The following is a 57,367-nucleotide window of genomic DNA, read 5'->3' as shown; positions in this document are numbered from 1 at the left end:
CCACCAATGTCGTCAGCGAATTCACGCTGGGCGGCTTGCAGCACACCCTGTCGACCGGCCTGGAACTGCTGCATGAAGAACAGTTCACGCCGACGCGTGCCGGCCTGGGCACCATGGCCAACCCGGCGAACGGCTCCACCGCGGGTCCGCCAGCCAATCTGTACCATCCAAACCCGAATGACGCTCTGGTGAACTTCAAGCCCGCACTGAACGGTGTTTTCACCGATGGCAAGACCGACACCGTAGCAGCCTACCTGTTTGATACGGTCAAGCTGAACGAGCAATGGCAGGTGAATGGCGGCGCACGTTTCGAGCACTACTCCACCACCACCAGTGGCGCCGCCCTCGTCAGCAACGTGCTGACCCCGTCGCACGTCGAGAAATCGGACACGCTGGCCAGCTTCAAACTCGGCCTGCTGTACAAGCCTGCCGCGGATGGCAGCATCTACCTCGCCTTCGCCAACTCGAAAACGCCGCCAGGCAGCGCCAACTTCTCGCTGTCTTCGCAAACCTCGAACAGCATCAATAACTCCGCGCTCGACCCGCAAAAGACCACCAACGTGGAACTGGGTACCAAATGGGACGTGATCCAGAAGCAGCTGGCACTGACGGCAGCCCTGTACCGCACCGTCAACAGGAACGAGTTCCCGCAACTGGTCGACGCGGCGACCAACACCTACTCGCAACTGGGCAAGCGCGAAGTGCAGGGTATTGAACTGGGCGCGGTCGGCCAGATCACCCGGAACTGGAGCGTGACCGCGGGCATCGCCACCATGGATACCGAAATCAAGGAAGGCCTGACCGGCAACGCAACCAGCGCACCAGGTGCGGCAAGCCGCTGGTCGCCGAAAGTCTCGGCCACCATGTGGACCACGTACAAGTTCGACGACAAACTGACCATCGGCGGCGGCGCACGCTACATGGGCAAGCAGGAACGCCTGGTCGATGCGAGCAAACTGGCAAGCGAAACCAATATGCCCTCGATTCCGCATTACACGGTGGTCGATGCCATGGCTTCGTACAAGCTGAACAAGAACGTGGCCCTGCAGCTGAACCTGTACAACGTGTTCGACAAGTTCTACGTCAACACGCTGAACAACAGCGGCGCACGCGCTACTCTCGGCGCACCGCGCTACGCGCAAATGACCGCGAATTTCATGTTCTAAGGAAGTTGGCGTAAAAAGAAGGCGGGCCAGTGCAGAACTGGCCCGCCTTTTCTATTCAAACGCCGGAACTTGCATCCGGCCCCGGCGCACCGCCTTCGGTGCCCAGCTCACTACCGCCCTGCCGCGAACCGCTTTCCGTAGCGCTTTGCCGGTTGCCGGGCAAAGGTCGGTCGGCGCGGCGGATCTGGCCTTCCGGAACCGCGGTGTTGGCGATCTCCGGATGCTCTGTATCGACCAGCACAAAGTTTTGCTGGTTCTCCGTGTCCTTACTGGGTTTGTCAGGCCTACCCATGCTGGCCTCCTTACTTTTATTGAAACTAATACTTGTCGCCACCTTGCTTGTTGCCCTGGTAGTCCTGCTGGTAGTCCTTGCCAACTTCCTGCTGGCCCTCGCTGGGCTGCTGTTCGCTGCGGCTGGCATTGCCGCGCGAACCGCTCTGGCGGTTACCATCGTTCTTGTGGCTCATGCTGCCGGCGCGGCGTGCTTCCTCGGAAGTGAACTCGTGCGCCGTGCCCTTCTGGTGGGCTGCGCGGCCGCCTTCGGAAGCAATTTCCCGCTGGCGCTGTGGGTCCATGGAGGCAAAGCCACGTGCACTTTGCTTGCTGCCGGCAGGACTATCCTGCCGGTTGCCGCGTTTGTCGCCTGGATTGTTCGAAGCCATGATTCGTCCCCCTGCTTGGTTCGGTGGAAAAGACCCCCGCCCCTTACCGTAGGCGCGGGAGAACTCATGTTAGTGCAAGCACTGTACAGGTAATATAGGACGTTCAGCGCGACAAATGTAGGATATTGCCTACCTTTTTTCAATCTGGAAAATCAATCCATCGGCAACCAGGTAGACTTTATCGCTGGCTTGCGGAATTAAAGAATGCCCGCCAGTAAAGGCGCCAAAGGCCGGCAGGATAGTCCGCGTAGTGCCAAGCAGAAAGCAAGGCAGGCGCAGCGACTCGCGCCCAGTGCGCAGGTGAAACACGGGATGCACATGGCCGGCGATGACGTAGCCTTCGCCAGCGACGTCGGGGTGGTGGCACAAGGCGAAAGGACCGCAGGCAAACGGTTCCTCGACCACGGCCACATCCAATAAGGTGGACGGGTCGCCCGCGTGCCAGTCATGGTTGCCGCGCACCAGCAGCAACTCCAGCTCCCGATGCCGCCCGCGCCAATCTAGCATGGCCTGCAATGTTGCCGTTGCCTGTGCCGCCTTCGAATGCAGGAAGTCGCCGAGAAAGACGAGACGCCGCGTGTCATAAGCAGTTACCAACGTTTCGAGCGATGCAAGGTTTTCACTGGTGATCCCGCGCGGTACCGGCACGCCCAAAGCGCGGAAGCTGGCGGCCTTGCCGAAATGGATGTCGGCTACCATCAGGGTCCTGGCGGCGGGCCAGTACAAGGCCTTTTGCGGCAACAGCAGCACCTGCTCGCCCGCCAGTTCTGCTGCAACGGCATTCATGGGCCGGCCGCCTTTTCGAGTTCGCGCAACATACGGGCCACCCGGTCGGACAGCCTTTCCGTCGTCAGCTTTTCGCGGAAGCGTTCAACCATCAGTGCAAAGCCGAACGGCGTGGCGCGCGGCACCTGGTGGAAGCTGGCCCGGCGCCGCTGTAGATCATCCAGCGTGGCGCGCAGGCGCCCCAGTTCAAGCTCCTGTTCGAGCACCTCGCGCTGGGCTTGTGTCAGCAGCAGGTTGCCGGCATCGTGCTTGCGGAAGACTTCAAAGAACAAGGAAGAGGAAGCCTGCAGCTGCCGGTTGCTTTTCGGCTGCCCCGGATAGCCCTGGAAAATCAGGCCCGCGATGCGCGCAATTTCGCGAAAGCGGCGTTGCGACAGTTCGCTGGCATTCAGGCTCGCCAATACGTCCTCCAGCAACTGTTCGCTGCTGAAAGCATCGCCATCGACCAGCGCCTCGCGCCACGGCATCGCTTGCGGCGCCAGCAATTCAAAGCCGTAGTCGTTGACGGCAATCGAAAATGTGGCGGGCAGTGTGCGCGCAATACGGAAGGCCAGCAGGGAGGCCAGCCCGATGTGTACCGAACGTCCGGCAAAGGGATAGACGAACAGATGATGCCCTTCCCTGCTTTCCATGGCCTCGATCACAGTCGCGTCGGGCGTGGGCAGCGCCGACCAGCGCTGCTGGATTTCCAGCAGCGGCCGGATGGCCTGCATTTCCGGACCGTCGTAGCGCCCTTCAGTGGCACGCCGCAACTGCTCCAGCGCGGCACGGGCCAGTTCGGACGACAGCGGCATCTTGCCGCCCTGCCAGCGCGGCACCGCCCCCTTGGCGCCGGTGGCCCGGCGCACGAACGCTGTCATTTCATGCATGCGCACGAATTCGAGGATACGTCCGCCGAACAGGAAGTGGTCGCCCTTGGCCAGCCGCGCGATAAAGCCCTCCTCCACGCTGCCAAGCGCGGACCCATTCATATATTTCACCTGCACCGTCGCTTCCGAAACAATGGTGCCGATGCCCATGCGGTGGCGGCGCGCGATGGCAGCGTCGGGCACGCGGTAAATGCCTCCCTCGTCCGGCAGCACGCGGCGGTATTCGGGATAGGCCGACAGGCTTTGCCCGCCGCGCGCCACGAAGTCCAGCGCCCATTGCCATTCCTCCCCGCTTAGCGCGCGGTAGGACCATGCTGTGCGCACCTCGGCCAGCAGTTCCTCGCTGCGAAAGCCGCCTCCCACGGCCACCGTGACCAGGTGCTGCACCAGTACGTCCAGCGGTTTTTCCGGCGGCAGGCGTGGCTCAATGTGACGTTCGCGCACGCCTTCGATAGCGCCGGCGGCTTCCAGCAGCTCCAGGCTATGGGTTGGCACCAGCGTGATGCGCGACGTGCGGCCAGGCGCGTGTCCCGAACGGCCGGCGCGCTGCAGCAGGCGCGCAATGCCTTTCGCGCTGCCGATCTGCAGCACCCTTTCGACCGGCAGGAAGTCGACACCCAGGTCAAGGCTCGAGGTGCACACCACCGCTTTCAGCCTGCCCTGTTTCAGGCCCTGCTCGACCCATTCGCGTACTTCCTTGTCGAGCGAGCCATGGTGCAGGGCAATCAGGCCGGCCCACTCCGGCCGTGCCGCGAGCAGGTTCTGGTACCACAATTCCGCCTGGGAGCGGGTGTTGCAGAACACCAGGGTACTGGCGTGCCGGGCGATCTCGTTCGCCACCGGTTCCAGCATCTGGATGCCAAGGTGCCCGGCCCAGGGGAAGCGCGATGGATGCTCGGGCACCAGGGTATCGATCAGCAGCTCCTTGCGCAGATGGCCTTCGACAATCACGCCTTGCGGCGCCAGCACCTCGCGCGCCTGCTGCAGGTTGCCGAGGGTGGCCGAGAGGCCCCACACCACCAGCGCTGGCTGCCAGTTGCGCAGCCGGGCCAGCGCGAGCTGCGTTTGCACACCGCGCTTGTTTCCCATCAGCTCATGCCATTCGTCGACTACCAGCATGTCGAGATTCGCAAACAGCTCCTGCGCCTCAGGGCGGCTAAGCAGGACGGTGAGGCTTTCCGGGGTCGTCACCAGTGCGTGCGGCAGGATGCGCGCTTGCCTGGCTCGCGTTGCGCTGTCGGTGTCGCCGGTGCGGGATTCAATCTGCCAGCCTGGCTGCAAGTCGGCGGCCGAGGACTGCAATGCGCGCAAGGTGTCCGCAGCGAGTGCGCGCATGGGCGTGACCCAGAGCATGCGCAAGCCCGGCTTGCGGCTGGCTTTCGCACGCTGCAAGGCCGCGAGCCAGACAGCCAGTGTCTTGCCCGAGCCGGTCGTTGCGTGCAGCAGGCCGGATGCGCCGCGCCCGGCAGCATCCCATACCTCGCGCTGGAAGGGGAAAATTGACCAGCCGCGCGCCGCGAACCATGTTTCCACCGCCTCGCGCGAAGGTCCGGCAGGCGCGCCGGCGGCAAGCACCCGCACCCGCACCGGCGCCGGCGCCGGCCCGGCAGGCGGCTGGCGAGACGGCAAGGGGCGTGGCCGGGGGAAAGCCGGGCTCATGGCGGCGCCTGCACCAGCAAACCGCGCAAGGTATCGAGCGTATCGGCGTCTTCAACCGCCTTGTCATCGCGCCGCCGCAAAATGCGTGGAAAACGCACCGCGATCCCCGACTTGTGGCGCGGCGACAGTGCAATGCCTTCGAAGCCGATCTCGAATACCATGGTCGGCTTCACGCTGCGAACCGGCCCGAAACGCTCAATGGTGGTGCGGCGCACCGCATTATCCACCTGCGCTATCTCCGCATCGGTCAAGCCGGAATAGGCCTTGGCAAACGGTACCAGCTTGCGTTCGCCATCCGCGTCGCTATCCCACACCGCAAACGTGTAATCGGTGTACAGCGAAGCGCGCCTTCCATGCCCCGCTTGCGCATAGACCAGCACCGCATCAACGCTGAAGGGATCGATCTTCCACTTCCACCACGTACCCACGTCCTTGGTGCGCCCAACGCCGTACTGCGCGCCCCGCGCTTTAAGCATCATGCCCTCCACGCCGCGCGCGCGCGACTCGGTCCGGACCTGCGCCAGCTGCGCCCAGTCTTCCGCCAGCACCAGCGGCGACAGCCGCAGTTGCGGCTGTCCTGCCTGCCCTACCAATCGCTCCAGCAAGGCACGCCGCTCGTGTTGCGGCAACTGGCGGATGTCAACGCCATCCAGCTCGAGCAAATCATAGGCCACCAGCACCGCCGGTAACTCGGCCAGCAGTTTCGCGCCCAGCAGCTTGCGGCCAATGCGTTTTTGCAGTGCCGCGAACGGCGCGGGTGCATCGCCTTGTGGCCAGACCAGGATTTCGCCATCGATCACCGTTCCCTGCGGCAGGCGGATGGACACCAGCTCGGGGAAGCGCTCGGTAATCAAGTCTTCGCCGCGCGACCACAGGAAATTCAGCCCGGCCCGCGATACCAGCTGCGCACGCATGCCATCGTATTTCCACTCGACCTGCCAGTCGGCCAGCTCCCCCAGCGCGGCGGGATCGCCCTGTAAGGCGTGCGCCAGGAAAAACGGATACGGTTGCCCGCCGCGCTCCGCATGTTCAGTCGCCGAGGGCGCCGCAATCAATTGCAGGAAGCCTTGCGCCGTGGGCCGCACCCGGCCATCGGTCCAACCCATCAGGCGCTGCGCGACAAGCTTGCTGTCCACCGCTGCGATGGCACTGAGCGCACGCGTAACCAATAGGCGCGATACGCCGACACGGAAGCCGCCGCCAATCAATTTGACGAGGAGGAAGCGTTCGCGCGTCTCGAGTTCATCCCAATAGCGGAACAAGGCCGCCCGCACCTCGTCCGGAGCTGCGCCGCGCAAAGGGGCGATACGCTGTTCGATCCACTGCGCCAGGCCAACATCGCTTTCCCGCTTGGGCGCTGGCAGGATATGGGCGATCGTCTCCGCCAGGTCGCCGACCGCGTTGTAGCATTCATCGAACAGCCATTCGTCCAGTCCGGCATACGCCGTCGCATACTGGCGCAGCAGCTTGACCGGGACCGCCTGCCGCGGCTTGCCGCCGGCCAGGAAATAAACGGCCCATGCCGCATTTTCCGGCGCGGCCTTGCTGAAATAAGCCTGCAGTGCTTCCAGCTTGCGATTGGTGGACGTGGTTTCGTCCAGTTCCGCATACAGGCGCGCAAACTCACGCATCGCCCGCCTCCGCTGTCGCCCCTGCCGCCCCCGCCTCCTCGTCGCCGTATTCGGTATCGAAGGCCTTGGCATCGTAGCCGTTCTGGCACAGCCAGCGCACCATGACGGGAATCGAACCGTGCGTGACAATTACACGCTGCGCTCCTGTCGCACGGATTGCTTGCATCAGGCCGGGCCAGTCGGCATGGTCGGACAGGACGAAACCCCGGTCCACCGCCCGCCGCCGGCGCGCGCCGCGCAATTGCATCCAGCCGCTGGCAAAGGCGTCGCTCAAATCGCCGAAGCGCCGTATCCACGGAGATCCGGCAGCCGAGGGCGGCGCCAGTACCAGCGCCTGGCGCAGCGCGGCCTTGTCCACATCGCTCACCATGACGGTTGGCGGCAGCGCAACGCCTCCTTCGCGATAAATCCGGTTCAGCGGTTCCACCGCGCCATGGCAGACAATTGGGCCAATCGATGGATCGAGCCCGCTGAGGATGCGCTGCGCCTTGCCGAACGCGTAGCACAGCATGACGCTGCAGCGCTCCTCCTGCGCATTGCGGCGCCACCAGGCATTCATATCGTCGAAGATTGCCTGCTGCGGCTGCCAGCGGTAGATCGGCAGGCCGAAGGTCGACTCGGTGATGAAGCAGTGGCAGCGCACTGCTTCGAATGGCGTGCAGATAGCATCGGGTTCCACTTTGTAGTCGCCGGAGGCAACCCACACCTCGCCCTGGTATTCCATGCGCACTTGTGCCGAGCCGAGGACATGCCCGGCCGGGTGCAGCGAAATACGCACGCCATTGTGCTCGAGCGCCTCGCCGTAAGCCATGGCCTGCACATTGATATCGCCAAGCCGGGCACGCAGTATGCCAGCCCCCGGCGCGGCGCACAGGTAATGCGCATGGCCGGGCCGTGCATGGTCGCCATGGCCGTGCGTGATCACAGCGCGTTCCACTGGCCGCCAGGGGTCGATGTAAAAGCCGCCGGGTACGCAGAAAAGGCCTTCCTTGCGTACCACTACCATGTCCGCCATGATCACGCTCCTGTGCCGATTGTCGGCGGCGACCTGCAGTTGTCGCAAGTACCGCAGCGCTCGATGCCGGTGGATTCGTCGCCGAAGTAGTCGAGCAGGAGCTTCCAGCGGCAATATCCGCTCTGGGCGTACGACACCATTTGCGCCAGCGCTTCGCGGTCATGCTCCTGCTTTTCGCGATAGCGCTCCGCCAGCCGTTCGAAGTCGACCGGGCGCGGCGCGGCGCCGGCCAGCCGGTACTGCAGCTTGCGGTCCTGTTTCAGCCAGCCGCCTTCCTTCAACAGCTTGAGCGCGACCTGGCTGCGATTGTCGCGCGGCCGTTCGCCGCTGGAAGTTGCCTGGTACGCTGCGCGAAGCAGGGCCGCGTCGGGATAGCTGCGCGCCAGGAAGAACTGCTGCACGCGCTTATCCTCGTGGAAGTACAACAGCGTGCAGTCAGCGGCTCCGCTGTCGCGTCCAGCCCGCCCCGCCTCCTGGTAGTAGGCTTCCAGGCTGGCCGGCACCTGCAGGTGGATCACGAAGCGGATGTCGGGCTTGTCGATGCCCATGCCGAAGGCGTTGGTTGCCACCATCACGCGGCGCGCGCCGGACATGAACAGCTCCTGGTTCTGGTGGCGCTCGCCCGCATGCAGTTTGCCGTGGTAGAGCGCCACGCTTTCGCCGGCCTCCTCGAGCGCCGCCAGCATATCCTGCGCGGCCTTGACGGTGGCAGTGTAGACGATGCCGCTGCCGCCTGTCTCGCGCACCAGGCGCAGCGACTCGGCCGCGCGCTCATCGGAATTGGTGACCTGGCGCACCGCCAGGTGCAGGTTCGGCCGGTAGATGCCGGTGTTCACCACGCGCATCTGCGGCGCGCCGAGCTGGCGGCGGATATCGTCCACCACTTCATCGGTGGCAGTAGCGGTCAGCGCCAGCACCGGCGGGCGGCCCAGCGCGTCGAGCGCAGCCCCGATATCGAGATAGGCGGGACGGAAATCGTGGCCCCAGCGCGAGATGCAGTGGGCTTCGTCGACCACCACCAGACCGATATCGGCCTGGTGCAGCAGGGACATGAACTCCGGCGTCGCCAGCCGCTCCGGCGTGCAGAACACGATGCGGTCTTCATTATCCTGCAAACCCTGCAGTGCCTCCTGCTGTTGCCCGGCCGGTATTTTGCTGTTGAGCTGTGCGGCTTCAATGCCAATGCCGTCGAGCTTCTCCGCCTGGTCTTTCATCAGCGAAATCAGGGGCGATACCACCACGGTACTGCCCTTCAATATTGACGCCGGGATCTGGTAGCACAGCGACTTGCCGCTTCCGGTTGGCATGATGGCAAGCGTGTCGTGGCCCGCCAGCACGCTGTCGATCACTTGTTGCTGGCCGGCGCGCAGGCGCTCGACGCCGAACACCTCGCGCAACAGCCGGTGGATTTGAGGATGAGTAGCCATGCCCGCAACTTAGCGCGATTGCTGGTAACATGTCGGCGTCCTAAGTAACATACCGAGCGGCAAATGTCTTTCTCCCTCAGCGAAAATACCTACAGCACCGATACTCCCGAAGCCAAGCGCGCCATGTATCAAGACTTGCGCTCGCAACTGGGCGGCCTGGTGCACGGCGAACATGACTGGATCGCCAACACGGCCAATGCCAGCTCGCTGGTGTTCAACACCATGCCGGGCTTGAACTGGGCGGGCTTCTATTTCATGCAGGGCCCGGATGAACTGGTGCTCGGCCCGTTCCAGGGCAAGCCGGCCTGCATCCGCATCAAGAAGGGCCGCGGCGTATGCGGCAGCACCGTTGAAAAGCGCGCGACCAGCGTGGTGGAAGACGTGCATGCCTTCCCTGGCCATATCGCTTGCGATGCCGCCTCGCGCTCGGAACTGGTGGTGCCGATTTTCGGCAAGGATGGCGCGGTGATCGGCGTATTCGACCTCGACAGCCCACTGCCAGGACGCTTCGATGCGGTCGACGCCGAAGGCATCGAATCGCTGGTCCGCATCCTTGAACAATCCCGCACCTGACCTGCCTCACATCTTGCCCCGCTCGCGCTTGACTGGGGCAAGTGCCAGCGCCAGGCTTCGCGGCGGCGCTGCCGTTCACTGTTGATGAGCTGCTCGATGTCGCTTTTGAGCCTTAGGCAAGCTTGCGCGGACCTTGACTGCGATACTGATCAGGACACCAAGTGTCCCGATTGTTTCCAGCAATGCGTTAAGCATGATTCCCTCCGAAGTAAGTCTTCCAGAAAAACACCAGCGTGATACAGGATGTCGCGACCAGCGTGATGGCGCGGATCACCTTGGGCGGCGTGCGGCGCCCCAACTTTGCGCCGCCGTAGCCGCCGGCCACGGCGCCGGCCAGCATCGCCAGCGTCACCGGCCAGTGCACCGCATCCGCCATGCTGAACGCCAGCACCGCCACCGCATTGGCTGCACTGACCAGCAAGGTGCGCGGCGCATTCAAATCCTTCAGGTCGCGCTTGTCGATCAAACCCCACGTCGCCATCATCATGATCCCGACCGCACCGCCAAAATAGCCGCCGTACACGCCCAGGAAGAACTGGACCAGCAGCACAGCCGGCGACCTCACCTGAAAGCGTGCGCGCAAGGCTTCGCCAAGGCGCCGCCCGAAGGCCAGCGCAATCGACGCCGCCAGCAGCAGCCATGGCAGCGCAAAGGTGAAAGCCGTCGATGAAGTCCGCAGCAACAGCCAGGCGCCAGCCAGGCCGCCGCACAGTGTAGTCACCAGCAAAAAACGCAGCGGCACCCCGCCAACGGGCCGCAAGCCATCGCGGTAGGCCCAGGCACTGGCCAGGCCGCCCGGAAACAAGGCTACCGTACTGGAAGCATTCGCCTGAACCGGTGGCACCCCGACCGCGATCAGCGCCGGCAGGCTGACGAAAGATCCGCCCCCAGCCAGCGCGTTCATCGCCCCGGCCAGCAAGCCTGCGGAAAAAGTCAGAATCATTGAGTCCATGCCAGCGATGTTAGTCGCCAGGCCACAGTCCCGCAATCTGGCAATTCCGGTGCTACACTTCGGAAATTCCGAATGCTGGAGACCATAGATGCGCTTCGACCTGACCGATATGCGGCTTTTCCTCACCGTCGTGGAATGCGGCAGCCTGACCCAGGGCGCGCGCACCATGCACCTTGCGCTGGCATCGGTCAGCGAGCGCATAGCCGGCATGGAGGCAGCATTGGGGGCGCCGCTGCTTGAGCGCAACCGGCGCGGCGTGCGCGCCACGGCGGCCGGCGAAGCCCTGCTGCGCCATGCACGCTCGATCCTGGGCCAGGTTGAGCAGATGCGCGGCGAACTGCGCACCTATGCTACCGGCCTGAAGGGGCGCATCCGCCTGCTGTCGAATTCCGCTGCCCTGGCGGCCTTCCTGCCGCCGCACCTGTGCCGCTTCCTGGCCGCCTATCGCGACCTGTCGATCGACCTGCTGGAGCGCCCCAGCGCAGAGATCGTCCAGTCCTTGGTGGACCGGCGCGCCGACCTCGGCATCGTGGCGGACATCACCGATTTCGGTCCGCTCCAGACGCACCTGATCGCCAGCGACCAGCTGGTGGTAGTGGCCAGCCATGCACACCGCTTGGCGCAGAAAACCGCCGTAACGTTTGCCGATATCCTGGGCGAACCGATCGTCGGCATCGCCGATACCGCACTCGAAACGCACCTTGGGGAACGCGCCTCGCGCCTGGGCCACCAGCTCGACTACCGCATCCTGCTGCGCAGCATCGACCATGTGGCAATGCACGTCGAAGCGGGCATCGGCATATCGATCATGTCCGGCGCAGTGGCGCGCCAGCTGCGGCGCGACCTGGCCATCGCGCCGCTGGCTGAAACCTGGGCGACGCGCCGGCTCTACCTGTGTGCGCGCGACTTTGCAGTGCTGACGCCGCACGCCAGCCTGCTGGCCGAACAATTGCTGGAAGATGCTCCGCCTGCTGCCTCAGGCCAGTAGCGCTACGCCCATCGAGCGCGCCTCGGCGGCAGCCAGGTCGAGCAGTGCGGCAAGGTCCGGGAAGTTTTCCAGGCATTGCACGATATCGGAGCGCCGCACCAGGTAGTCGTCCTGCGGCGCAGGCAGCGGCGACAGCACGGGGCACAGGTGGCGCGCCAGCAGCAGCGTATCGCGCAGGCCGGATGGCGGCAGGCTGATGGCGCCATCGCGCAGCGTCATGATGGCAGCGCCAACCGCTTCCGGCACTTCGAGCCTGCGCAGTACTGCGCGCGCCACGATTTCCTGCACCGGCCCCAGGCGCGGGCCCATTTCATCCAGCAAGCCGGGCACCTGGTCGGCTTGCGACAACAGGAAGAAATTGCCGGCTTCATGCACGATGCCGGCGAACAGCGCGGTATCGGGATCGGTGCCGGTGATATGGCGCGCCACCTGGTAAGCGATGGCTGCCACGTGGGCAGAGTACTTCCATAATTGATCGGCATGCTCGCGCAGTTGCGCATCGCGGATACGGGCGCCGAACTGGCGCACCACCATGGCGGCCGCCAGCGAATACAGGTTGCGGTAGCCAAGCCGCATCACCGCGGCGCGCGCGCTGGTGATCGCCGCAGCGCCATGGCGCCGGAACACGGCGGCATTGGCCAGCGCAACGGCACGCGCTGCCAGGACCGGTTCGCCCAGCACCTTGCGCGCTATTTCATCGTCGTGGCAATCAGGGTCAGCCAATGCAAGCTGCAATGCCAGTGCGGCATTGACGCTGGTGGGGAATACCAGTTCCCCACGCTGCACTTCCGAGATAATGGTGGCAAGGTCCCTGAGCTTTTCCATGCAAGAAATTATACCGACGCCGTCCGCAATGCGCGCACATTGCCTGGCAGGCGGCGCGCAGCGGGAGCCTTGCGCACAACGGGCGCGGCCTCGCCTTCATTCCCCAGCGTGAAGATGCTGATCGATTTCACCAGCATCTGCGCCTGGTCCTGCAGGCTGGCCGACGCGGCCGCGGTCTGCTCCACCAGCGCCGCATTCTGCTGCGTGGTGTCGTCCATCTGCGTCACGGCCATATTGATTTGCTCGATACCGTTGCCCTGCTCGGCCGACGCGGTGGCGATTTCCTGCATGATGGCCGTGATACCCTGCACGCTCTTCAGCACCTCCTGCATCGCATGGCCGGCTTCGCCCACCAGGCGGTTGCCGGTTTCGACGCGGTTCACGCTGTGGTTGATCAAGTCCTTGATCTCCTTGGCTGCCGAAGCCGAGCGTTGTGCCAGGTTGCGCACTTCGGAAGCCACCACGGCAAAGCCGCGCCCTTGCTCGCCGGCGCGCGCCGCTTCCACCGCGGCATTCAGGGCCAGGATATTGGTCTGGAAGGCGATGCCATCGATCACGCCGATGATGTCCACGATCTTGCGTGAGCTATCGTTGATTTCACCCATGGTCTGCACCACTTGCGATACCACTTCGCCGCCCTTGCCGGCGACGGTGGAAGCGTTGTGCACAAGCTGGTTGGCCTGGCGTGCATTATCGGCGTTCTGCTTGACGGTGGAAGTCAGTTCTTCCATCGAGGAAGCGGTTTCCTCCAGGTTGGATGCCTGCGCTTCCAGGCGCGAAGAGACGTCGGCGTTGCCGGTTGCGATATCGCGGCTGGCGGCATTGATCTGGTCCACGCTGGCGCGCACGTCGGACACGATGCCGCGCAGGCTTTGACTCATGGATTTGAGCGAGCGCAGCAACTGCCCGACTTCGTTGGGCGGGCCGACGTCGAAGTCGTTATCGAGTTTTCCCTGCGCCACCTCGTCCGCCACGGCGATGGCGTTTTTCAGCGGCAGCGTCACCGAACGCGCGATCAGGACGCAAATCCAGGCCGCCAGTGCAAACAGCGCCACCATCGAGACCACCATGATCCAGCGCTGCTCGGTGAAGCCGGAGATTTTTCCGGAAAGCATGCTATCGATTTCCTTCGCTGCCGCTTCATTGACGGCAAACTGCATATCGATTGCCGCCGTGGTCTTGGCCACCCACTCTTCACCGGAATAGGTCAGCGGATCGGCTTTCACGATCTGCTCCGTGCCCAGGTCCACGATCTTGCGCGCCGCCTCGCCCGCCTCGCGCAGCTGCGCGCCGAGCTTGGCCTCGATGGCCGGATTCGCCGCGGCCGCCTTGCCAAAGGCAGTCAGGGTCTGGTCCAGGCGATCGGTCACGCGCGACATGATGGCCGCCTGCTGCATACGGTCTTCAGGCGTCGCTTCCTTTTTCGCCAGCAGGCCGGCGCCTTTGGCACGGGTCTTACCGGTCTCTTCAGTCAGCCATGGCAGCTGGTAGAACATCGACTGGATCAGCTGGTACGTGTCCTTGTCGGGATCGAGGCTCAGACCATAGGCATCGCCGATCAGTTCATTCACCTTGAGCAGCTTCGGCACCAGGCCGGTATGTCCAGCATAGCTTTGCGGCACGGTGATCTTGCCTTCCGCCACGTTGCTGCGCAGCGCTTCCCATTCCTGCTTGGCGGCGGCGAACGCATCGATGATGGCCTTGTCGCCCAGCGCGGCAGCCGCTTTTTCCAGCCGGCCGTAGGCCGCATCGGCCTCGGCTTGCTTGGCGCGGCGCTTTTCCGCCACGCTCGTGACACCGCCCAGCACCAGCGCCGACAGGCCACGGTGCTGCTGCGTGTATTGCACGACCTTGAGGCCGTCGACCACGATCGGCAAGCCTTCATGCTCGCCCTTGTAAGCGTCGAGCACCTTGCCCGCCTCGCTCAGGTAGAGGAAGGCAGGAATGATCGCCAGCAGTGCCGCGATCAGGCCGAGGATCAGGAACTTGTGAGCCAGCTTGAGTTGACCGAGAAGCGAGGTAGGATTCATGGCAATTTCCTAAAGACAAGTTTGGCAAAAAGTGCGTTGCGGCACCGCGATACCTCTTGCTTTGATCTTATGCCGAATTAAGGCCTGGCGTTACAATTCGTGAGAATTTACTACTTAAATCACTTTCTCCATCACCATTTCTGTTGCGGCGGCGCGAAACAATTGCTAATGAAGAATTTAACTTTCATGATGCATGTTTAAGGGCTTTGCTATAGTGCGTCTATGAAACTTTTAATGCCGTTATTGACGCTGCTTGCTGCGTTGCTGTCGCCGGCCGTAATGGCGGAGACAGTTACCGTGTACACCAGCGCCAATTTCGCGCCCCTTGTAATCGACGGCACGCGCGGCATCTATTACGAAGCCATCGAGTACCTGAACAAGCAGGCCACCGACGGCACCAGTTTCCGGCTGGCCTACCTGCCGCGCAAACGACTGCAGATGCGGCTGGAAGACGGCACGCTGGACGGCATCGTTATTGGCATGATGCCCCAATGGTTCGATGACGTCGCACAGAAGAAATACCTGTGGACCACGGCCTTCGCTGTCGACCACTTCGTGCTGGTGTCGCGCAGCGAGCATCCGGTGCAGATGGATGTTCCGCAAGGACTGGCTGGCAAATCGATAGGCTTGACGCTTGGCTATGTCTATCCGGGAATCGATGAATGGATCCAGCGCCACGGCCTGCAACGCCAGGATGCCATCAGCGAGGAGATCAACCTGGAGAAGCTGCGCCGCGGCCGCATCGATTGCGTGGCAGTGTCGGAATCGACGGCGCGCTATTTCGTACGCCAGCACGGGCTGCATGGCAGCCTGACCCTGGTGGACTTTCCGGGGCGCGCAACGGAACGCCGCTTCCTGGTACCGATGGGGCGCAACGACTTGTTCGACAAAGTCGCGCCGATCATCAAACGCATGCGCGAAGACCCCCAGTGGCTGCGCATGACATCGAAATATCAGTAATTGAATTTCAGCTGGATGCCGTAGCTGCGCGGTTCGTTGACGACACCGGTGAAGTTGTTGAAATCGATGGCTGCTACCGCCACCACTTTATTGGTCACATTGCGCACGAAGGCAGCCACCTCGAAGCGCTCGCGCCCATCCTTGTAGCCAAGCCGCAGGCCGCCATCGAGCAAGGGGCGCGCCTTGTACTCCACGGCCTCGTACAGGAAGAAATTGTATTGGCCGCGATAAGCCCAGTCGGTGGCCGCAAACAGCGCGCCGCTGCGCCAGGGCCGGCTGTAGCGCAGCGTGGCATTGGCGATCCAGCGCGGTGAACGCGGCAGCGGATTGCCATCGATGAAAACGTTATTGGGCGCCGTACCGCGCGGGTCGAGCACCGTGCAGCCATTGCCGCAGGGGAGCACGAACAAGCCGGCATCGCGAATCCTGGTCGCGTTATAGCTGGCGCCCACGCTGGCTGTCCATTCGCTGTTGGGGCGCACCAGCCCTTCCACTTCGATACCCTGCCCGCGTACCTTGGCCGCGTTGACCAGGCGGTTCTGGTTGACGACGCCGCTGCCGGCGGTGAGCTGCATATCAGCGACCGTGTAGCGGAACAGCGCCAGGCCAAGGCGCGCACGGTGCTGCATGAAGTCCTGCTTCCAGCCCGCCTCCCAGCTCACGGCCTGCTCGGCGCGCGCCACGGAAATGCTGTTGCCGAACAGGATGCGGCCCTGGATCGATGGCGCGCGGTAGCCGGTCGCAACCCGCGCATACACGTGGCTGTCGGGCGACAGGGCTTGGGTCGCGCCAAGATCCCAGCTGAGATCATTGCCGCGCGGCGCCGCTGCCAGTCCCGCAATCGGCTGCGCCCCCGGCGCCGGTTGCGGGCGGGCGGCGAAGAAGTCCTTGCGGTCCTTGGTATAGCGCAGGCCCGCGCGCAGCAGCAGGCCCGGACGTGCACGCCACGCCAGGGCGCCAAAGGCGGCCAGCGAGCGGCTGTCCTGCTCCTGCCAGGCGTAGGCATTCTGGCTGTTGCCGTTGAAGGTGTCGAAACCGAAGCTGTCGATCCTGATCTTTTCGCTGAAACCATACACGCCGGCCAGCCAGCTCCACTCGCGGGCCGGGTCGGATTCCAGCCGGACCTCCTGCGTCAACTGCCTGTGCCTGGGCAGCGCATCGGCAGTCTCGGACGGGAATGGTATGCGGCCCGGCCCCATCGGCAAATGCGACAGCGAACCATAGCCCGCATCCACGTCGGCGCGGCTGTAAAAGCGCGCCCGCTCCCAGCCCGAAATGGCATGCAGGCTCAGGCCATCGAACTGCCAGCGCAGGCGCAGGCTGGCGCCGCCCGTCTTCAGGTGCTGGTGGTTGATGCCGTCCGTCGGCAGGCTGGCGTAATCAAAGCCCGGCACCAGCGCGTTGCTGCCCTTCTGCATGATATTGGCGCGGAACAGCGTGGCGCGCCCTCCCATGCGGCGCGCATGCCCGTTCAGCAGCGCACTGAAGGCCGGACCCGGCTGGTACAGCAGTTGCACCCGCGCGGCGTTGTCGTGGTAGCCCTCGAATTCCGTGGTGGCGGCATTGGGGCGGTCGTTGAAGACGCGGTTGGCGCGGTGCTGGCTAAGCAGCGAGACGCGCAGTGCCAGCGTTTCTCCGAGCGCCGTATTGAACGCCCCGTCCGCGTTGCGCATGCGGTCCTTGCCGATGCCGGTGTTCAGGTAGCCCTCGCGCCGGAATGCCGGCCGCACCGCATCGAACTTCACCACGCCGGCCGGTGCATTGCGTCCGAACAGGCTTCCTTGCGGCCCGCGCAGCACTTCCACCTGCTGCAGGTCGAACAGCGGGAAGGACTTGAGCAGCGGGCTTTCCTGCACCACTTCGTCATACACCACGCCGACCGGCTGCGCCGCATTCAGGTCGAAGTCCGTATTGCCCAGGCCTCGCAGGTAGAAGCGCGGGAACGACCGGCCAAAGTCGGATTCGATGTGCAGGCTCGGCATGCGCGCGGCAAGGTAGCGCAGGTCGCGGCCACTGGCGCCCAGCAGGCCGAGCGCTTCACCGCCCAGCACCGAGACATTGAACGGCACCTCCTGCAACGGCTCCGCGCGGCGCTGTGCGGTGACATAGACGCTGGGCAGCCCACCTTCCTGCGCCGGCTGCGCCCTCGCCTGCGGCAATACCGCCAGTCCCGCCACACCGATCGCCCACCATGCGCGCATGCTGCCTCCTGTGTGGTTTCATGCTAGCAGAGTTAGCTGAGCGTGGCATAATGATAGTTTCAATTTAACCATCCCCGGGCAATGGGTTCTTTGCTGCGCACCTCTGTGTTGGCCTGCCTGCTTGCAGCAGGCGCTATGGCATCGGCGCAACATCGGCCGGGCGTCGTGTCGTTCCAGCGCATTGCCATGCCGGACCAGGTGCCGGCGCACCTCAGTACCGCCATGGTGCAGGACGCGCAGGGCTTGCTGTGGATCGGTACCCAGGATGGCCTGGTGCGTTACGACGGCTACGGCTACAAGGTGTTCCGCCCGCAGCCCGGCGATTCGTCGGCGCTGGGCGGCAGCTATATCCGCGCCCTGCACGCCGCGCGCGATGGCCGGCTGTGGATCGGCACCATCAGCGGCGGCCTGTCCGTATTCGATCCGCGCACGGAACGCTTCGCGCAATACCGTCACGACCCGCAACGCAAGGACAGCCTGGCCAACGACCGCGTGGAAGGCATCGTGGAACTGGCCGGCGGCATGCTGTGGCTGGCCACCGATAACGGCCTGTCGGTGCTCGATCCCGCCAGCGGCCGGTTCACCCATTACCGCCACGTCGAAGGCGACAGCAGCAGCCTGGCCAACAACCAGCTGCGCGCAGTGCTGCTGGACCGCGAAGGACGATTGTGGGTCGCCGGCGATGCCGGCTTGCAGCGCTGGCTCGGCGACGGCCGCTTCTCGGCGCCGGTGGGACCGGCCAATGCGATCCGCCTGTTCCAGGACAGCCAGGGCCGCATCTGGATCGGCAGTTCGCGCCAGGGGGCCGCCGTATACGATCCGGCCAGCGGCAAAGTGCACGCCCTGCCGGGCCTGGGCCACTTCTGGATCTACAGCATTGCCGAACCGCTGCCAGGCGAAATCTGGCTTGGTACTTTCGGCAAAGGCATCGACGTGGTCGACGGCGCCAGCCTGGCGGTGGTCGACCGCCTGCAATACGACAGCACCAGCACTTCCAGCATCGGCAACGATCGCATCGGCGCCCTGCTGGTGGATCGCTCAGGCCTGGCCTGGACCGGCACATGGGGCGGCGGCATTGCCCACCACGATCCGTCCAGCCGCGCCTTCCTGAAGCTGCGCCACAGCCCGGCCAACCCGCTGGGTCCCAGCCATCCCGCCATTGTGCGCGCGCTGGAAGCGGCCGACGGCAAACTGTGGCTGGGCACCAATGGCAATGGCGTCGACGTGCTGGATGCCGGCGGCAAACTGGTGGCGGGCCTCCGGCCCGACGCCCGTCGCAGCGATGCCCTGGCCGACAGCGCCGTCACCTGCCTGGCGCAAGGACCGGATGGCAGCATGTGGGTGGCGACGCTGGACGGCACACTGCACCGCCAGCGCCCCGGCCAGCAAGGCTTCCAGCGTTTCGGCAGCGCGCAAGGAATGCCCGGCGGCCCTGTGCGCGCCATGGTTTTTGGCACCGACGGCGCACTGTGGGCCGGTGCCCAGCAAGGCCTGGCGCGCATCGGCAAGGATGGCACAGTGAACGCCTGGCGCCACCAGCCGGACGACCCTGGCAGCCTGTCGGGCCGCGAAGTCGAAGCGCTCGCCTTCACGCCGGACGGCACGCTGTGGATCGGCACCAATGACGGCCTGAATGCCTTCGATACCAGGTCCGGCAAGGCGCGCCGCATTTACCGCGACCCGGCACGGGCCGACAGCCTGCCCGACAACTGGGTGCCGGACCTGATGGTCGACAAGGACGGCCAGCTCTGGCTGGCCACCCAGTCCGGCGCCGCCATCCTGCGCTCCTTCGACGGCACGGCGGCGCACTTCGACGTGCTGTCGGCGCGCCTGAAGCTGCCGCCCCACCCGCCCGAATCGCTGCTGCAGGATGCGCAAGGCCAGGTGTGGCTCGGCAGCCGCGTGCGCATCGACCCGCTGACCTGGCGCTGGCGCAGTTTCGACCGCGCCGACGGCAACGAGTTCCGCACCCTGTACTATGCCAGCCGCGCACGCATGCGCAGCGGCGACCTGCTGTTTGGTTCGCCGGAGGGCTTGCTGCGCGTGCGGCCGCACATGCTGCGGCGCTGGGAATACCAGCCGGCCGTGACGGCCACCGCACTGACGATCGATGGCGTCGAGCAACCCGGCGCCGGCATCCTCCCCGAGCGCACGCTGGCTCCCGGCCAGCGCGACCTGCGCCTGGAGTTTGCCGCACCCGACTTCAGCGCGCCGGAACAGCAGCAGTACCGCTACCGCCTGGACGGCTACGATGCCGGCTGGGTCAGCGTCGATGCCCGTCAACGCGTAGCCGCCTACTCGCACCTGCCGCCGGGAGACTACCGGTTGCGGGTGCAGGCCAGCAACCGCGCCGGCCAATGGAGCCCGCAGGAATGGGCGCTTAAGCTGCACGTGCAGCCTGCCTTCTACCAGACCTGGTGGTTCCATGCTTCCATGTGGGTGCTGGGCGCGCTAGGCGTCGCCTTCCTGTTCCGCCTGCGCCTGCATGCCCTGCGCCGCCGCGGCGAACGGCTGGAGCGCCTGGTGGCGGAACGCACCGCCGAACTGGAAGCGGCTTCGCGCCGGCTGGAGCAAGCCAGCCTAACCGACCCGCTGACCGGCCTGCACAATCGCCGCTACCTTGAGCAGACCATCCAGGCCGACTTCGACCTGGCCGCGCGCCGCCATCGCAACGTGCCGCCGGAACCGCATTCCGACCTGGTGCTGTTCATGCTCGACCTCGACCACTTCAAGTGCGTCAACGACCAGCACGGCCATGCCGCCGGCGACGCCGTGCTGCAGCAGACCGCCGGCCTGCTGCGCGACTGCATGCGCAGCTCCGACCACATCGTGCGCTGGGGCGGTGAGGAATTCCTCCTGGTGGCGCGCTTCATCGACCGCGACGACGCGCCCGCGCTGGCGGAAAAGATTCGCCTGGCTGTCGCGGCCCATGAATTCCATATCCCCGGCGGCCAGATGCTGCGCAAGACCGTATCGATCGGCTTCGCCGCCTTCCCCGGCATGCCGGGCCGCCCCAGCGCGCTGACGCCGGAATCGCTGCAACGGCTGGCCGACGCCGCGCTGTACGCCGCCAAACATACCTGGCGCGACGCCTGGGTCGGCGTGCAGGCGCGCAGCGGCGAGGCCGGCCTGTCGCGCTTCCTGGCCGATCCCACCAGCGCGGTGGCGGCAGGCGACGTCTCGCTGCTGGTACCGCAGCAGCGCGGCCGCGTTGTGAATTGGCACTAGTTGACCATTGCGACGTGCACGTAAATTGCCTTTGCTACATTTTTAAATAGAATAGCTGCAATGGCCGCCGGGCCGCCACGCAAGGGAGCGGGCATTGTCTGCAGTGAATCGGGTGCTGGGTGTCAGGGCCAGGCTGGCGATCCTGGTATTGGGCTGCGTGATCCCAATGGCGACGGCAGCGGGCTTCCTGCTGGCCGACTATTACCAGCGCGGGCGGCAGCAGCTGGTCAACAGCACGTTAACCCGTGCCCAGGCCATGGCCGCGGAACTGGACCGCGAGTTCGATCACAACGCGGCCGCGTTGCAGGCGCTCGCCACGTCGCGCGAGTTGCATGACGGTGAGCTGGCCGCCTTCCACACCCGCGCTACCGAGGCGCTGGCCAACCTGCGCGCCGACAGCCTGGTGCTGGTCGGCCTCGATGGCAGCCTGGCATTGTCCACCCGCCGGTCTTATGGCTCACCCCTGCCCAAACTGCCGCGCACCCCGCTGCTCGCGAAAATCCTGGCTACTGGCAAGCCCGGCGAGTCGGCCCTGTTTCCCGGGCCGCTGGCGGGCAAGCTGATCTACACTGTTGGCGTACCGGTGCGCCGCGATGGGCAGATTGTGATGACCCTCAATGCGACAGCGGCGCCCGAGCAGCTTGACGCCTTGCTGGCGGCGCAGCAACTCCCCGGCAGCTGGCGCGCCGGCATCCTCGACAGTCAGGGCAAGATCGCGGTGCGCAGCCATGACAGCGCACACTATGTCGGAAAAGAGGCAACGCCTGCACTGATGCAGCATATTGCACAAGCGAGCGACGGCGGCTTCGAGGCGCACACCCTGGATGGCATCCCGGTGTACACGGTATACAGCACGGCGCCGCGCAGCAGATGGGTGGTAGCGATGGGCATCCCGCTCGATGAGCTGACAGGCGCCCTGCGCCACGCTTTGGCTTGGCTGGTAGCCGGAACCGTGGCCGCGCTGGCACTGGGTTTGGCACTGGCTTGGCGCATGGGAGACGCCATTGCCGGCAGCGTGCAAGCCCTGATGGAGCCGGCGCGTGCCGTGGGACAGGGCCAATTGCCCGTCATTCCGTTGCAGCCGCTGCGGGAAGCCAACGAATTGCGGCAAGCCCTGCTCGACGCCGCGCAGCAATTGCGCAGTGCCCAGGCCTCGGCGCAGGAAAGCGCCGACCGCCTGGCGCTGGCCGCTGAATCGGCCGAGCTGGGGCTGTGGGTACGCGACCTGGAGCACAACCAGGTATGGGCTTCCCCGCTATGGCGCAAGCTGTTCGGCTTCCAAATGGAAGAAACCGTGACGGTGCATGCCGTAATGCAGCGCGTCCATCCGGATGACCGGGCCAGCGCAGGTGCCGTGCTGACTGCGCCGCGCCAGCGCTATCATACCGAATTCCGCCTGCTGCTGGCCGACGGCAACTTGCGCTGGATCAGTTCGCGCGGCAGTGTCGAGGCCGGTAGCGGCGGCCAGCCACGCCTTGTGCGCGGCGTGTCGCTGGACATCAGCGAGCGCAAACAGGCAGAGCTGGCAATCTTGCAAAAGCAGCAGGAAGTCACCCACCTGTCGCGCGTCGCCATGCTGGGCGAACTGTCCGGCGCGCTGGCGCACGAACTGAACCAGCCGCTGACAGCCATCCTCAGCAACGCGCAAGCGGCCCAGCGCTTCCTGCGCGCGCCGCAGCCGGCACTCGACGAAGTAACTGAAATCCTGGCCGACATTGTGGCCGCCGATCGCCGCGCCGGCGACATCATCCGCCGCCTGCGCAGCCTGTTCGGCAAGAAGGATACTCAGCAACACCCTATCCTTGCGAGCGCCTTGGCCACCGAAGTCGCAGCGCTGCTGCGCAACGACTTCATCAACCGCGGCGTGGCGCTGCGGCTGGATGTGCAAGTGGCCGATGCGGAAGTACTGGCCGATCGCGTGCAAGTGCAGCAAGTGCTGATCAACCTGCTGGTCAATGCCTGCGACGCCATGGCCGGCTGCGCCCCGGGCACGGCCAACGTCACGCTGCACTGCCGGCGTGAATCGGACGGCATGCTGGGCTTCGTGGTCAGCGATTGCGGCCCCGGCATTGCCGACGGCCAGCTGGAGCGTATCTTCGATCCCTTTTTCAGCACCAAGGAGCATGGCATGGGCCTCGGCCTGTCAATTTGCCGCAACATCGCCACCGCCCACGGCGGCAAGCTGTGGGCTGCCAACCTGGCAAGCGGTGGCGCCGCCTTCCACCTCACCTTGCCGGAGGCTGCTTGAGCACGCGCCCCTGGGTCAACCTGGTGGACGGCCAGCCGGAAGTGCGCAAGGCCCTGCTACGCTTGCTGGCTGCGGCCGGCTACCAGGCGCGCGGCTTTGCCAGCGCGGCCGACTTCCTGGCTGCCGGCGCGCCGCAGGAAGCTGGCTGCATCGTGCTCGATCTCGAAATGCCCGGCACCGATGGCCTGGGACTGCAGCGCCTGCTGGCCGAGCGTGCCAGCCTGCTGCCGGTGATCTTCCTCAGCGGCCATGGCGACTTGGCCTCCGGTGTGCAAGCAATGAAGGCAGGCGCCACCGATTTCCTGACCAAGCCGGTTGATGAAGCCACCCTGCTGGCGGCCGTCCAGGCGGCGCTGCAGCGGAACCAGGCGGCACACGCCAGCCAGGCCAGCCAGTCGGACCTGCGGCAGCGCCTGGACAGCCTGACGCCGCGCGAACGCGACGTCCTGCCGCTGTTGGCGGAAGGTATGCTCAATAAGCAGATTGCCGCCACCCTGGGCACGGCGGAGCAGACCATCAAGATCCACCGCGCCCGCATCCTGCAAAAAATGCAAGTGCGCAGCGTGACCGCCCTGGTGCGCCTGCTCGGCCAGGCATAGCACCAAGGTGTAATAGCCACCTTGCCGCCGGCAGCCTAAGCTGGCTGCATGGATACCTTAATTCCCTGGATAGCAGTAGTCGACGACGAAGAGCCGGTGCGGCGCGCCATCCTGCGCCTGCTGCGCGCGTCCGGCCTGCCAGCCTACGGTTTCAGCGGCGGCGCTGACCTGCTGGCGGCGCCGATGCAGCAACCGCCCTACTGCGTAGTGATGGACTTGCACATGCCCGGCATGGACGGCTACCAGCTGCAACAGCACCTTGCCGCCAGCATGCCGCGCAGTGCCGTGATCGCCGTGACCGGCTCACATTCGGCGGACACCCGGGCTCGCATGGAGCGGGCCGGCGCGCTGGCCTTCCTGCCCAAGCCAGTCGATGCAGAACAATTGCTGGCCGCCGTCGCTTCGGCGTGGGCGCGCTGGCACCAACAATAAGCCTGAACAGGAGAACAACCATGGTCACCCCCTCCGATTTGATGAACGCCCGCATTCTGGTAGTCGACGACCACCCGAACAATGTGCAATTGCTGGTGACGGTACTGCAGCAGGCCGGCTACCGAGAGATCGACAGCACCACCGACCCGCTGCAGGGTTTCGAAATGTTCCGCCGCCAGCGCCATGATCTGGTCCTGCTGGACCTGAACATGCCCGTGATGGACGGTTTCACCATGCTGGAACGCATGAAAGCCTTGGCGCCGGACGATTACCCACCGGTGCTGGCCATTACCGCCGCCCACGACTTCAAGCTGCGCGCACTGTCCGCCGGCGCACGCGACTTCATCGGCAAGCCCTACGATTTTGCGGAACTGCTGCAGCGCGTGCACCACTTGCTGGAAGTGCGGCTGCTGCTGCAGGGGACAAGGGCCCGAAGCCTGCACCTGGCCAGCCACGACAGCATTACCGGACTGCCCAACCGCGAAGCGTTCACGCGCCAGCTGGAACAGGCCGTGTGCAGCAACGAAGCCGGTGCCCTGCTGCTGGTCGGGATGGAGGGCTTCACCCGCATCAACGATGTATTGGGCTACGAAATGGGCGACGCAGTGCTGGGACAACTGGTGCAGCGGCTGCAGGCTTGGGCACCGCCTGGCACCAGCCTTGGCCGTATGGGCGCGGACGAATTCGCCATGCTGCTGCCCGCTGGCGTCGCCGCGCCGGCCCTCGCCGCGGGCGAGGTGCGCCGCGCCTGTTGCCTGCCCGTCGCCCTGCAGGACAGCGACGTCGTGCTGGACGCCAGGGTGGGCGTCGCCCTGTATCCGCAGGACGGCAGCGATGCTTCGAGCCTGCTGCTGCATGCCGGCACGGCGCTGCAGTTTGCCCGGCGCCAGAGCAGCCAGCCAGTGTGCTGCTATACCGACACCATTGCCAGCGAAGCCCAGCACGGCCTCGCATTGTCGGCAGCCTTGCGCCGCGCCTGTGAACAGGGCGAGTTCGAGTTGCACTATCAGCCCAAGGTCGATCTCAGTAGCGGCCGTATTGCCGGCGCAGAAGCATTGCTGCGCTGGCGCCGCCCCGGCCACGGCCTGGTGTCGCCTGCCGAATTCGTGCCATTGCTCGAGGAGAGTGGCCTGATCGTCCAGGTCGGCGCCTGGATCATCGACGAAGCCTGCCTGCTGGCGGCGCGCTGGACACAGCTGGCACCGGGCCTGAATATCGCAGTCAACGTGGCCAGCCGCCAGTTTGCTGACCCTCAGTTCCAGCATTCAGTCGAACAGGCAATGGCCCGTCACGGCGTGCAGCCCGGCATGCTGGGCCTGGAGGTCACCGAGAGCGCCCTGATGGACGACACTGCGCGCACCGCAGGCGTGCTGGCCGCACTGCGCCAGGTGGGCGTCAAAGTGGCGATCGACGACTTCGGCACCGGCCATTCCAGCCTGGCCTACCTGAAGCATTTCCCGGTCGATACGCTGAAGATCGACAAGTCCTTCATCGACGGTATTGCCAGGGACCCGGGCGATGCCGCCCTGGTCGACGGGATCCTTGGCATGGCACGCAACCTCGGCCTTCAAGTCGTGGCCGAAGGCGTGGAAACCGAATCGCAACTGGCCTGCCTGCTGCGGCGCCGTTGCGACCAGATCCAGGGTTATTACTTTTCCCGCCCGCTCCCGGCGGCACAGTTCGAAGCCTTGCTGCGCGAGGGCCGGCAACTGGCGCCAGCGCAGGGTATCCCGGCGCCGGTCCAGCCCACCGTGCTGCTGATCGACGACGAGCCAATGGTGCTGGCTGCATTGGAACGCCTGCTGCGCCAGGACCAGTACCGCATCCTGTCGGCCTCCAGCGCCGCGCAGGCGCTGGACCTGCTGGCGCAAAATCCGGTACACCTGGTGCTGTGCGACCAGCGCATGGACGGCATGAGCGGCACCGAGCTTCTGGACCGCATCAAGGACCTGTACCCAGCCACCTTGCGCATCATCCTTTCCGGCCAGACCGAACTGGCCACGGTCATGGAGAGCGTCAACCGCGGTGCCCTGTACCGTTTCTACACCAAGCCATGGGATAACCAGGTACTGCGCGATAACATCCGCGCCGCCATGCGTCATTACTGGCAAGCCCACGGTTTGGCCGCATAAGGGGCCGTCATGCGCACGCTGCTATTGAGCCTGTACCTGGCCGCCGCCGCTGTGCTGGCCGAAGAACCCATCAAGCCAGTGCCTGCTGCGCAGGTGCCGAATCCGGGTCGCGTCGCGCTGGGTCGCCTGTTGTTCAACGAGCGCCGTTTATCCGGCAATGGTCGCCTGTCGTGCGCAACTTGCCACCAGTTGGCGCACGCCGGGGCCGATGGCCTGGCACGCGCCACGGGACTGGACGGCAAGCCGCTACCGCACAACACACCCACCATCCTGAATGCCGCGCTTAATTTCCGCCAGGGTTGGAATGGCGCCGCCGCCACGCTGGAACAGCAAGTCGCCCGTGTGGTGGAAAACCCGCAGGAGATGGGCGCAAGCTGGCCAGCTGTCGTGCGCGCCATTGCGGCCGACCCGGCTTACCGGCGCAGTTTCAACAGCCTGTACCGCGAGGGGGTGACGGCAGCCACTATCCAGGATGCGATGGCAAGTTATCAGCGCACCCTGTTGACACCCGGTTCCCGCTTCGACCGCTATTTGCTGGGCGACAAGACGGCTCTGAACGAAGACGAGCTGGCAGGCTACCAGCGTTTCAAACGCGCCGGCTGCGCCACTTGCCACCAGGGCAGCAACGCCGGCGGCAATATGTACCAGCTGTTCGGCGTGATGGCCGAGCTGCTGCCCGCCACCGCACGCCAGCGCAACGGCATCGGCCAGCGCTTCAAAGTGCCGGGCCTGCGCAATGTGGCGCGCACCGCGCCCTATTTCCACGACGGTTCGGTCGCCACGCTGGAGGATGCAATCGACCAGATGTTCCTGTTCCAGCTTGGCCGCACTGCCAGTGCCGAAGACCGCAAGCTGATCGCAGCTTTCCTGCGCACGCTCGATGCCGCGCCTCGGAGCCTGCCATGAGCCGCTATTCGCGGGCGCTGCCGTTGCCGTTGTTGCTGGTGGCGTTGGCACTCACTTCTGCCCTGCTGTTCTTTTACCTCCGCAGCAGCGACTACCATCCAGCCGACCATTTCTCTGATGTCGCGACCCTGCGCCAACTGCGGGAAGTCGACGAAAATTGGGACGAAGCCATGATGAAGTTGCGTATCGGGATGCTGCGCAACTACGACAGCCTGTCCCCCACTGCGGCGCAGGCGACAGCCCTGCCGCGCCAGCTCGACACGCTAACCAGTGTCCACTCAGCGTCGGAGGTGCCCGGCCTGCTCCAAGCCATTGCTGGCTATCGCTTGGCCCTGAACAGCAAACTACGCCTCATCGAGGCATTCAAGACCCACCATGCAGTGCTGCGCAGCTCGTTGAGCTTCCTGCCCCAGGCAGCCTGCGACCTCGCGGCCCTGCTGCCGGCAACCGCCGAAGCGGCCGTGCAACAGATATTGATCCCCACCCTGGTCTACGGTGAAGGCAACAGCGAAGACGAATTGCCGGACGTAGCGCACGCCCTCGAAGTACTTCAGGCAATGCGCCCTCGTATGGAACCAGTGGCAGCACAGCGCCTTGATATCTTCACGGCTCATGCCCGCGCCGTGCTGCGCGAAGCCTACCAGGTCGGACTCATGATGCAGCGCTTCGACGCCGTCTCTACCGCCCCGCACCTGGAGCGCATCGAATCGCTCCTGAACACCCACCAGCAAATAGCCGCGCGCCAGGCGCAACTGCATCGCCAGCTTTTGCTGCTATTTGCAGCCGCGCTGACAGGCCTGCTACTTTACGCCGCCTGGCGCCTGATACACAGCCACACGATCATTGGCCGTTTCAACCGCCAACTACAGCACGCCAATGACCAGCTCGAAATACGCGTCGCAGCGCGCACGGCGGAACTGGAAAGTGCGAACGTCCGCCTGCAGGCGGAAATAGCCGAACGCTGTGCGTTGGAAGGCCGCCTGGTTCATTCCGAAAAATTGGCCTCGCTCGGCCAGCTTGCCGCTGGCGTCGCGCATGAGATCAACAACCCTTTAGGCTTCCTCTCATCCAACTTCGGCATGCTGGATGAATATTTGCGCAAGCTATTCGACATGCTGGACAGCTATGAAGCCGCCGAACGCGCAGGTTTCGCACCGCAATCTACGCGAAGTTTGGTGGCCCGGCGCGCCGAGCTGCAACTCGACTTCCTTCGCCAGGATATCCCGCTCCTGATGGAGCAATCGCACGACGGCATGAGCCGAGTCAGCAAAATCGTGCAATCGTTGAAGGACTTTTCGCGCGCCGGTCCACGCAACGATTGGCAGTGGGCCGACCTGCATCAAGGTATCGACTCCACCCTGCACATCATCGCCAGCGACTTGCGCAAGGTGGCCGAGGTACGCAAGGAATACGGCAGGCTGCCGCAGGTCGAATGCCGCCAGTCGGAGTTGAACCAGGTTTTCCTTAACCTGCTGGTCAATGCCGGTCACGCCATCGGCTCCGGGCGCGGTGTCATCACCATTCGCTCTGGCCATGATGAAGAGGAAGCATGGGTGGAAATAGCAGACGATGGCTGCGGCATCGCGCCCGACGTACTGCCGCGTATCTTCGACCCTTTCTACACCACCAAAGCAGTCGGCAAAGGTACGGGGCTGGGACTTTCGGTGTCGCATGGTATTGTCCGCAACCACGGCGGCCACATCGATGTGCAAACCGCGCCGGGTTGCGGCACGACTTTCCGCGTGGTGCTGCCGGTAAAACAAAGCGCTCCGTGCGAATTTGATGCCTGCCTTAACCCGGGTTAATTACGCAGCCCGCTCGCCTCGCTAAGCTGTCTTCTTTCAAGGAGGAAGACATGACACTGCAAGCCAACGCACGCCTGATCGAACGCTATTTCGAAGAAGTCTGGAACCAGGGCAAAGTCGATGTGCTCGACGAGCTGCTGACCAGCGATTACCGTAACCACAGCCCCGGCCTGCCCGATCCGCAGCCCGGCCCCGACGGCCTGAAACCCATCGTGCTCATGATGCGCCAAGGGATTCCGGACCTGCACTACAGCATCGAAGACCTGGTGCTGGCGCCTGACCGCGTCGCTGTTTACGTTCATATGACCGGCACCCAGAGCGGCAGCTTTTTCGGCATCGAACCAACCGGCAAGGCCATCGACGTGCGGCAGATGCAGATCGAATGGATCCGCGACGGCCGCATTTGCCAGCACTGGCGCATCACCGAGGACTTGAAGCTGATGCGCCAGCTCGGTGTCGTCCTATAATCGACTGCATGGAACCTCTGATGCTGGTGCGCGCGCTGCACCGCCTGGAACAGGCTACGGGCCTGCAACTGCCTGAAGTGGAAACGCTGGCCGCGTCCGTGCGGCTGGTGCAATTGCGCGAGCGCGAATTTGCCTTCCACCAGGGCGACCATTGCCCCAGGCTGTTTGGCGTGCGCTCAGGCTTGCTCAAACAGTTCTACACAACGCCTGACGGCAAGGAATGGATCAAGAGCTTCACGGCGGAGGATGAACTGTTTGCCTGCCCGCTCGGCTTCCAGCCCGGAGGCCGCACCAGCTTTGGCACCGCGGCGCTGGAAGCGAGCGTGGTGGAGGCGCTTGATTGGCGCCTGGTCGATGACCTCGGGGAGCGCCACCTGGCATGGCAAAAGGCCATCCGCTTCGGCTTCCAGGCCTTGTCCGGATTGAAGATGGTGCGCGAACGCGACCTGCTGATGTACACGCCGGAACAGATGTACCAGCACTTGCTCGACAGCCGCCCCGGGCTGGTGCAGCGCGTGCCGCAAAAGGAATTGGCTGCCTACCTGGGCGTTACGCCCGTCGGCCTGAACCGGATTGCGCGCCGGCTCGCATAAAACGGTATCGGACTTTACAGCCCGGCTGCGCGGACCACGCGCAACTCCATCTCCAATTCACTGGGCACGGCGGCGTGGCCGATGCGGGCCGGCAAGAAGCGCACTTGCCGCAGTGCCGCCAGCAGCTTTTCCTCATCGTCCTCGTTGCCATCGACACCGACAATTTTTGCGCGCACGACTTCGCCCAGCGCATTGATCCAGAAACGCACGGTGATATAACCACCTTTGGTGCCCGGCAGTTCGAGCAATTCGCCACGCGTCAGTCCATCGGCCACCGCTGGCGGAGTGGTCAACTCATGTAACTGGAAAAACTGGGGAGGTGTCTCCGATTGCTCCGGCACGGCCGGCGGCTCGGGAGTGGAATGGGGCGCGGGAGAAAGCGCCGCAGGGGGCGGCAGGACTGGTTCGGGAAGTGTTGCGGGTTCGGCAGGCGCTGCTGCCGGCTCAGGCAGCAACGCAACCGTCAGGACAACGGGTGCAGGCTGTGGCAACGCCTTTGGGGCGCTGCCATGCTGGCGAACACCAAGCAGCAGGGCCAGGTGCACCAGCACCGTCAGGGCCAAGGCGCCGGCCTTGCCCCACGGTGCACGCCGCATCTTACCTGCCCAACTCACGCCACTGCAGGCGCGTAGTCGTGACCCCGCCGCCGTTTCCGCCGCCACCTTGGGTCGGCTTTTTCAAGCCGATGGTTTTTGGACGCTTGCCATCGGCAGTAACGGCAACGACCACTGGCTTGCCGCTTGGCAGCAGGCTCACTGTCATACCAACGATCGGCGAGGTCAGCCTGGTGCCCAGCGAGGTATTTCCAGCAGGTTTGCCGCCGCTCGTCGTGAACTGGTACATCCAGCTGAAGCCACCCGGCTGGCAGGCCGAAGCCGAAGGCACCACAGTCGGTACGACAAATGTATCTTCGAACACTTGCGGATCGACGGCAACGCGCTCGCCCGCGCCAGGCAGTTCAAAGTACCAGCCAACGGTGCTCGTTCCACCCGCGTCTGAGATGTCGCGGCTGGTGTCGGAGCTGCTCATGGTGCGCCTTGAGAACGCATCCAGCGACAGCGTCGTTGTACTTTGCAGGTCATCCTTGAACGCGCCGACGATTTGCGAAGTCACCGAAGCAGAAGGCACAACCAGGTCGCTCGTACCCAGGAAGCGGCCGGTTCCGAAGTACACCGTCACGCTGTCCGGTGTGCCCGTCAGGTCCGGTGCGGCCATGATTGGCCGGCTGCTGTCCAGCGCCAGAATTTTCGTAGCGGTGCCGGCCGTCAGGTTGAAGCGCCACATATTACCCAGCAGGTCGCCGCCCCATGCTGCAACTCCCGTGTTGCTGATGTTGAAATCGGGCGCAGCAATATTCAGGCGGGCCAGCCCGCTTGGATTTTCCTTGGTACCGGCTGTAGTGGCAATATCAATGACGTGTGCTTTCATACTTGCGTCACCCAGGTCCAGCAAGAACACGTGGCCCTTGCCGTCGCCGTCGTACCTGCCACCTTCGGCAACATTGTTGTAGCCGGAAGTCAGCACCGCCATCCATTTGTTATTGACCTTGGTGACATGGGCCGGACCAAAGCTATAGCCGAGATTTGGATTGTCTGCAGCCGTGTACGTCCACAATGCCCGTGGGTTCGCAGGATCGGTGATATCCAGCGCGTAATAACCACGACCGCCCTTGCCCATGGCACCGATCAGGATAGTTTTCCAGTCATTTCCAATCTTAACGTCGGAGACAGTAAGCGCGCCGTCCAGGAAGAAACGGTGGCGATCGGCATAATCGTTGTGTGCCAATTGCCAAAGGTCCGGCAGCACCATTGGCGGAATGTAGGCCCAGCGCTCGTCGCCGGTTTGCGCATCAAAGGCATGCAGCATGCCGTCATTGGCAGCGGCATAAACCGTACGGGAACGAGCAGCCTTGGCGGTGACAAATGCGTCGTAGCCGCCATCCTGGAACTTGAACGGGGGAGCCCCGACGTGTACCGGCTGGGAGTGAACGAAATCGCCCAGCAGCTTGTCGCGCTCACGGTACAGGCGCTTGTTTTCCCGGTCCACCGTCACCATCGGGTCATGCCCGCGCAGGAAGCGCACCAGAGTATCGGCATTCGCGGCGTTCTTTTGCTCGGTACTCCACGAATTGAATTGGCTCAGCGATTGCTGGACAGTCGCATTGAAGTAGGCTTTCTGGGCATCCGGCAAATCAGTGGTCGTGAAAGGCACCAGGTTATTGTTGGCGTCGGAAGTCCAGATGGTGCGGGTGTCAGTGCCATCGGCTGCCACCTTGAGGCGCAACCTCACCGCAGCCTGCCAGCGCGGATCACCGATAACATCGCCCGTTGTAGTGTCCATTCTATAGGCGCTCAATTCGCCATCCCACGCCTGGGTGCGATAGTTCGCGATAAAGATGTTGTCATCACCCGGCGTCGGCTGCAGGTTACTGGTAGCGGCGGAGGCGCCGCTACCATCGGACTGGCCAATGCTCCCCAAAGCCTGGTGCAGGCTATCCTGCAACGCAGCCGGATCCTTGGCACTGAAATAAGTACCACGGCCGCTGACGGCAGCGTGCCACAAGTCGTCGATGGTTTCCGCGGTGTTTTCCCTCGGCGCTGGCCAATTCCTTGTGCCCTGCAGGATATTGTAGTATTCACCCGCCTTGGCCGTCTTGTAATCCTTACGGAAAGGCAGCGTGCCGTCAACGCCCAATCCCAGGGTGAACGTGGTCATGTGCTGGTGGTTAGCCACGTCGCCAATATTCGCCGCACCACCCGCGCTCGGGACGATGTTCTCCATATCAGGACGCAGGTCATTGTTGTAATAGTAGAAGGCAACGTCGGCCAGCGAAACCACGTCGGCAGGTACGCCGCGCGAACCAGCCTGGTACGGAGCATACGATGGCCGCGGCGCCTTGGTGATATCGCCGTCCTGGTCCTGCATCACGGTGTCCCGCGCATCGTTAATATGCAAAGGGTCATTGCCGTTCCAATAACCGTCCGTTGCCAGGATCGCAAAGTTGCGCTGGCACGCCGCCTGGATCGGATCAGGTCCATTCGGGAAGGCTGCGTTCTTGCCAAACTTAAACAAACGACCGACCTCGTTCAACGCGGCACGCAAAGGCGTGCTGGTGTCCGGGTTGAGTTTGTACAACTCAGTGTAGAACGACTGCTTATGCGTGCCTTCAAAAGCCTCGATCGGGACCGTGATGGTGGAGTTATCGATGGTCATCAAGCCCATGCGGGCATGGAAATAGTTGCCGTCAGTCCGGTCTACCGTGACATCCTTTGGCGTGCCGCGCACATCCTTGAATGCCAGGCCGATCGATGACTTCGCCATTTGCGAACGGGTCCGGTACCACGCGTACCAGGTCGCAAAATTGCTGATCTCTTCTTCAAAATTACAGCTGGTGGCTGCAGTACAATCGGTACGCGTCGCAGCCTTCGGGTAGCTGTTACGGGACGGGACAATATCAACCCGCTCCCATTGGCTGTAGTTGACCCTGGCATGGGTGTTGTCGCGGTTCGCCTGGCAATTGCTGCCGGCGCTGTCACACCACCTCACTGTCACGTTGTAATAGTACGGTGCGCCAGTCGCGAGCCGTGGCGAATCGTACCTGTCGTTCGGGTAGGAATAGTTGCCTCCGTCAATTGCGCTGACGCAGGTCGACGAGGTGGATGACCGGCACCAGACGCGGTCAGGGAAATTGGCTGTGACGCTGCCGATCGTGGCCAGGTTAACGGTGTCGTTCGGCAGCTTCTTCGGGCAGCCAAAAGCGCGTCCGCACGGGTCGTCCATTGACGTCTGCTCATAAGTGTATTCAACCCGCTGTTGGCCGAAACCGTCGCTCGGAATCCCGGACCATGGCGAGCCATAGGCCGTCCGGTGCGAGCCTGTGGCGTCACCCACGCGCGAACCGTCCGGGTTGACCGGCCATTCATAACGCACGGCAGGGTTATAGTAGATCTTGTTGAAAGCGCTGGCCGCATAGGGCGGGTCGCCTTGATTGCAAACAGCGTTGATGCTGCCGTCCGTGTCGCGGCAGTACTTCTCCCAGGTATTGCCGGACTTCATGCGAACATAGTCCGGCATATAGCTCCAAAGCATGCTGCCGGAGTTGTCCAGGTCGAGCATGATGTTTGGCAGCAGCACCGCAGTGGTGGAGTTTGCCAGCGGCTTGTCGGCCAGGTCGGTGGTGGCAGCGCGCGACAAGGCGGCTCCCAACACGCTGCCGGTCAACAGTGCCGCCAGCATCAATTGTTTAAAGAGTGGCCTCATTGATAGGTCTCGCATTTATTGTGAAATAACTGCCTGCACGAAGCTGACATTGGAACGTGGGCCGACCACCCGCACAGTAATGCGGTACATTGCAAGCGTGCCGTTGGCAGTGGTACCCGGCAGAGGCTGGTAAGTCAGCATGGGACGCAGAATGCCGATACTGTTGGTCGTCTCCTGGCCCGACGCTGGCACAGTCGCGCACTTGGCCGGATCGAATTCGCCTGCCACATCGCACATGCGGTGGATCACGTAAGACACCTGGTTGCCTGCGGCATCGACTGCCAGCTGGGCCACGCTCGATGCATCGCTCCAGTCCAGGTCGTCGGTCGCATCAGCAGTATCATTCCCTGTCAGGTCAAGCGCAGCCTGGCTGCTTGCCCAGTAGCCGAATGCGCCGGCGTCCTGCTCCAGTTCGGTCGGACGTCCCTTAACCCAGCCCATGGCGGCCTCCACACCGGCGTCGGCGCTGATGGCAGCGCTTTGCTTGAACGCCAGGTTGCCCGCGATCAGGGATGAGGTGTCGACCGAACGCATCATGGCCAGCCCGGCCAGGGTCATGGCCACCAGCACAATCAGCGCCATGACCAGCGCGACACCTTGTTGCCGGCGGCGCCAGCCTGCTTTCACTACCGATTTCATATGTGCCCCCAGATCACGTTACGCAGCGGGATGACCGTTTCAAACACCCGATAGCGATAGCAGCCCCAATCGTTGGGATAATTTGCAGTGCTGATGGCACCCCAGCTGGTCGCGAGCGAGGTGGTTGCCGAGCAGTTTGCACCGGCGGCCGGACGCTCATATTGGCCCGAGCGCGTGACCAGCGCCAGGCGAATTGCCTTGATGCGCCGCCAGTCGTTCGGCCCCGGATTGGTCCAGCCGGCGTCCGCTGGATTGACCCAAGCGCTGATTGCATCAGTACTGATTGCCGCAGAAACGCCATATTGGGCCTGCATGTCGACGACATCCGTCATCACCAGCTCGTTGACCGCCGCCGGGTTCTGCGAGTTATCGCTACGCTGCAGTTCACGCGATGCGCTGTTGACGGAGTAAACCTTGCGGAAGATCGGGCCGCCGTTGGCCGGCTTGAAACAGGACACGGTGGAATTGGCTTCGTAAACCGGCCAGGTATTAGTGGTGTAGAACTCCGGCGCCGGGTTGTATTCACCATTCGCGTCAGCAGTGTGCTGTAGCTTGGCCGCTTGTTCCTGTACCTCGGTGATTTTCATCACGGTACAGTTACCACCCGTCGGTGCCGCCACCAGGGCGAGGTCGCCGTCCATGCAGGCCGAAGCGGAAGCAACATCCAGTTCGGCCGATGGACTCTGCATCCTCCTGCGCAGGACGGTTGTACCGGAAGGCAAACCCGATGCCACGTTTGGATCGGCAAAGTATTGAATCGTCAAAGTATCCGGATTGCTGCCACCATCCGTGATCAACACAGGTGCAAAGTTGATACCGCCCAGTGGGCCGTTCGTGCCGCCGCACGTGGCACTTCCATTGCAATAGGCATGGATAGTGGTACAACCAGGGTAGGTGGTATTAGTGGCAGTCATGCCCCACCCCGCCGCCTTGGCATCGCGCTCCAGCATGTACAGCGCGATACCGCCGTTGGCCTGGGCATCCGCAGTTCCGGTGGTAGCACGCTTGCGCGCTTCATTATTGGTAAATGCCTGCGCCACAATCACTGTGCCCAGCAAGCCGATGACCAGGCCGACCATGACCTCGATCAGCGTAAAGCCTTTTTGTGAGTCGTACATAATTGTCCTCAACCGTTGATCTGGGCCACGGCCTGGTAGCTATGGGCCCTGCTCTCGCCGGGAAGCTGCCAGTTGATAGTGACTGTCACCTGGCGGCCTGCGACCACTACCGTACGCTTGCCGTTCGGCAGGGTGGCCACCGCCTGGTTAGTGACTGCATAGCTATCCAGACCGGTGCCGGCGCTACGCGCCCACATGTCACCCAACATCTGGTTGGCCAGGAAACTGGCCTCCAGGCGATATTTGGAATCGGTCACCTGGCGTGTCGCCGAGGCCTGCATCCACAGGAAGGCCAGAATGCCGAACGAGAAGATCAGGATGGACGCCAGCGCTTCGAGCAATACGATGCCATCCTGGCGGCCAGGTTTTTTTAACTTGCGAATCATGGGATTGCTCCTTAAGAACAGCCTTGGGGCGTGCCGCCCAGCCTGGTGTCGGGGTCACACATGCGAACTTGACCGCCCTGCCCAATAGTCACCACATAACGGCGCGCGCTATTGGACTGGGCATTGGTGACGTCAATCCGGACGATCTCGGTACCGGCGGCGGCAGGAGCCCGGCCAAAGCTGTCGAACGTGACAGATGCGGGCTGGTCGAGGCCTGCGCCAGCTGTCAGCACGGTGGCGAACGTGGTGGCCGTGAGCGGTTTCGACAGTGCGGCCTTGCTGATGCCAACCCGCGCATTACTACCGCCCTCATCGGGCGAGCGCTCTTGCAGCGAGGTGGAACAGATAGCCGCGTTCGCACAGCCAACTGTCCAAGCCACTTTGCCCTCCGCGTCGGTCAGCTTGAAGCGAACCGGCGTATTGCGCCGCAGGGCTTCCGCGCGCGCCAGTTGCAGGCCGTTCAGCAGGGATTCCGCGGCAGTGCGGTTCTGCGCATCCTGGATCATGCGGGCAAAACTCGGCACTGCGAGTGCCAACAGCACGCCGAGCACGCTGATGGCGACCATCAGCTCGATCAGGGTCACACCACGTTGCTTACGCATCAGCAGCGCCCGCCCTTGCCAATCACCCAGCAGGTGTTCGAGGTACCCCAGCCGCTTGGCGAGGCAAATGTCTTTTTGACATTCGCCTCGTTCAACTCATAGGTAAAGCCGGTCATGGTGCCGATTCCTTCGGCCTTCAAGCCGTAGCTCATGCCGTTGGCGGCTACGTTGCAGGTGAAGGTGAAATCGGGATTGGTAGGCGGCGCAGCTGGGGCGCCGGCTGCGCAGGCACCGGCGTAAGTGCGGTTATCCTGGAAGAACTGCTCCAGTTTGATGCGCATGTCCGACAGGCCGTTGGTCGCCTGGGGAATGTGGCCACGGATGATGTAGTCTTTATACATTGGCAATGCCACTGCCGCCAGGATCGCAACGATAGCGACCGTGACCATGACTTCAATCAGGGTAAAACCGCTGCTGCGAGGCTTGAGTATTTGATTCACAAGGGTTCCTTTACCAGCAATATTAGTCTTGCCGAAAAATAATTTGACGGAAGTTTAACTGCATTTGGGAAAGAAGTCTCGCACAATTCGTTGCTACGAAGCATCATTAGAGCGGTCTATCTAGGTATAGAGGTGACTGTCGCCCGCCAGCCACGTGGGGTAAAATGCAACGTTTTACCGCGCGCGGCGCGGCGTCCCGACCGAAATTCCGAAAAATGACCACCCTCCCCTCCGAAATCAATCCCGACGCCGTCAAGAACAGCCCGGCCGAAAAGGTCACGCCGATGATGCAGCAATATTTACGCATCAAGGCCGACTACCCGAACATGCTGGTGTTCTACCGCATGGGCGACTTTTACGAACTGTTCTTCGACGATGCCGAAAAGGCGTCGCGCGTGCTGGGCATTACGCTGACGGCGCGCGGCAGCCAGAACGGCGTGCCGATCAAGATGGCGGGCGTGCCTTTCCATTCGCTGGATGGCTACCTGGCCAAGCTGGTCAAGGTCGGCGAGTCGTGTGCGATTGCGGAGCAGATCGGCGACCCGGCGCTGGCCAAGGGGCCGGTCGAGCGCAAGGTGGTGCGCGTGGTCACTCCGGGCACCCTGACCGATTCGGACCTGCTGCCGGAAAAATCGGAGCGCCCGCTGCTGGCCATGACCATGATCAGCAACCGCAAGGTGGTCACCTGCGGCCTGGCCTGGCTGTCGCTGGCGTCCGGCGCGCTGCGCCTGATGGAATTCTCCGGCGACCAGCGCAGCGTCAACACGCGCCTGGGGCAGGAATTGGAACGCATTGCGCCGGCTGAAATCCTGCGCGGCGATGATGCCGACATGTTCGACGAAGTCACCTTCTGCCACGTCAACAACGTGCCGGCCTGGCACTTCGACGTGGTGCACGGACACAAGGCGCTGCTGGACCAGTTGGCTGTCGCCACCCTGACCGGCTTCGGCGCCGAAGGCCTGGGCGCGGCGTTCGGCGCGGCCGGTGCCCTGCTGCGTTATGCGCAATCGACCCAGGGCCGCGGCCTGCAGCACGTCAAGAGCCTGTCCTGCGAAGCGGAAAACGAATACATCGGCCTGGACGCCGCCACGCGCCGCAACCTGGAACTGACGGAAACCATCCGCGGCCAGGAATCCCCTACCCTGTTCTCGCTGCTGGACCACTGCCGCACCGCCATGGGTTCGCGCCTGCTGCGCCACTGGCTGCACCACGCCAAGCGCGACCAGTCGGTGGCCCGTTCCCGCCACGATGCCATCGCCGCGCTGATGCAGCACGACACTACCGGCTCGCTGGCCTACCACCTGGCGCAAGTGCCCGACATCGAACGCATCACCACCCGCGTGGCGCTGCTGTCGGCCCGCCCGCGCGACCTGTCGGCCCTGCGCGACGGCCTGCAGCAACTGCCCAAGCTGCAGCACGCCATGCAGCGCGCCCTCAGCCACGACAATGCGCAAGGCCTGCTGGCCAAGCTGCACTTCGGCCTGAACGAGCCGCAGGAATGCGTCGGCCTGCTGGTGCGCGCCATCATGCCGGAACCGGCCACCATGGTGCGCGACGGCGGCGTGATCGCCCGCGGCTACGATGCGGAACTGGATGAACTGCGCGGCCTGTCCGAAAACGCCGGCCAGTTCCTGGTCGACCTGGAGACCCGCGAACGCGAACGCACCGGCATCGCCAACCTGCGCGTGGAATACAACCGCGTGCACGGCTTCTACATCGAAGTCACCAACGGCCAGGCCGACAAGGTGCCGGAAGACTATCGCCGCCGCCAGACGCTGAAGAACTGCGAACGCTACATCACGCCGGAGCTGAAGGCCTTCGAAGACAAGGCCCTGTCGGCCCAGGACCGCGCCCTGGCGCGCGAGAAGATGCTGTACGACGAGCTGCTGGCCGCACTGGCGCCTTTCATCGGCCCGCTGCAAGCCATCGCGCAGGCCCTGGCGCAAGTGGACACCCTGTGCTCGCTGGCCGAACACGCGCTGCGCAACAACTGGTGCGCGCCGGACCTGGTGGCCGAGCCCTGCATCAATATCGTGGAGGGCCGCCATCCGGTGGTGGAAAACCAGATCGAGCGCTTCATCGCCAACGACTGCAAATTCATGGCCGAGCGCCGCCTGCTGCTGATCACCGGCCCGAACATGGGCGGTAAATCGACCTTCATGCGCCAGGTAGCCCTGATCACCCTGCTGGCCTATGTGGGCAGCTACGTACCGGCCGCCAGCGCCACCATTGGCCCGATCGACCGCGTATTCACCCGTATCGGCGCCACCGACGACCTGGCCGGCGGCCGTTCCACCTTCATGGTGGAGATGACGGAGGCTGCCACCATCCTGAACGGCGCCACCGAGCATTCGCTGGTGCTGATGGATGAAATCGGGCGCGGCACCTCGACCTTCGACGGCCTGGCGCTGGCGTGGGCGATTGCCCGCCACCTGATCGAAACCAGCCGCAGCTTCACGCTGTTCGCTACGCACTACTTCGAACTGACCCAGTTGCCGGAAGCGCATCCAACTGCCGCCAACGTGCACCTGTCTGCGGTGGAGCACAAGGATTCCATCGTCTTCCTGCACGCGGTGCAGAATGGCCCGGCCTCGCAAAGCTACGGCTTGCAGGTGGCGCAGCTGGCAGGCGTTCCGCAGCCGGTGATCAAGGCAGCCCGCAAGCACCTGGCGCGCCTGGAAGCGCAGGCGCTGGACGCAACGCCGCAATTGGACCTGTTCGCAGCGCCGGTGGCCGACGCCAATGACGACGAGGCGCCATCGGCCGCCCCGGTCGCCGATCCGCGCGCCGAGGAGCTGCTGGCGGCACTGGGCGATATCGATCCGGACGCGATGACTCCGCGCGAAGCGCTGGACCGGCTGTACCAGCTCAAACGCCTGGCGCAGGCATGAAACGGCCGCTCGCCTTCGGCGCGCTGGCCATGGCGGCCACGCTGGCCGGCGCCATGCTCGCCGCGCCGCCCGCCCTGGCTCGCAGCGACAAGGCCGTGCCGCGCAAGGGCGAATTCAGTTTTGCCCTGCTCGGCCACAACTTCCCCAAAGGTGAAGGCGATGCCGAATTCCGCCGCATGCTGGCCGAAGCGAGCCGCAACGAACCGGCCTTCCTTATCGCCAACGGCATCAAGTCGCCGAGCGAGCCATGCACGGACAGCCTGTACCAGGAGCGGCGCGACCTGATGAACAGCGCCGAACGCCCGCTGGTGCTGCTGCCGGCCGGCGGCGACTGGACCGAATGCCGCAACTCCAACGGCAAATCGAACGCCATCGAACGCCTCAACCGCATTCGCGAACTGTTCTTCCTTGCGCCGGATACGCTGGGCAAGGTCAAGCTGCCGCTGAACCGCCAGTCCGGCATCGCCAAGTTCCGCGACTATGCCGAGAACACCTACTGGGAATACGAGAACGTCCTGTTCGTCACGCTCAACGTGCCGGCCAGGAACAACCACTACCTGACCGAAGCTGGCCGCAACAGCGAATATGAAGATCGCATGGTGGCCAACCGCGGCTGGCTGCACCGCGCCTTCCTGCACGCCAAGCGCAAGAACATCGCCGGCATCGTGCTGGTGATGGATGGCGACATCGGCGCCCATGTGGAGCAAGGATTCTTTGCCCGCCTGGCGCAAAAACGCGACGGTTTTACCGAGATCCGGCGCATCGTGCGCTCGCAGGCCGACAAATACCCGGGGCAGTTGCTGCTGGTGGATAACCGCAAGCAGGGCAAGGCCGCTCCCGTCATTGAATGGAACAAGAACGTCGGCCACCTGGCGCTGGGCGCCGAATGGACTGCGCTGCGCGTGATACCAGGCAGCGCCTCGCTCTTCGTCCTGGGCAGCGAGTGATATAAAAAAGCCCCGCAGTGCGGGGCTTGGGATCTTAGTGGATCGGGTGGGTGCGGAAGTGATCGCCTTCCTCGCCTTCCTCGCCATCGTCACCTTCCTCATCGCCGTCGTGGTGGTGATGGCCATGCGGGCCATGCACGTGCTCATGGGCGATTTCTTCTTCGGTGGCGGCGCGCACGTCGACCACTTTCAGTTCGAAGCGCAAGGCCATGCCGGCCAGCGGATGGTTGCCGTCCAGGACCACTTTGTCTTCGGCGATTTCGGTCACGGTGAAAATCATCGCGTCGTCGTCTTCGCCGCCTTCAGGCAGGCCTTCGAACTGCATGCCGATTTCCAGCGGCTCCGGCAGGCGCGCACGTTCTTCCACTTTCAGCAGGTTCGGGTCGTAATCGCCAAAGGCGTCTTCCGGTTCAATCTGGAGCGTGGTGGCGTAGCCGTTTTCCTTGCCGTCCAGTTCTTCTTCGATTTTTGGCAGGGTGTTCTCGTAGCCACCGTGCAGGTAGACCATAGGCTGGCGACCGTCTTCGATCAGATTGTTCTGTGCGTCGGACAGTTTGTACTCCACCGTCACAACGGTATTCTTGGCGATCTTCATTGAGCTTCCTTTCTTTTCTAAGCTGGAGGGGATTATACCGCTTGCTATAATCGCGCCATGAAAAAACTCACTCTCCTGGGCGATATCACGCCCGAACAATTCCTGCGCGATTACTGGCACAAGAAGCCGCTGCTGATCCGCCAGGCCATCCCCGGCTTCAAGCCGCTGCTGCCTTTCGACAAGCTGGCCGAACTGGCCACCAAGGACTACGTCGAAAGCCGCCTGGTCACCAAGACCACGGAAGGCAGCTGGGACATGCAGCACGGCCCGCTCAAAGAACTGCCTGCGCGCAAGCAGCGCGAGTGGACCATGCTGGTACAAGGCGTCAACCTGCAGGACGACAATGCCGATGCGCTGTTGCGCCAGTTCCGCTTCCTGCCCGATGCGCGCCGGGACGACCTGATGGTGAGCTTTGCCACCGATGGCGGCGGCGTCGGCCCGCACTTCGACTCCTATGACGTGTTCCTGCTGCAGGCCGAAGGCCAGCGCCGCTGGAAAATCAGCGCGCAAAAGGACCTGACCCTGATCGAAGGCCTGCCGCTGAAGATCCTGAAGAAATTCAAGGCCACCGAGGAATTCGTGCTGGAGCCGGGCGACATGCTCTACCTGCCGCCGCATTACGCCCACGACGGCGAAGCAATCGGCGATTGCCAGACTTATTCGATCGGTTTCCGCTCGCCGTCTTACCAGGAACTGGGCGAGGCCTTCCTGCAATTCATGGCCGATTCGATCGACCTGCCCGGCCGTTATGCCGATCCCGAACTGGAGCCGACCAGTAAGCCGGCTGAAATTCCCAAAGCCATGCTGGGTAAATTGGCCGACGAACTGAATAAGGTCAGCTTTACTGAAGACGATTTCGCGATTTTCCTCGGTGAATACCTGTCCGAGCCAAAGCATAATGTCTTCTTCCAGCCGCTGGAAAAACCGCTAACTGCCGGCAAATTCCAGCAATCGGCAGAGAAAAATGGGGTTTCCCTCTCGCGCAAGACGCAAATGCTGTATCGCGGCAAGAATGTCTTCATCAATGGCGAATCCTTCGCCATGAACAAGGCTGATAAGGCGACGCTGGAAACCCTGGCCAACACCCGCGGCCTGAATGGCGCGACGGTGGCAGGTGCGTCCGAAGACGTATTGGAAGCCCTCTTCGCCTGGTATACGGACGGCTGGCTGGAACTGAACAAATAATCGGAGATAGCATGGAGAAGCAGCTTTTTGACAGCCGTACCGAATTCCAGGCCCTGCTCTTGGACTGCATCTCCCAAGCCCGCCTGACACTGCAGATGTTCGACCCGGACTACGCCTGGTGGCAGCTGGGACACTCCAGGACGGATGCCCTGCTGCGCCAGTTCCTGCAGCACAAAGGGCGCATCCAGCTGGTCGCCCACAGCAATGCCCACCTGGAGCGCAATGAGCCGCGCTTCCTCAAGCTGCTGGAGGACTTCGGCCACCAGGTCGAGTGCCGCCTGACCAGCCGCAGCATCAACACCCTGACCGACTCCTTCCTGGTTGCCGACGGCGTCCACATCGTGCGTCGCTTCCATTCCGATCATTTCCGTGGGGAAGCAGATTTTGATGCTCCAACGTCAACCCAAACCAGTTTGGAGCGTTATGAAGCTATCTGGGCTGAAACACAGCCGGGCCTGAGACCAGGAACGACTGGATTGTGAGCCGGAAAAATGTAAAATGCTGCGGTTCGAGGTAAGACGGTAATCGCTGCAGTTGCAAGCAGTTCGACGCGGGAAAAAAATATTGCGTTTTCGCAAAATAGTTGTGTAAACCGCTTGAATTGCTATTGCGACGCAGCAGAAAACGCTATAATATCCGGTGTGTTTCCGTGTCTGGTCGACCTTTTTCTGAAGGTTGGAAGGGCCGACGAAACGCCGTACGAGCGATAATTACCGGTAATTATTCATCGCAACATTGTTTAATTTTTGTTGTTATTTAAGGAAAACAAATGAAAAAATCCCTGCTGATCGCCTCCCTGCTGGCTGTTGCTCTGGCTGCTTGCTCCAAAAAAGAAGAAGCTCCTGCTGCTCCAGTAGCTACCCCAGAAGCAGCTGCTCCAGCAGCCGCTCCTGCTGCTCCAGCAGTTGACGCAGCTGCTCCAGCTGCTGCTCCAGCCGCTGACGCTGCTGCTGCTGCCGCTTCCGCTGCTACCGACGCTGCTGCTGCTGCTTCCGCAGCTGCTTCGGCTGCTTCGGCTGCTGCTTCGGCTGCTTCCGCTGCTGCTAAGTAATTCCCCGCAGGGAAAAGAAACCAGCCTTCGGGCTGGTTTTTTTTTGCCTGAAAAACGGGGACGTACCCCATTTAAATTTGTTCATCGCGAATCACCGGAAATCCCAACAATTGCCGACGTCAGAGGAATAGGCGGGTCTGCCCCTTGGGTCTGACCCTGGTTTATCGGGTTTGGATTTTCTCCCGGCAATGGAAACTCAATAGGGAGAGACGAGTCCGACCGAGGCAATCCTGCACTCAGCGTTTTTGCCGGTTTGGCATCTCTTCCGATTTTTAAAGCAAACCCGGTAAATCGGGGTCAGACCCAAGGGTCGGACCCGTCTGCGCTACCGCTACTGATCATTTAAATGGGGTACGTCCCCATTTTTCACCCCGAATTGCACGCAATAAAAAAGCCGGCTTGCGCCGGCTTTTCTTATTTGAAGACTGTCCCTTATTTCAACTGCTCTTGCAGCAGGGTCAGGATCTTTTGGCCAACTGGAGACGTTTCCGGCTTATTCTGGTTATTCCACACCGAAACCTGGGTGGTATTAACCGAATCGGAACGGACCGAGATGCGGTAGCGCTGTGCTTCCTTCTCTTTATCCGAAGCGCCGAAACTGAACAGCTTGCTGAACCAGCCACGGGTATCGGTCGCATCGTTCACGAAGCGCACGAAGTACACGCCCTGCACGCGGTCACGGTCTTCCACGGTGAAGCCGGCACGGTCCAGTGCCAGGCCGACGCGGCGCCAGGTGCGCTCGAAGCCTTCATCGGTCTTGATGTAGGCATCAGCACCCTCGCCCACCATAGTGGCGTGCTGGGCCTGCACCGCTGCATTGTCGACCGAAGTGCGCGCCGTCGCCTCATCGGTAGTGCCGCCCAGCTTGGTCATCAGCTTGGCCAGAAAGATCGCTTCCAGGTTCGGGTCGCTATTGCGGTTGGTCCACATGGTCGACTCGTTCTGCGTGCCGGTCACCACTTCCTTGGTGCCGCGGTGGCTGATGTAGACCTCGGTACCGCCGGCTGGATTGCGCTCCAGGCGGGTACGGTACTTGTCACGCTCGCCGCTTGAGTACAGGCCGTCGAACACCTTGCCGATCGTATTGCGGATGAAGTCCTGCGGGATCTTGGCGCGGTTTTCATTCCATTCGGTTTCCATCACGCCGGCCGTGGCATCATCCACCGCCAGGGTGAAGCCCGATTCTTCCCAGAAGGACTTCAGCTGCGGCCACAGGTTTTCCGGGGTCTGCTGCACCACCAGCCAGCGCTGGTTGCCGGAGCGCTCGACGCGCACTGCGCTATTGCCGGTGCTCGCCACTTCATTGCTGCTGGCGGGCGCCGCACCCGGGGTGGTGCCGCGGGCCGCCTGGTAGCCGGAGGCGGTCGCCACGCCGCGGTCATTGCTTGGCAGCGAGTAGCGGTTGTCCTTCGACAGCTGGGTCAGGTCCGGCGGCACGTCCAGCGTGCTGGCCTTCTTGGCCGATTTGTAATCCACCTTGGTCTCGCCCACTACGGACTGCACCATGCCGCAACCGGTCAGGCTCAGCATCAGGGCGCCAACGACGATCCCGCGCTGCGGGGTCTGGGAAACGATCTTGCGAATAGTCATGTGAAAAAGAAGATTAGTTCAGCACACCGGATTCACGCAGGGCTGCGCGGACGGTCTCGTGATACTGCTCTGCCAGCGGAACCAGCGGCAAGCGGATACCTTTCGGCATCTTGCCCATTTCCGCCAGCGCCCACTTGACCGGCACCGGGTTCGGTTCAATGAACAGGTGCTGGTGCAGCGGGAGCAGTTGGTTGTTGATGGCAGTTGCCTTGGCAACATCGCCAGCCATCGCGGCTTCGCACATTTCGTGCATCTGGCGCGGCGCCACATTGGCCGTCACCGAGATATTGCCCTTGCCGCCGGCCATCATCAGCGCGATGGCAGTCGGATCGTCGCCGGAGTACACGGCGAAATCGGAAGGCGCGCGGCGCAGCAGGTCGTAGCCGCGGGCGATATTGCCGGTCGCGTCCTTGACACCGATGATGTTCTTGATCTGGGCCAGGCGCAGGATGGTGTCGTTGCTCATGTCGGCAACCGTGCGGCCCGGCACGTTGTACAGGATGACCGGCATGTCCACCGCTTCGGCGATCGCCTTGAAGTGCTGGTACATCCCTTCCTGGGTTGGGCGGTTGTAGTAGGGAACCACTTGCAGCGAGGCGTCGGCGCCGGCGCTCTTGGCAAAGCGGGTCAGTTCAATGGCTTCCACGGTGGAATTGCCGCCGGAGCCGGCGATCACCGGGATGCGGCCGGCAACGCGTTCCACCGTCGCCTTGATCAGTGCACAGTGCTCGGCCACGTTGACAGTGGCCGATTCGCCGGTGGTGCCGACGATGACGATGGCGTCCGTACCTTCGGCGATATGCCAGTCGATCAGCGCGTTCAGGCCTGGATAATCCAGGGTGCCGTCGGCATGCATCGGGGTTACGATTGCTACAATGCTACCCTTAATCATAGGAAACCAATTGCAATAAGAATTAAAACGACGATTGTAGAGCATACCCTGCACCCGTGGTGCATTTTGGTCGCTCAAAATGACGGCAACAGCGCCGCCTCCCTTGGAAACTCTCCTTTGACGGCGCAAATCCTTTGCACCATGGCCGGTTTCGGCGTATTAACGACGCCATCCTCGAATGCGATGACACGCAGCCCATGCATTCTAGCCAATTCCAGCAATTCTCCCGGCTGCAACAAAAAGGCCGGATTGGATGGTTTGCCGAAGGCGGCGTTGCCGTCGGCGAAGGTTTCATAAATCAGCATGCCGTTCGGCGCCAGGCTGCCCAGCATGTCCGCCAGCAAGGGGCGATGCAGGTAGTTGGTGACGACGATGCCGGCAAAGCGCGCCGGACCGAAGGGCCAGCAGGCGCCCTCCTCTTCCAGGTCGATCTGGCTGGTGACAATACCGGCGCCGGCAGCCGCAGCCAGCGCGTCGGCGTCGCGGTCCACCGCTACCACGGCATGGCCCAGCGCGACCAGGTGGCGCGAATGGCGCCCGCTGCCGCAAGCCAGGTCCAGCACTTCCCCGTTTGGTACCAGCGGGGCAAAACGTTCCACCCAGGCCGAGGGTGGGGTCAAAACATCAGCCATAACTCAATCCCATTGCTTCGCGCACATCGCGCATGGTTTCCTGCGCCAGCCTGCGCGCTGCTTCATTACCGTCCGCCACGATGGCGCGCACCAGGGACGGGTCGTCCAGGTAAGGTTGCGCGCGCTCGTGCATCGGCTCCTGCTCCTTGACGATGGCGTCAATCACCGGCTGCTTGCACTCGATGCAGCCGATGCCGGCCGACTTGCAACCCTTCTGCACCCATTCCTGGGTCGGGCCGTCCGAGTACACCACGTGGAATTGCCAGACCGGGCAGCGTTCCGGTTCGCCGGCATCGGTGCGGCGCACGCGCGCCGGGTCGGTCGGCATGGTGCGTACCTTCCTGGTGACCGATTCCTTGTCTTCGCGCAGGGCAATCGCGTTGCCGTAGCTCTTCGACATTTTGCGGCCATCGAGGCCCGGCAGGCGCGAGGCCTCGGTCAGCCTGGCTTGCGGCTCGACCAGGATCAGCTTGCGTGCACCTTCCAGGTAGCCGAACAGGCGCTCGCGGTCGATCATCGACAGGTTCTGCGCATCATCCAGCATGGCCTTGGCCTGCTCCAGTGCAGCATCGTCGCCTTCCTGCTGGTAGGCGGTGCGCAGTTCGTGATACAGCCTGGCGCGTTTGCTGCCCAGCTTCTTGACGGCATCCTGCGCCTTTTCCTCGAAGCCCTTCTCTTTGCCGTACAGGTGGTTAAAGCGGCGCGCGATCTCGCGCATCATTTCCACATGCGGCACCTGGTCGTCGCCCACCGGCACTTCGCTGGCGCGGTAAATCAGTACGTCGGCCGCCTGCAGCAGCGGGTAGCCGAGGAAGCCGTAGGTCTGCAGGTCCTTGTTGGCCAGGTTGTCGATCTGGTCCTTGTAGGTCGGCACCCGTTCCAGCCAGCCCAGCGGGGTGGCCATCGACAGCAGCAGGTGCAGCTCGGCGTGCTCCGGGATTTTCGACTGGATGAACAGCGTGGCCTGGGTTGGGTCGATGCCGGCCGCCAGCCAGTCCACCAGCATGTCCCAGGTCGATTTCTCGATGATGGACGGGTCGTCGTAATGCGTGGTCAGCGCGTGCCAGTCGGCCACGAAGAACAGGCAAGGCTGCTCGGACTGCATCCTGATCCAGTTCTTCAGGGCGCCGTGGTAGTGGCCAAGGTGCATGCTGCCCGTCGGGCGCATGCCGGAGACGACGCGGTCAGGGTACATGGTGTCAGCTCAGGAATGGTCGGAATGGCAGTTCGATCAGGGTCATCACAATCCCCACCAGAGCACCGACCATGGCGCGGAATGGACCAGTGTTCAGCAGCAGGATAATGCCAATGAAGATGAACGGTCCCAGGCGCTCGATGCTGGCGAATTTGTGCGCGAGCTCGCGTGGCAGCAATGAGGTCACAATACGGCCGCCATCCAGCGGTGGGATAGGGATCAGGTTAAAGGCGCACATGACGGCATTGGCAATCACACCGGCCCGGCACACTTCAATGAAGAAGCGCTCCGTCACGCCAAAATTGATCATCAACACCAGCAACAGCATCCACCCCAGCCCCATTGCAAAATTTGCGGCGGGGCCGGCGGCAGCAACAAAGCCCATCTGCTTCTTCGGATTGCGCAGGCGGTTGAAATCGACCGGCACCGGCTTGGCGTAACCGAATGCCATGTTCAATGGCGACAGCAAAAGAAGAATCGGCAAAATGATAGTGCCGAACAAGTCGATATGCCGCATTGGGTTTGGGCTCAGTCGACCCAGCTTTTCAGCGGTGTTGTCGCCAAAATAACGGGCAACGTAACCGTGCGCAGCTTCGTGTAGAGAAATCGCAAAAAGGACGGGAATCGCGTAGACCGCAATGTTGCGGATAACCTGGTCAAAATCGTTCATAACTGGGATTCTATCAGAGGGCTTCGACCGCCCCGCCGGGTGCCTGTTGCGCGGGCGGTGCGATGAATAAAGGGGTCACAGGCCGAGGGCGGCGGGGTCGCCGCGGCCGGCGCGGACCAGTTCCGGCTCGTCGCCGGTCAGGTCCACCACGGTGGTAGGTTCAAGGCTGCAGGCGCCGCCGTCGATCACCAGGTCGACCTGCTTGCACAGGCGTTCCAGCACGATGTCGGGATCGGTCAACGGCTCATCGTCGCCCGGCAGGATCAGGGTGGTGCCGAGCAGCGGCTGGCCCAATTCGGCCATCAGCATTTCAGTGATCGGGTTTTGCGGCACGCGCAGGCCGATGGTTTTGCGCGAAGGGTGCGACAGGCGGCGCGGCACGCAGCGCGTCGCTTCCAGGATGAAGGTGTACGGCCCCGGCGTAGTCGCTTTCAGCAGGCGGAATTGCTTGTTGTCGACCCGGGCGTAGACGCCGATTTCACTGAGGTCGCGGCACAGCAGCGTCAGATGGTGCTTCTCGTCGATGCCGCGGATGCGGCGCAGCTTCTCCACCGCCGCCTTGTCGTCCAGGTGACACACCAGCGCATAGCAGGAATCGGTCGGCAGCGCGACAATGCCGCCGCCATGAATGATCTGCGCCGCCTGCTTGATCAGCCGAAGCTGCGGATTGTCCGGGTGTACCTGGAAGAATTGGGTCATGTTTTAACGTAGCTGTTGCAAGGCTGCGATGCGTTCTTCAATCGGAGGATGGCTGGAGAACAGCGCCGCCCAGCCACTCGGCGAGGTGATGCCGGATGCCGCCATCCCTTGCGGCAGTTCGCCCGGATGCACGCCGCCAAGGCGCGCCAGGGCATGCTGCATCGGCACCGTGGAGCCCAGCAAGCGCGCCGAGCCCGCGTCGGCGCGGAATTCACGCCGGCGCGAGAACCAGGCAACAATCATCGAGGCAATCAGGCCAAACAGCAGTTCGCATACGAAGACGGTGACCATGTAGCCAATGCCCGGGCCACGGCGCTCCTCATCCTTGTTCAGCATACCATCCACCACCGACCCGACGATACGGGCCAGGAACACCACGAAGGTATTCACCACGCCCTGGATCAGGGTCAGCGTCACCATGTCGCCGTTGGCGATGTGCGCCACCTCGTGGCCCAGCACAGCCTCGACCTCTTCCTTGTTCATCGACTGCAGCAAGCCGCTGGACACCGCCACCAGCGCATCGTTCTTGAAAGCGCCCGTCGCGAAAGCATTGGCGTCGCCCTCGTACACTGCGACTTCCGGACGGCCGATACCAGCCTTGTCGGCCAGCGCGTGCACCGTGCCAACCAGCCACTGCTCGGTCGAATTCTGCGGCTGCTCGATCACGCGCGCACCGGTCGACCACTTGGCCATCGGCTTGGACATCAGCAGCGAAATGATGGAGCCGGTAAAGCCGACTACCACGGAAAACGCCAGCAAGCCGCCCATGCTCGTTCCCGAGCCAGGCCGTCCGATACCCAGCAGGGACAGGACAATCGAGAGCACCACGACAACCGCCAGGTTGGTGGCAATGAACAGGATGATGCGTTTCATAGAGCGGCCTCCGGTCAGCTTTACCGAACGTTAATCTATGGCCGGCAGCAGGGTTTTACAAGTCCCCGGTCAGAACCAGTCATGCCAGACCGGCGTCACATTGCCCGGCAATGGCGGCAGCAGGCGGAAATCAACCCTTGCTTCGCCCGGCGCGTGGAAATCTGTCCCGCGCGAGGCCAAAAAGCCGTAGCTGTTAGCCAGGTTAGCGTACTTCGGATACTGGTCCGGCGTATGCGACCCGGTCACGACCTCGATTGCCGTCCCGCCGAGCTGCTTGAATTCGTCGAACAGCACGCCCTCCTGCATCGGCGTGAACTTGTAGCGCCCCGGATGGGCAATCACCGCAATCCCGCCCGCCCCGAGAATCCAGCCCACGGCATCCTGCAACGATGCCCAGCGATGCTCGACAAAGCCCGGCTTGCCCGGCGCAAGGTACTTGCGGAACACTTCCGACACCGACGCGCAAATGCCCTGCTCCACCAGGAAGCGGGCAAAGTGCGTGCGCGACATCAGGGAAGGGTTGTCGACGTACTCCAGCGCACCCTCGTAGGCGCCCGGAATACCGGCCAGTTCCAGCTGGCGCCCGATTTCGCGGCCACGGTTGTCGCGCCCCGAACGGGTATCCTCCAGCCCTTTCAGCAAACCGGCATTGTTCTCATCGACCTGCAGGCCGACAATGTGCACCGTCTCGTTTGCCCAGGTAATGGAAATCTCCACGCCCGGCACAAAGCGCATACCGTAAAGCTGCGCCGCCGCGCGCGCAGCAGCGACGCCGCCAACTTCATCGTGGTCAGTCAGGGCCCAGACATTCACACCCGCCTTGTGGGCATGCTCGGCCACTGCCGCAGGGGGCAGCACGCCGTCGGACACGTTCGAATGGCAATGGAGATCTACGTTCAGCATACAGGTTGCAATATTGCGAAGCTTTCATTGTACGCTGAAAGCTCAGGCCAGGAATTCCTCCAGCATTTGCGCCAGCATTTCCGGCTGGTCGTGGTGCAGCATATGGCCGGCGTCGGGCATCATTTTCGGCGTGACCTTGGCCAGGTGGCCCAGGCGGCGGTTGATTTCGGCGCGCGCCTCGTCCTTGGGCCCCATCCACAGCCACATATTGGTGTCTTCCGCTTCCACCCACAGCACCGGCGCCGTGATCTTCTTCCAGCAGGCCAGCACTTCCTCCACGCGATATAGCGAAGGCCCCGGACGCTTATGCACCGGGTCGCCCAGGATCTCCCAGCGGCCATCGGCGTTTTGCGCCGACCAATGGCTGGCAAGGAACGCGGCCCGCTCGTCGGACAGGCGCGGATTGGTCTTTTGCAGGCGGGCGGCGACGGCAGCCTGCGAATCGTAGGTGCGCATTTCCGGCTCCACCAGCAGTTCGTCCAGCCACTTGCGCATGCGCGACGGCGCCTGCTGCGGCACGGTTGCCTTCAGGCCGAAGCCCTCCAGGTTGATCAGGCGGCGGATGCGCTCCGGGCGCACCCCTGCGTACAAACTGACAACATTGCCGCCCATGCTATGGCCCAGCAGGTTGACCTCGCCCTCCGGCTGGTAATGGCGCAGGATGGCGTCCAGGTCGGCCACATAGTCGGGGAACCAGTAGGTATCCGTGCCATTGCGCTCGGTCAGGCCGAAGCCGCGCCAGTCCGGGGCGATCACATGCCAGTCGCCCTTCAAGCAATCGACCACGAACTGGAAGCTGGCGCCCACGTCCATCCAGCCATGCACCATGAAGACCTTGGGCGCGCCTTCGCGGCCCCAGTGCAGCACGTGGGTGCGCTTGCCGCGCACATCGATGAACTCGGAACGGGATGGAATCATGGCGCCTGCCTTAAAATGGGTGAATCAGAATAATAGCACGACCGTTCTAAAATCTGCTTGACGTACAATAGCGCCACTTCCCCTCCCCCTTACCGGACCGTCCATGACAATTTACCAGCTTGGCGAACACGCGCCAGAGATTGATGCTTCCGCTTTCGTGGCGGAGAATGCGACTTTGATCGGCAAGGTGACATTGCAAGCGAACAGCTCCGTCTGGTTCGGTGCAACCATCCGCGGCGATAACGAGCGCATCACAATTGGTGAAAACAGTAATGTGCAGGAAGGCACGGTAATGCACACCGACATGGGCTACCCGCTCACGGTGGGCAAGGATGTGACCATCGGCCACCAGGCCATGCTGCATGGCTGCACCATCGGCGACGGCTCGCTGATCGGCATCCAGGCCGTGGTCCTGAACGGCGCCAGGATCGGCAAGGGTTGCCTGGTCGGCGCCGGCGCCCTGGTCACCGAGGGCAAGGAATTCCCCGACAACTCGCTGATCGTCGGCGTACCTGCCAAGGTAGTGCGCCAGCTGACAGCGGAAGACGTGGCGCGCCTGGTGGGCAGCGCCGACAGCTATGTCAAACGTGGCCAGCTGTTCAAGTCGCAACTGAAAAAGATTGGATAAAAACAATGACGAACACCCCGGATACCCTGCAGAAGTTTGTTTTCGAAGATGCCGCCGTGCGCGGTGAGCTGGTCGACATTTCCGCCACCTGGCGCGAAATCGTGGCTCGCCACCACTACCCGGTTGCCGTCAAACGCCTGCTGGGACAAATGGTGTCGGCGGCCGCGCTGCTGTCGGCCAACCTCAAGTTCAACGGCTCGCTGATCATGCAGCTGCATGGCGACGGCCCGGTGCGCCTGCTGGTGGTGGAATGCGATTCCGACCTGCGCGTACGTGCCACCGCCAAGATGAATTCGGAATTCGCAATTGCGGAAGACGCGGGCCTGCAGGCGCTGGTCAACGCACAGGGCCAAGGACGTTTCGTGATCACGCTGGACCCAGCCGAGAAGGTGCCCGGCCAGCAGCCTTACCAGGGCATCGTGCCGCTGGACGGCGAAGACGTCGCGACCGTGATCGAGCACTACATGCTGCGCTCCGAGCAGCTCGACACCAAGCTGTGGCTGGCAGCCAACGATGAAGTTTCGCGCGGCCTGCTGCTGCAAAAATTGCCGCTGCATGGCGGCAAAGCGGAAGCGACTGCGCACGCTGCCGAAGTGGCGCAGGAAACCTGGACCCGGGTGGGCATGCTGGGCGATACGCTGAAGGAAGCGGAGATGCTGGAGCACGGCATCGATGAGCTGCAAAAGCGCCTGTTCTGGGAAGAGACCCTGCGCGTGTTCGAGCCGCTGCAGCCAACGTTCCATTGCTCCTGCACCCGCGAAAAGGTCGGCAATATGCTCAAGATGCTGGGCCAGCAGGAAGTGGAAGACGCCCTGTCCGAACAAGGCAAGCTGGGCATCAACTGCGACTTCTGCGGCAAGCACTACGAATACGACGCCGTCGACTGCGCCCAGCTCTTCGTCACCGACGCCCCGGCCGAAGCCCTGATCCACGGCTCCGAAGCCAAGCACTAACCACAGCCCAGCCCGTGTCACACCATGGGGTCACACCCCAAATGTGACACGGGCTCAACTGCAATCAAAGACTGCGCGTCAGATCCACCCACGCTTGCGCTTGCGGTTTTGCGCGCTCGCGCACGCCGAAGAACGTCACCACCAACTCGCCATCCTTGTCGAAGAACTCGACCGACGTCACACCCGCGCGCTGCACCACGTAGCCGCTCTTCAACGCACTTTCGCGAACGTGCAGGTTGAACTCCGGATCCAGCACGTTGTACCAGTCGCCGCTGGCCGCGGTCTTGGTAATCTTGCCGCTGTAAATCTGCGTCGCCGCCCCATTCCCCAGGAAGGCCATGATCGGCATCTGCTGCTTCGCCGACTCATCGAGCAGCTTGCGCAGCGCCTGCGGGCCGGTCTTCTGCACTGCGCCTTGCGGCGCCAGGCGCATCGCCTGCTCGCGGGTCAGCTTGAACTCGCTGACGATGCGGTTGAACTGGTGCACATCAGTCATCTCCTTCCACGCGAGCTGGAATTCTTTGACGTCAACTGCGCTGTCGGGCAGTTCCGGTGTTTTCGGCGCAGCGGCAACAATCTTCAAGTCGCCCGCCTGCTGCGGATGCTTGAAGTCCGCCACGATCTTGTCGAATACCGCCACGCCTGCCTCGCTCTTCACATAGACTTTGTGCGCGGCGTTACCTTGCGCGTCAAAGAACTGCAGGCTGCGGCTGGTCGTGCCATCGCGCGCCGGCTGCACCACCGCAAACGCATGCTTCCAGTTGGCGAAATGGAAGCGCATGTCGATCTCGCCACCCAGGTAGCCGCCAGCCACCGCGCGCAAGCGCTCCTTGTCGGTGAACGATTCCGGCTTGGCCCTGGTTGCTACGCCGGTGCGCTCCAGCACGCCGTTTTCATTGCGGGTCAACGCCAGCACAGTGCCCAGGTCCAGCGCACGGATCATGATGTCGTTCACCGCGTATTCCGCATCCGATAGCCGCGTCACTGTCTTGCCGATACCTGTTGCCAGCAGCTCCGCTTCAGAGCTGCCCAGCGTGCGCGCCGCATCGCGGATCTGCAGCTTCGGCTGCTCGGCGCGCAGTGTATTCCACCGGTCCGCCAGCGAAGGGGCCGGCGACGCTGCGCTCACGGTGCCGGCTGCGATTGCGATGAGGCCAGTCAGTACCAGCAATGCATAAATCTTCTTCGTCTTCATATTCTTCTCCTTATCAGTACGTCAGTTTGAAATTGACTGCCAGGTGGCGGCCAGGGCGAGCCTGGCGTTCGATCTCGGCCTGTGCGATGGCCGTGGTGCCGGCGGCCAGCGTGCGCACGGCGGCGTAATCCCAGTACTTCTTGTCGCCCAGGTTGTAGATGCCGGCGTTCAGCTCTGCGTGCTTGCCGATCTTCCAGTAGCCGGCCAGGTCGACAACAGTGGCGGAGGGCACGGCGAAATATGCCGCCGGCTGCGCCTGGGCCGCAGCAACCTCAGGCTCAGCCTGCTTGCCGCGCGTATGGAAAGCCGTCAGCGAGGCGCCACCCCGCTTTTGCGGGTCGTCCCAGGCCAGGCTCGCGGTGGCCTTGTAAGGCTGGATAGAGTTCATGCCGGCCTTCTTGCCGGTGCGTTGGTTCTGCAGCGTGCCGCGCGAGGCGCCGGCTGCCAGCGAGGCGCTGAAGCCTTGCAGCTCGGGGACGACCTTGCCCAGCTCCGCCACCGCCGAAAGCTCGCCGCCCCAGCTGCGGGCATTGCCGATGTTCTCGGGGCGGAACAGGCCGAAGGTGATGGTCGGGAAGTTGACCGGGTCGGCCGGCTGCGCCGCGTATTCGATGAAGTTCTTATAGCGGTTATAGAAAGCCGATGCGCTCACCATCAGCCAGCGCGATGCATGGCCGCGCAAGCCAAGCTCGAATGCATTGCTGCTTTCCTTGCCCAGGTTCGGGTTGCCCAGCGTGGCGTAGCCATTGCCGGCGCCGGTATAGCTGAACGAGTCATAGGTACCGGTACGCTCGGCAGCTGTCGGCATGCGGTAGCCGCGCGTGAACTTGCCGTACACGTCGAAGTCCGGCGCCAGCGCCACCGTCAGGCCGAGGCTGGGCGACAGATATCTGTCGCTGTCTTCCTTGACCTCCGTGGCGGCGCCCGGCACGGCGATTACATAGTTCTTCAGGTTTTTCGGCTCCAGCTTGCGGTATTCGGCACGCAGGCCAGGCGCCAGCGTTGCGCGCAAGCCAGCCAGGGGGAACAAGTATTCGCCGCGCACGAAGGCAGACAGCTTGAGCGTGTCCATATCCGCCATGCGGTTCTTATTGGTGACCTGGTGCGCGCCGCTTGCCAGTACGGTGCGGTCTTCACGCCAAGGGCGGCGTGATTCCTGGTCCTCCACTGTCGCACCGAACGCAATGCTGTCGGCCCCGAACTGGCGTATAGCGCTGGCTGCCAGGCCCTTGTTCTTGTTAAGAAATGCGGTGTCGATGCTGCGCGCGTAGCGCTGCGGGCCAACGACGTAGGCCGCATTGGTGTGATCCTCGACTCGCGCGTCCTGCACATAGGCACGGCTCTCGACCAGCCAGGGGCCGGCTGCCAGTTCATGCTCCACACTGAAGCGGTTGCGCCGCGTGCGGGAAGACTGCATGGCGCCTTGCGGGTAGGAGGTGCCCAGCTTGTTGTCAAACCCGCGTTCGTGCTCGGAGCGGAAAGCGTCGAACGTGAAGCCCAGCTTCTGCCCGGGCGCCAGCCCCCACGCCAGCTTGGCCAGCAAGGCGTCGGAATTCCAGTCGTCCGGGTTGGGCGCCGCGCTTCCTTCGCTCTCCGCCTGTTCTCCGCTGCGATGCACGGCCACGGCCAGCGCTTGCAGCTTGCCTAACTGCGCGGCGCCGGTCAGGGCGTGCAGGCGCGCATGGTTGGCGCCGTGGTAGCCCGCTTTGTACTCGGCGTACGTTGGCTTGCCGGCGCTGACGTAATCCGACGGCGCCTTGGTCACGAACGACACCTTGCCGCCCAGGCCCGCACTGCCGCTATCGGCCGCCGTACTGCCGGCGCCAATGCGCACTTCGCGGAACGTCTCGGGATCGAAATAGTCGCGCCCCACGCCGAAGCTGTTCAGCGTTGAGCTGTCCGGCCGTGGCGCTGCATCAGGCAGCGCAATGCCATCGAGGTCGAGGCCGAT

General features: G+C 63.2%; 50 protein-coding genes (2 of these 50 running past the window's edge). 20 read left to right on the top strand and 30 right to left on the bottom strand.

All coding sequences use genetic code 11. The annotated features are described in order from the left end of the window. Positions 1–1,166: the 3' portion of a catecholate siderophore receptor Fiu gene (locus ASE26_RS01330; protein ID WP_057245474.1), read on the top strand. 1,126 nt of this gene lie to the left of the window's left edge; only the last 1,166 of its 2,292 coding nucleotides appear in the window; its start codon lies off the left edge, out of view; the stop codon is at positions 1,164–1,166. A 55-nt stretch (positions 1,167–1,221) separates the two neighbouring features. On the opposite strand, the gene ASE26_RS01325 is transcribed toward ASE26_RS01330, so the two are convergent. The 7 genes from ASE26_RS01325 to ASE26_RS01295 all read right to left on the bottom strand — a co-directional run bounded on the left by ASE26_RS01325 (position 1,222) and on the right by ASE26_RS01295 (position 9,215). Beyond that, on the bottom strand, positions 1,222–1,458 hold the full coding sequence (locus ASE26_RS01325; RefSeq protein ID WP_055931132.1) for a hypothetical protein: 237 nt from the start codon (positions 1,456–1,458) through the stop codon (positions 1,222–1,224). A 25-nt stretch (positions 1,459–1,483) separates the two neighbouring features. Continuing rightward, complete coding sequence (locus ASE26_RS01320; RefSeq protein WP_055931129.1) at positions 1,484–1,828, bottom strand: KGG domain-containing protein; 345 nt, start codon at positions 1,826–1,828, stop codon at positions 1,484–1,486. A 129-nt stretch (positions 1,829–1,957) separates the two neighbouring features. Next, positions 1,958–2,614, bottom strand: coding sequence for a ligase-associated DNA damage response endonuclease PdeM (pdeM, locus tag ASE26_RS01315; RefSeq protein WP_057245473.1), 657 nt, complete (start codon positions 2,612–2,614; stop codon positions 1,958–1,960). After that, a complete protein-coding gene (locus ASE26_RS01310; RefSeq protein ID WP_082507310.1) occupies positions 2,611–5,142 on the bottom strand; it encodes a ligase-associated DNA damage response DEXH box helicase in 2,532 nt (843 codons plus the stop codon). Before ASE26_RS01310 ends, pdeM begins: the two co-directional genes overlap by 4 nt. Next, positions 5,139–6,773: an ATP-dependent DNA ligase gene (locus ASE26_RS01305; protein WP_055931123.1), complete on the bottom strand. Its 1,635-nt coding sequence runs from the start codon at positions 6,771–6,773 to the stop codon at positions 5,139–5,141. Before ASE26_RS01305 ends, ASE26_RS01310 begins: the two co-directional genes overlap by 4 nt. Beyond that, complete coding sequence (locus ASE26_RS01300; protein WP_057245472.1) at positions 6,766–7,788, bottom strand: ligase-associated DNA damage response exonuclease; 1,023 nt, start codon at positions 7,786–7,788, stop codon at positions 6,766–6,768. The genes ASE26_RS01305 and ASE26_RS01300 overlap by 8 nt, the downstream gene beginning before the upstream one ends. A 2-nt stretch (positions 7,789–7,790) precedes the next feature. Next, the gene (locus ASE26_RS01295) at positions 7,791–9,215 is read right to left on the bottom strand and encodes an ATP-dependent DNA helicase RecQ (RefSeq protein ID WP_082507309.1); all 1,425 of its coding nucleotides are present in this window, start codon (positions 9,213–9,215) and stop codon (positions 7,791–7,793) included. Positions 9,216–9,278: 63 nt separating this feature from the next. On the opposite strand from ASE26_RS01295, the gene ASE26_RS01290 reads away from it, so the two are divergent. Further along, a complete protein-coding gene (locus ASE26_RS01290) occupies positions 9,279–9,788 on the top strand; it encodes a GAF domain-containing protein (RefSeq protein WP_082507308.1) in 510 nt (169 codons plus the stop codon). A gap of 187 nt (positions 9,789–9,975) precedes the next feature. Here ASE26_RS01290 and ASE26_RS01285 read toward each other — a convergent pair whose 3' ends face one another. Beyond that, positions 9,976–10,740 carry a sulfite exporter TauE/SafE family protein gene (locus ASE26_RS01285; RefSeq protein ID WP_055931113.1) on the bottom strand — a complete coding sequence of 255 codons (765 nt, stop codon included), beginning with the start codon at positions 10,738–10,740 and terminating at the stop codon, positions 9,976–9,978. 88 nt (positions 10,741–10,828) lie between these two features. On the opposite strand from ASE26_RS01285, the gene ASE26_RS01280 reads away from it, so the two are divergent. Then, entirely contained in the window at positions 10,829–11,728 is a 900-nt protein-coding gene (locus ASE26_RS01280) for a LysR substrate-binding domain-containing protein (RefSeq protein WP_055931110.1), read from the top strand. Here ASE26_RS01280 and ASE26_RS01275 read toward each other — a convergent pair. Together ASE26_RS01275 and ASE26_RS01270 are read right to left on the bottom strand one after the other, a co-directional pair. Further along, positions 11,717–12,553 carry an HDOD domain-containing protein gene (locus tag ASE26_RS01275; RefSeq protein ID WP_055931107.1) on the bottom strand — a complete coding sequence of 279 codons (837 nt, stop codon included), beginning with the start codon at positions 12,551–12,553 and terminating at the stop codon, positions 11,717–11,719. The genes ASE26_RS01280 and ASE26_RS01275 overlap by 12 nt on opposite strands. Positions 12,554–12,561: 8 nt before the next feature. Next, positions 12,562–14,583, bottom strand: coding sequence for a methyl-accepting chemotaxis protein (locus ASE26_RS01270; RefSeq protein WP_055931104.1), 2,022 nt, complete (start codon positions 14,581–14,583; stop codon positions 12,562–12,564). Positions 14,584–14,817: 234 nt separating this feature from the next. Here ASE26_RS01270 and ASE26_RS01265 point away from each other — a divergent pair, with 234 nt between their 5' ends. Continuing rightward, positions 14,818–15,543 carry an ABC transporter substrate-binding protein gene (locus ASE26_RS01265; RefSeq protein WP_055931101.1) on the top strand — a complete coding sequence of 242 codons (726 nt, stop codon included), beginning with the start codon at positions 14,818–14,820 and terminating at the stop codon, positions 15,541–15,543. Here ASE26_RS01265 and ASE26_RS01260 read toward each other — a convergent pair. Continuing rightward, entirely contained in the window at positions 15,537–17,744 is a 2,208-nt protein-coding gene (locus ASE26_RS01260; RefSeq protein ID WP_055931098.1) for a TonB-dependent receptor, read from the bottom strand. The genes ASE26_RS01265 and ASE26_RS01260 overlap by 7 nt on opposite strands. 135 nt (positions 17,745–17,879) lie before the next feature. Between ASE26_RS01260 and ASE26_RS01255 the strand changes: the two genes are divergently transcribed. The 9 genes from ASE26_RS01255 to ASE26_RS01215 all read left to right on the top strand — a co-directional run bounded on the left by ASE26_RS01255 (position 17,880) and on the right by ASE26_RS01215 (position 30,154). Continuing rightward, positions 17,880–20,972, top strand: coding sequence for a ligand-binding sensor domain-containing diguanylate cyclase (locus ASE26_RS01255; protein WP_162246558.1), 3,093 nt, complete (start codon positions 17,880–17,882; stop codon positions 20,970–20,972). A gap of 103 nt (positions 20,973–21,075) precedes the next feature. Beyond that, a complete protein-coding gene (locus ASE26_RS01250; protein ID WP_229208105.1) occupies positions 21,076–23,220 on the top strand; it encodes an ATP-binding protein in 2,145 nt (714 codons plus the stop codon). Beyond that, a complete protein-coding gene (locus ASE26_RS01245; protein ID WP_057245470.1) occupies positions 23,217–23,819 on the top strand; it encodes a response regulator transcription factor in 603 nt (200 codons plus the stop codon). The genes ASE26_RS01250 and ASE26_RS01245 overlap by 4 nt, the downstream gene beginning before the upstream one ends. A gap of 48 nt (positions 23,820–23,867) precedes the next feature. Next, positions 23,868–24,251 carry a response regulator transcription factor gene (locus ASE26_RS01240; RefSeq protein WP_055931086.1) on the top strand — a complete coding sequence of 128 codons (384 nt, stop codon included), beginning with the start codon at positions 23,868–23,870 and terminating at the stop codon, positions 24,249–24,251. Between the two features lie 20 nt (positions 24,252–24,271). Next, complete coding sequence (locus tag ASE26_RS01235) at positions 24,272–26,383, top strand: EAL domain-containing protein (RefSeq protein ID WP_055931083.1); 2,112 nt, start codon at positions 24,272–24,274, stop codon at positions 26,381–26,383. Positions 26,384–26,392: 9 nt separating this feature from the next. After that, the gene (locus ASE26_RS01230) at positions 26,393–27,289 is read left to right on the top strand and encodes a cytochrome-c peroxidase (protein WP_055931080.1); all 897 of its coding nucleotides are present in this window, start codon (positions 26,393–26,395) and stop codon (positions 27,287–27,289) included. Next, entirely contained in the window at positions 27,286–29,094 is a 1,809-nt protein-coding gene (locus ASE26_RS31335; RefSeq protein WP_082591270.1) for a DAHL domain-containing protein, read from the top strand. The genes ASE26_RS01230 and ASE26_RS31335 overlap by 4 nt, the downstream gene beginning before the upstream one ends. 50 nt (positions 29,095–29,144) lie before the next feature. Next, positions 29,145–29,561 (top strand): ester cyclase, encoded by a 417-nt coding sequence (locus ASE26_RS01220; protein WP_055931078.1) that lies wholly within the window; start codon positions 29,145–29,147, stop codon positions 29,559–29,561. Between the two features lie 8 nt (positions 29,562–29,569). Continuing rightward, a complete protein-coding gene (locus tag ASE26_RS01215) occupies positions 29,570–30,154 on the top strand; it encodes a Crp/Fnr family transcriptional regulator (protein ID WP_156397992.1) in 585 nt (194 codons plus the stop codon). 14 nt (positions 30,155–30,168) lie between these two features. On the opposite strand, the gene ASE26_RS30385 is transcribed toward ASE26_RS01215, so the two are convergent. The 7 genes from ASE26_RS30385 to ASE26_RS01180 are packed head-to-tail and all read right to left on the bottom strand — an operon-like array spanning position 30,169 to position 37,599. Beyond that, the gene (locus ASE26_RS30385; protein WP_055931072.1) at positions 30,169–30,750 is read right to left on the bottom strand and encodes an energy transducer TonB; all 582 of its coding nucleotides are present in this window, start codon (positions 30,748–30,750) and stop codon (positions 30,169–30,171) included. A gap of 1 nt (position 30,751) precedes the next feature. Then, positions 30,752–34,414 (bottom strand): pilus assembly protein, encoded by a 3,663-nt coding sequence (locus tag ASE26_RS01205; protein WP_156397991.1) that lies wholly within the window; start codon positions 34,412–34,414, stop codon positions 30,752–30,754. A 15-nt stretch (positions 34,415–34,429) separates the two neighbouring features. Beyond that, entirely contained in the window at positions 34,430–35,053 is a 624-nt protein-coding gene (locus ASE26_RS01200; protein ID WP_057245468.1) for a PilX N-terminal domain-containing pilus assembly protein, read from the bottom strand. Further along, positions 35,050–36,171, bottom strand: a complete 1,122-nt coding sequence (locus ASE26_RS01195; protein WP_057245467.1) for a PilW family protein — start codon at positions 36,169–36,171, stop codon at positions 35,050–35,052. The genes ASE26_RS01200 and ASE26_RS01195 overlap by 4 nt, the downstream gene beginning before the upstream one ends. An 8-nt stretch (positions 36,172–36,179) precedes the next feature. Continuing rightward, the gene (locus ASE26_RS01190; RefSeq protein ID WP_055931059.1) at positions 36,180–36,557 is read right to left on the bottom strand and encodes a hypothetical protein; all 378 of its coding nucleotides are present in this window, start codon (positions 36,555–36,557) and stop codon (positions 36,180–36,182) included. 11 nt (positions 36,558–36,568) lie between these two features. Continuing rightward, positions 36,569–37,159 (bottom strand): GspH/FimT family pseudopilin, encoded by a 591-nt coding sequence (locus tag ASE26_RS01185; RefSeq protein WP_055931056.1) that lies wholly within the window; start codon positions 37,157–37,159, stop codon positions 36,569–36,571. Next, positions 37,159–37,599, bottom strand: coding sequence for a type IV pilin protein (locus ASE26_RS01180; RefSeq protein WP_304438631.1), 441 nt, complete (start codon positions 37,597–37,599; stop codon positions 37,159–37,161). The genes ASE26_RS01185 and ASE26_RS01180 overlap by 1 nt, the downstream gene beginning before the upstream one ends. Positions 37,600–37,814: 215 nt before the next feature. Here ASE26_RS01180 and mutS point away from each other — a divergent pair, with 215 nt between their 5' ends. Beyond that, positions 37,815–40,490, top strand: coding sequence for a DNA mismatch repair protein MutS (gene mutS / locus ASE26_RS01175; RefSeq protein ID WP_055931050.1), 2,676 nt, complete (start codon positions 37,815–37,817; stop codon positions 40,488–40,490). Continuing rightward, positions 40,487–41,437, top strand: coding sequence for a hypothetical protein (locus ASE26_RS01170; RefSeq protein WP_082591269.1), 951 nt, complete (start codon positions 40,487–40,489; stop codon positions 41,435–41,437). Before mutS ends, ASE26_RS01170 begins: the two co-directional genes overlap by 4 nt. A gap of 34 nt (positions 41,438–41,471) precedes the next feature. On the opposite strand, the gene ASE26_RS01165 is transcribed toward ASE26_RS01170, so the two are convergent. Then, the gene (locus ASE26_RS01165) at positions 41,472–42,032 is read right to left on the bottom strand and encodes a peptidylprolyl isomerase (protein ID WP_055931045.1); all 561 of its coding nucleotides are present in this window, start codon (positions 42,030–42,032) and stop codon (positions 41,472–41,474) included. 57 nt (positions 42,033–42,089) lie between these two features. On the opposite strand from ASE26_RS01165, the gene ASE26_RS01160 reads away from it, so the two are divergent. The 3 genes from ASE26_RS01160 to ASE26_RS29615 all read left to right on the top strand — a co-directional run bounded on the left by ASE26_RS01160 (position 42,090) and on the right by ASE26_RS29615 (position 44,268). Next, positions 42,090–43,217 carry a cupin domain-containing protein gene (locus tag ASE26_RS01160; RefSeq protein WP_057245466.1) on the top strand — a complete coding sequence of 376 codons (1,128 nt, stop codon included), beginning with the start codon at positions 42,090–42,092 and terminating at the stop codon, positions 43,215–43,217. 11 nt (positions 43,218–43,228) lie between these two features. Continuing rightward, positions 43,229–43,699: a hypothetical protein gene (locus tag ASE26_RS01155; protein ID WP_057245465.1), complete on the top strand. Its 471-nt coding sequence runs from the start codon at positions 43,229–43,231 to the stop codon at positions 43,697–43,699. A gap of 287 nt (positions 43,700–43,986) precedes the next feature. Continuing rightward, complete coding sequence (locus ASE26_RS29615; protein WP_082591268.1) at positions 43,987–44,268, top strand: hypothetical protein; 282 nt, start codon at positions 43,987–43,989, stop codon at positions 44,266–44,268. Positions 44,269–44,700: 432 nt separating this feature from the next. Here the strand turns inward: ASE26_RS29615 and bamC are convergent, their stop codons facing one another. From bamC to ASE26_RS01110, 9 genes are all read right to left on the bottom strand, one after another. Further along, a complete protein-coding gene (bamC, locus tag ASE26_RS01150; RefSeq protein WP_055931036.1) occupies positions 44,701–45,858 on the bottom strand; it encodes an outer membrane protein assembly factor BamC in 1,158 nt (385 codons plus the stop codon). A 13-nt stretch (positions 45,859–45,871) separates the two neighbouring features. After that, positions 45,872–46,750: a 4-hydroxy-tetrahydrodipicolinate synthase gene (gene dapA / locus ASE26_RS01145; RefSeq protein WP_055931033.1), complete on the bottom strand. Its 879-nt coding sequence runs from the start codon at positions 46,748–46,750 to the stop codon at positions 45,872–45,874. 74 nt (positions 46,751–46,824) lie between these two features. After that, the gene (locus ASE26_RS01140; protein WP_055931030.1) at positions 46,825–47,382 is read right to left on the bottom strand and encodes a bifunctional 2-polyprenyl-6-hydroxyphenol methylase/3-demethylubiquinol 3-O-methyltransferase UbiG; all 558 of its coding nucleotides are present in this window, start codon (positions 47,380–47,382) and stop codon (positions 46,825–46,827) included. Then, entirely contained in the window at positions 47,375–48,577 is a 1,203-nt protein-coding gene (locus ASE26_RS01135; protein WP_057245464.1) for a tryptophan--tRNA ligase, read from the bottom strand. The genes ASE26_RS01140 and ASE26_RS01135 overlap by 8 nt, the downstream gene beginning before the upstream one ends. A 4-nt stretch (positions 48,578–48,581) precedes the next feature. Beyond that, positions 48,582–49,247, bottom strand: a complete 666-nt coding sequence (locus ASE26_RS01130) for a site-2 protease family protein (protein WP_055931025.1) — start codon at positions 49,245–49,247, stop codon at positions 48,582–48,584. Positions 49,248–49,322: 75 nt separating this feature from the next. After that, complete coding sequence (locus ASE26_RS01125) at positions 49,323–49,946, bottom strand: L-threonylcarbamoyladenylate synthase (RefSeq protein WP_057245463.1); 624 nt, start codon at positions 49,944–49,946, stop codon at positions 49,323–49,325. 3 nt (positions 49,947–49,949) lie between these two features. Next, positions 49,950–50,819, bottom strand: a complete 870-nt coding sequence (gene htpX / locus ASE26_RS01120; RefSeq protein ID WP_057245462.1) for a protease HtpX — start codon at positions 50,817–50,819, stop codon at positions 49,950–49,952. A 69-nt stretch (positions 50,820–50,888) separates the two neighbouring features. Then, complete coding sequence (locus tag ASE26_RS01115; RefSeq protein ID WP_057245461.1) at positions 50,889–51,722, bottom strand: 3',5'-nucleoside bisphosphate phosphatase; 834 nt, start codon at positions 51,720–51,722, stop codon at positions 50,889–50,891. 42 nt (positions 51,723–51,764) lie between these two features. Continuing rightward, complete coding sequence (locus tag ASE26_RS01110; protein ID WP_055931012.1) at positions 51,765–52,640, bottom strand: alpha/beta fold hydrolase; 876 nt, start codon at positions 52,638–52,640, stop codon at positions 51,765–51,767. Positions 52,641–52,743: 103 nt separating this feature from the next. Between ASE26_RS01110 and ASE26_RS01105 the strand changes: the two genes are divergently transcribed. After that, positions 52,744–53,268, top strand: coding sequence for a gamma carbonic anhydrase family protein (locus tag ASE26_RS01105; protein ID WP_055931000.1), 525 nt, complete (start codon positions 52,744–52,746; stop codon positions 53,266–53,268). A gap of 5 nt (positions 53,269–53,273) precedes the next feature. Continuing rightward, the gene (gene hslO / locus ASE26_RS01100) at positions 53,274–54,221 is read left to right on the top strand and encodes an Hsp33 family molecular chaperone HslO (protein ID WP_057245460.1); all 948 of its coding nucleotides are present in this window, start codon (positions 53,274–53,276) and stop codon (positions 54,219–54,221) included. 64 nt (positions 54,222–54,285) lie between these two features. Here hslO and ASE26_RS01095 read toward each other — a convergent pair whose 3' ends face one another. Beyond that, positions 54,286–55,416 carry a hemin-degrading factor gene (locus ASE26_RS01095; protein ID WP_057245459.1) on the bottom strand — a complete coding sequence of 377 codons (1,131 nt, stop codon included), beginning with the start codon at positions 55,414–55,416 and terminating at the stop codon, positions 54,286–54,288. A 13-nt stretch (positions 55,417–55,429) separates the two neighbouring features. Continuing rightward, positions 55,430–57,367, bottom strand: partial view of a TonB-dependent receptor domain-containing protein gene (locus ASE26_RS01090; RefSeq protein WP_057245458.1) — the 3' portion only. The gene runs 297 nt beyond the window's last position; 1,938 of the gene's 2,235 nt are visible here — the last part of the coding sequence; its start codon lies off the right edge, out of view; the stop codon is at positions 55,430–55,432.

Origin of the sequence: Duganella sp. Root198D2 (assembly GCF_001428585.1) — a bacterium.
Classification (GTDB): domain Bacteria; phylum Pseudomonadota; class Gammaproteobacteria; order Burkholderiales; family Burkholderiaceae_D; genus Rugamonas.
This window is presented reverse-complemented; position numbering and strand designations above follow the sequence as displayed.

Bases quoted from the DNA above. Each gene is read 5' to 3' on its own strand.
- ASE26_RS01240 (WP_055931086.1), top strand. From the start codon at position 23,868: ATGGATACCTTAATTCCCTGGATAGCAGTAGTCGACGACGAAGAGCCG.
- ASE26_RS01170 (WP_082591269.1), top strand. From the start codon at position 40,487: ATGAAACGGCCGCTCGCCTTCGGCGCGCTGGCCATGGCGGCCACGCTG.
- ASE26_RS01275 (WP_055931107.1), bottom strand. From the start codon at position 12,553: ATGGAAAAGCTCAGGGACCTTGCCACCATTATCTCGGAAGTGCAGCGT.
- ASE26_RS01325 (WP_055931132.1), bottom strand. From the start codon at position 1,458: ATGGGTAGGCCTGACAAACCCAGTAAGGACACGGAGAACCAGCAAAAC.
- ASE26_RS01285 (WP_055931113.1), bottom strand. From the start codon at position 10,740: ATGGACTCAATGATTCTGACTTTTTCCGCAGGCTTGCTGGCCGGGGCG.
- bamC (WP_055931036.1), bottom strand. From the start codon at position 45,858: ATGACTATTCGCAAGATCGTTTCCCAGACCCCGCAGCGCGGGATCGTC.
- ASE26_RS01155 (WP_057245465.1), top strand. From the start codon at position 43,229: ATGGAGAAGCAGCTTTTTGACAGCCGTACCGAATTCCAGGCCCTGCTC.
- ASE26_RS01280 (WP_055931110.1), top strand. From the start codon at position 10,829: ATGCGCTTCGACCTGACCGATATGCGGCTTTTCCTCACCGTCGTGGAA.
- ASE26_RS29615 (WP_082591268.1), top strand. From the start codon at position 43,987: ATGAAAAAATCCCTGCTGATCGCCTCCCTGCTGGCTGTTGCTCTGGCT.
- ASE26_RS01095 (WP_057245459.1), bottom strand. From the start codon at position 55,416: ATGAAGACGAAGAAGATTTATGCATTGCTGGTACTGACTGGCCTCATC.
- ASE26_RS01110 (WP_055931012.1), bottom strand. From the start codon at position 52,640: ATGATTCCATCCCGTTCCGAGTTCATCGATGTGCGCGGCAAGCGCACC.
- ASE26_RS01310 (WP_082507310.1), bottom strand. From the start codon at position 5,142: ATGAGCCCGGCTTTCCCCCGGCCACGCCCCTTGCCGTCTCGCCAGCCG.
- dapA (WP_055931033.1), bottom strand. From the start codon at position 46,750: ATGATTAAGGGTAGCATTGTAGCAATCGTAACCCCGATGCATGCCGAC.
- ASE26_RS01105 (WP_055931000.1), top strand. From the start codon at position 52,744: ATGACAATTTACCAGCTTGGCGAACACGCGCCAGAGATTGATGCTTCC.
- ASE26_RS01300 (WP_057245472.1), bottom strand. From the start codon at position 7,788: ATGGCGGACATGGTAGTGGTACGCAAGGAAGGCCTTTTCTGCGTACCC.
- htpX (WP_057245462.1), bottom strand. From the start codon at position 50,819: ATGAAACGCATCATCCTGTTCATTGCCACCAACCTGGCGGTTGTCGTG.
- mutS (WP_055931050.1), top strand. From the start codon at position 37,815: ATGACCACCCTCCCCTCCGAAATCAATCCCGACGCCGTCAAGAACAGC.
- ASE26_RS01115 (WP_057245461.1), bottom strand. From the start codon at position 51,722: ATGCTGAACGTAGATCTCCATTGCCATTCGAACGTGTCCGACGGCGTG.
- ASE26_RS01270 (WP_055931104.1), bottom strand. From the start codon at position 14,583: ATGAATCCTACCTCGCTTCTCGGTCAACTCAAGCTGGCTCACAAGTTC.
- ASE26_RS01160 (WP_057245466.1), top strand. From the start codon at position 42,090: ATGAAAAAACTCACTCTCCTGGGCGATATCACGCCCGAACAATTCCTG.
- ASE26_RS01305 (WP_055931123.1), bottom strand. From the start codon at position 6,773: ATGCGTGAGTTTGCGCGCCTGTATGCGGAACTGGACGAAACCACGTCC.
- pdeM (WP_057245473.1), bottom strand. From the start codon at position 2,614: ATGAATGCCGTTGCAGCAGAACTGGCGGGCGAGCAGGTGCTGCTGTTG.
- ASE26_RS01135 (WP_057245464.1), bottom strand. From the start codon at position 48,577: ATGTACCCTGACCGCGTCGTCTCCGGCATGCGCCCGACGGGCAGCATG.
- ASE26_RS01255 (WP_162246558.1), top strand. From the start codon at position 17,880: ATGGCATCGGCGCAACATCGGCCGGGCGTCGTGTCGTTCCAGCGCATT.
- ASE26_RS01200 (WP_057245468.1), bottom strand. From the start codon at position 35,053: ATGAAATCGGTAGTGAAAGCAGGCTGGCGCCGCCGGCAACAAGGTGTC.
- ASE26_RS01260 (WP_055931098.1), bottom strand. From the start codon at position 17,744: ATGCGCGCATGGTGGGCGATCGGTGTGGCGGGACTGGCGGTATTGCCG.
- ASE26_RS01185 (WP_055931056.1), bottom strand. From the start codon at position 37,159: ATGCGTAAGCAACGTGGTGTGACCCTGATCGAGCTGATGGTCGCCATC.
- ASE26_RS01320 (WP_055931129.1), bottom strand. From the start codon at position 1,828: ATGGCTTCGAACAATCCAGGCGACAAACGCGGCAACCGGCAGGATAGT.
- ASE26_RS01205 (WP_156397991.1), bottom strand. From the start codon at position 34,414: ATGAGGCCACTCTTTAAACAATTGATGCTGGCGGCACTGTTGACCGGC.
- ASE26_RS01230 (WP_055931080.1), top strand. From the start codon at position 26,393: ATGCGCACGCTGCTATTGAGCCTGTACCTGGCCGCCGCCGCTGTGCTG.
- ASE26_RS01235 (WP_055931083.1), top strand. From the start codon at position 24,272: ATGGTCACCCCCTCCGATTTGATGAACGCCCGCATTCTGGTAGTCGAC.
- ASE26_RS01190 (WP_055931059.1), bottom strand. From the start codon at position 36,557: ATGATTCGCAAGTTAAAAAAACCTGGCCGCCAGGATGGCATCGTATTG.
- ASE26_RS01215 (WP_156397992.1), top strand. From the start codon at position 29,570: ATGGAACCTCTGATGCTGGTGCGCGCGCTGCACCGCCTGGAACAGGCT.
- ASE26_RS01195 (WP_057245467.1), bottom strand. From the start codon at position 36,171: ATGTACGACTCACAAAAAGGCTTTACGCTGATCGAGGTCATGGTCGGC.
- ASE26_RS01220 (WP_055931078.1), top strand. From the start codon at position 29,145: ATGACACTGCAAGCCAACGCACGCCTGATCGAACGCTATTTCGAAGAA.
- ASE26_RS01130 (WP_055931025.1), bottom strand. From the start codon at position 49,247: ATGAACGATTTTGACCAGGTTATCCGCAACATTGCGGTCTACGCGATT.
- ASE26_RS31335 (WP_082591270.1), top strand. From the start codon at position 27,286: ATGAGCCGCTATTCGCGGGCGCTGCCGTTGCCGTTGTTGCTGGTGGCG.
- hslO (WP_057245460.1), top strand. From the start codon at position 53,274: ATGACGAACACCCCGGATACCCTGCAGAAGTTTGTTTTCGAAGATGCC.
- ASE26_RS01295 (WP_082507309.1), bottom strand. From the start codon at position 9,215: ATGGCTACTCATCCTCAAATCCACCGGCTGTTGCGCGAGGTGTTCGGC.
- ASE26_RS01265 (WP_055931101.1), top strand. From the start codon at position 14,818: ATGCCGTTATTGACGCTGCTTGCTGCGTTGCTGTCGCCGGCCGTAATG.
- ASE26_RS01125 (WP_057245463.1), bottom strand. From the start codon at position 49,946: ATGACCCAATTCTTCCAGGTACACCCGGACAATCCGCAGCTTCGGCTG.
- ASE26_RS30385 (WP_055931072.1), bottom strand. From the start codon at position 30,750: ATGCGGCGTGCACCGTGGGGCAAGGCCGGCGCCTTGGCCCTGACGGTG.
- ASE26_RS01290 (WP_082507308.1), top strand. From the start codon at position 9,279: ATGTCTTTCTCCCTCAGCGAAAATACCTACAGCACCGATACTCCCGAA.
- ASE26_RS01165 (WP_055931045.1), bottom strand. From the start codon at position 42,032: ATGAAGATCGCCAAGAATACCGTTGTGACGGTGGAGTACAAACTGTCC.
- ASE26_RS01140 (WP_055931030.1), bottom strand. From the start codon at position 47,382: ATGGCTGATGTTTTGACCCCACCCTCGGCCTGGGTGGAACGTTTTGCC.